General features: G+C 40.5%; 38 protein-coding genes. 22 read left to right on the forward strand and 16 right to left on the reverse strand.

The genetic code is table 11. The features are described from left to right. The coding region (locus BLU80_RS19665) for a transposase (RefSeq protein ID WP_211481726.1) at nt 1–294 on the forward strand (294 nt) is incomplete at its 5' end. Nucleotides 295–492: 198 nt separating this feature from the next. On the opposite strand, the gene sucC is transcribed toward BLU80_RS19665, so the two are convergent. The 3 genes from sucC to BLU80_RS02245 all read right to left on the reverse strand — a co-directional run bounded on the left by sucC (nt 493) and on the right by BLU80_RS02245 (nt 3,875). Next, the gene (gene sucC, locus BLU80_RS02235) at nt 493–1,704 is read right to left on the reverse strand and encodes an ADP-forming succinate--CoA ligase subunit beta (RefSeq protein ID WP_091392806.1); all 1,212 of its coding nucleotides are present in this window, start codon (nt 1,702–1,704) and stop codon (nt 493–495) included. Nucleotides 1,705–1,833: 129 nt separating this feature from the next. Beyond that, entirely contained in the window at nt 1,834–2,547 is a 714-nt protein-coding gene (gene hisA, locus BLU80_RS02240; protein ID WP_170831117.1) for a 1-(5-phosphoribosyl)-5-[(5-phosphoribosylamino)methylideneamino]imidazole-4-carboxamide isomerase, read from the reverse strand. 98 nt (nt 2,548–2,645) lie between these two features. Then, the gene (locus BLU80_RS02245) at nt 2,646–3,875 is read right to left on the reverse strand and encodes an NADP-dependent isocitrate dehydrogenase (protein ID WP_091392810.1); all 1,230 of its coding nucleotides are present in this window, start codon (nt 3,873–3,875) and stop codon (nt 2,646–2,648) included. 525 nt (nt 3,876–4,400) lie between these two features. Between BLU80_RS02245 and BLU80_RS02250 the strand changes: the two genes are divergently transcribed. Together BLU80_RS02250 and BLU80_RS02255 are read left to right on the forward strand one after the other, a co-directional pair. After that, nucleotides 4,401–5,276, forward strand: coding sequence for a hypothetical protein (locus BLU80_RS02250; RefSeq protein WP_091392812.1), 876 nt, complete (start codon nt 4,401–4,403; stop codon nt 5,274–5,276). Between the two features lie 57 nt (nt 5,277–5,333). Continuing rightward, nucleotides 5,334–6,680, forward strand: coding sequence for a bifunctional folylpolyglutamate synthase/dihydrofolate synthase (locus BLU80_RS02255; protein ID WP_091392814.1), 1,347 nt, complete (start codon nt 5,334–5,336; stop codon nt 6,678–6,680). 73 nt (nt 6,681–6,753) lie between these two features. Here the strand turns inward: BLU80_RS02255 and tyrS are convergent, their stop codons facing one another. Then, nucleotides 6,754–8,031 carry a tyrosine--tRNA ligase gene (tyrS, locus tag BLU80_RS02260; protein ID WP_091392816.1) on the reverse strand — a complete coding sequence of 426 codons (1,278 nt, stop codon included), beginning with the start codon at nt 8,029–8,031 and terminating at the stop codon, nt 6,754–6,756. Between the two features lie 258 nt (nt 8,032–8,289). Between tyrS and BLU80_RS02265 the strand changes: the two genes are divergently transcribed. Genes BLU80_RS02265 through BLU80_RS02275 form a run of 3 tightly spaced genes read left to right on the forward strand, consistent with a single transcriptional unit; the run spans nt 8,290 to nt 15,095 of the window. Then, entirely contained in the window at nt 8,290–9,399 is a 1,110-nt protein-coding gene (locus tag BLU80_RS02265; protein ID WP_091392818.1) for a putative type IX sorting system protein PorV2, read from the forward strand. A gap of 48 nt (nt 9,400–9,447) precedes the next feature. Beyond that, a complete protein-coding gene (porU2, locus tag BLU80_RS02270; protein WP_139188063.1) occupies nt 9,448–14,658 on the forward strand; it encodes a putative type IX secretion system sortase PorU2 in 5,211 nt (1,736 codons plus the stop codon). A 56-nt stretch (nt 14,659–14,714) separates the two neighbouring features. Then, nucleotides 14,715–15,095 (forward strand): RDD family protein, encoded by a 381-nt coding sequence (locus tag BLU80_RS02275; RefSeq protein ID WP_091392823.1) that lies wholly within the window; start codon nt 14,715–14,717, stop codon nt 15,093–15,095. 9 nt (nt 15,096–15,104) lie between these two features. On the opposite strand, the gene BLU80_RS02280 is transcribed toward BLU80_RS02275, so the two are convergent. Together BLU80_RS02280 and BLU80_RS02285 are read right to left on the reverse strand one after the other, a co-directional pair. Beyond that, nucleotides 15,105–16,070 (reverse strand): glycosyltransferase family 2 protein, encoded by a 966-nt coding sequence (locus tag BLU80_RS02280; RefSeq protein WP_091392825.1) that lies wholly within the window; start codon nt 16,068–16,070, stop codon nt 15,105–15,107. 2 nt (nt 16,071–16,072) lie between these two features. Next, the gene (locus BLU80_RS02285) at nt 16,073–17,524 is read right to left on the reverse strand and encodes a flippase (RefSeq protein ID WP_091392827.1); all 1,452 of its coding nucleotides are present in this window, start codon (nt 17,522–17,524) and stop codon (nt 16,073–16,075) included. An 87-nt stretch (nt 17,525–17,611) separates the two neighbouring features. On the opposite strand from BLU80_RS02285, the gene BLU80_RS02290 reads away from it, so the two are divergent. Both BLU80_RS02290 and BLU80_RS02295 read left to right on the forward strand, forming a co-directional pair. Continuing rightward, complete coding sequence (locus tag BLU80_RS02290; protein WP_091392829.1) at nt 17,612–18,304, forward strand: O-methyltransferase; 693 nt, start codon at nt 17,612–17,614, stop codon at nt 18,302–18,304. Next, on the forward strand, nt 18,301–19,452 hold the full coding sequence (locus BLU80_RS02295; protein ID WP_091392831.1) for a glycosyltransferase: 1,152 nt from the start codon (nt 18,301–18,303) through the stop codon (nt 19,450–19,452). The genes BLU80_RS02290 and BLU80_RS02295 overlap by 4 nt, the downstream gene beginning before the upstream one ends. A 31-nt stretch (nt 19,453–19,483) precedes the next feature. Here BLU80_RS02295 and BLU80_RS02300 read toward each other — a convergent pair whose 3' ends face one another. After that, complete coding sequence (locus BLU80_RS02300) at nt 19,484–20,572, reverse strand: mannose-1-phosphate guanylyltransferase (protein WP_091392833.1); 1,089 nt, start codon at nt 20,570–20,572, stop codon at nt 19,484–19,486. 209 nt (nt 20,573–20,781) lie between these two features. On the opposite strand from BLU80_RS02300, the gene BLU80_RS02305 reads away from it, so the two are divergent. The 5 genes from BLU80_RS02305 to porU2 (BLU80_RS02325) all read left to right on the forward strand — a co-directional run bounded on the left by BLU80_RS02305 (nt 20,782) and on the right by porU2 (BLU80_RS02325) (nt 31,311). Further along, nucleotides 20,782–21,777, forward strand: coding sequence for a radical SAM/SPASM domain-containing protein (locus BLU80_RS02305; protein WP_244518683.1), 996 nt, complete (start codon nt 20,782–20,784; stop codon nt 21,775–21,777). 11 nt (nt 21,778–21,788) lie between these two features. Further along, entirely contained in the window at nt 21,789–22,262 is a 474-nt protein-coding gene (locus BLU80_RS02310; RefSeq protein ID WP_091392838.1) for a MarR family winged helix-turn-helix transcriptional regulator, read from the forward strand. A 69-nt stretch (nt 22,263–22,331) separates the two neighbouring features. After that, the gene (locus BLU80_RS02315) at nt 22,332–23,912 is read left to right on the forward strand and encodes a glycoside hydrolase family 10-like protein (protein ID WP_091392841.1); all 1,581 of its coding nucleotides are present in this window, start codon (nt 22,332–22,334) and stop codon (nt 23,910–23,912) included. Between the two features lie 98 nt (nt 23,913–24,010). Next, nucleotides 24,011–25,858, forward strand: a complete 1,848-nt coding sequence (locus BLU80_RS02320) for a M1 family metallopeptidase (protein ID WP_091393576.1) — start codon at nt 24,011–24,013, stop codon at nt 25,856–25,858. A gap of 401 nt (nt 25,859–26,259) precedes the next feature. Continuing rightward, a complete protein-coding gene (porU2, locus tag BLU80_RS02325) occupies nt 26,260–31,311 on the forward strand; it encodes a putative type IX secretion system sortase PorU2 (protein WP_091392843.1) in 5,052 nt (1,683 codons plus the stop codon). 129 nt (nt 31,312–31,440) lie between these two features. Here porU2 (BLU80_RS02325) and BLU80_RS02330 read toward each other — a convergent pair whose 3' ends face one another. The 4 genes from BLU80_RS02330 to BLU80_RS02345 all read right to left on the reverse strand — a co-directional run bounded on the left by BLU80_RS02330 (nt 31,441) and on the right by BLU80_RS02345 (nt 35,050). Further along, on the reverse strand, nt 31,441–31,827 hold the full coding sequence (locus BLU80_RS02330) for a DUF3037 domain-containing protein (protein WP_091392845.1): 387 nt from the start codon (nt 31,825–31,827) through the stop codon (nt 31,441–31,443). Next, nucleotides 31,805–32,590 carry a HipA family kinase gene (locus tag BLU80_RS02335; RefSeq protein WP_091392847.1) on the reverse strand — a complete coding sequence of 262 codons (786 nt, stop codon included), beginning with the start codon at nt 32,588–32,590 and terminating at the stop codon, nt 31,805–31,807. The genes BLU80_RS02330 and BLU80_RS02335 overlap by 23 nt, the downstream gene beginning before the upstream one ends. 106 nt (nt 32,591–32,696) lie before the next feature. Beyond that, nucleotides 32,697–34,445 carry a phospho-sugar mutase gene (locus BLU80_RS02340; protein ID WP_091392849.1) on the reverse strand — a complete coding sequence of 583 codons (1,749 nt, stop codon included), beginning with the start codon at nt 34,443–34,445 and terminating at the stop codon, nt 32,697–32,699. Between the two features lie 83 nt (nt 34,446–34,528). Further along, nucleotides 34,529–35,050, reverse strand: a complete 522-nt coding sequence (locus BLU80_RS02345; RefSeq protein WP_244518685.1) for a phosphoribosyltransferase family protein — start codon at nt 35,048–35,050, stop codon at nt 34,529–34,531. Nucleotides 35,051–35,198: 148 nt separating this feature from the next. On the opposite strand from BLU80_RS02345, the gene BLU80_RS02350 reads away from it, so the two are divergent. The 7 genes from BLU80_RS02350 to BLU80_RS02380 all read left to right on the forward strand — a co-directional run bounded on the left by BLU80_RS02350 (nt 35,199) and on the right by BLU80_RS02380 (nt 45,485). After that, nucleotides 35,199–36,536, forward strand: coding sequence for a 4Fe-4S dicluster domain-containing protein (locus BLU80_RS02350; protein ID WP_091392851.1), 1,338 nt, complete (start codon nt 35,199–35,201; stop codon nt 36,534–36,536). Between the two features lie 48 nt (nt 36,537–36,584). Next, nucleotides 36,585–37,535, forward strand: a complete 951-nt coding sequence (locus BLU80_RS02355) for an MBL fold metallo-hydrolase (RefSeq protein WP_244518688.1) — start codon at nt 36,585–36,587, stop codon at nt 37,533–37,535. A gap of 50 nt (nt 37,536–37,585) precedes the next feature. Continuing rightward, nucleotides 37,586–38,629 (forward strand): N-acetylmuramoyl-L-alanine amidase, encoded by a 1,044-nt coding sequence (locus BLU80_RS02360; RefSeq protein ID WP_211481727.1) that lies wholly within the window; start codon nt 37,586–37,588, stop codon nt 38,627–38,629. A gap of 454 nt (nt 38,630–39,083) precedes the next feature. Continuing rightward, the gene (gene radA, locus BLU80_RS02365) at nt 39,084–40,502 is read left to right on the forward strand and encodes a DNA repair protein RadA (protein ID WP_091393591.1); all 1,419 of its coding nucleotides are present in this window, start codon (nt 39,084–39,086) and stop codon (nt 40,500–40,502) included. Nucleotides 40,503–40,567: 65 nt separating this feature from the next. After that, complete coding sequence (locus BLU80_RS02370; protein WP_091392854.1) at nt 40,568–42,031, forward strand: MFS transporter; 1,464 nt, start codon at nt 40,568–40,570, stop codon at nt 42,029–42,031. A 70-nt stretch (nt 42,032–42,101) separates the two neighbouring features. Then, complete coding sequence (locus tag BLU80_RS02375; RefSeq protein ID WP_091392855.1) at nt 42,102–43,079, forward strand: ROK family protein; 978 nt, start codon at nt 42,102–42,104, stop codon at nt 43,077–43,079. A 162-nt stretch (nt 43,080–43,241) separates the two neighbouring features. Further along, nucleotides 43,242–45,485, forward strand: coding sequence for a GH92 family glycosyl hydrolase (locus BLU80_RS02380; RefSeq protein ID WP_091392857.1), 2,244 nt, complete (start codon nt 43,242–43,244; stop codon nt 45,483–45,485). A 274-nt stretch (nt 45,486–45,759) separates the two neighbouring features. Here BLU80_RS02380 and BLU80_RS02390 read toward each other — a convergent pair whose 3' ends face one another. The 3 genes from BLU80_RS02390 to dnaB form a co-directional block, all read right to left on the reverse strand. Further along, on the reverse strand, nt 45,760–46,152 hold the full coding sequence (locus tag BLU80_RS02390) for a hypothetical protein (protein ID WP_091392861.1): 393 nt from the start codon (nt 46,150–46,152) through the stop codon (nt 45,760–45,762). 220 nt (nt 46,153–46,372) lie between these two features. Continuing rightward, a complete protein-coding gene (locus tag BLU80_RS02395) occupies nt 46,373–48,808 on the reverse strand; it encodes a TonB-dependent receptor plug domain-containing protein (protein WP_091392863.1) in 2,436 nt (811 codons plus the stop codon). A gap of 164 nt (nt 48,809–48,972) precedes the next feature. Further along, nucleotides 48,973–50,553, reverse strand: a complete 1,581-nt coding sequence (gene dnaB / locus BLU80_RS02400; protein WP_091392865.1) for a replicative DNA helicase — start codon at nt 50,551–50,553, stop codon at nt 48,973–48,975. Between the two features lie 619 nt (nt 50,554–51,172). Here dnaB and BLU80_RS02405 point away from each other — a divergent pair. Beyond that, the gene (locus BLU80_RS02405) at nt 51,173–52,174 is read left to right on the forward strand and encodes an NAD(P)H-dependent glycerol-3-phosphate dehydrogenase (protein WP_091392867.1); all 1,002 of its coding nucleotides are present in this window, start codon (nt 51,173–51,175) and stop codon (nt 52,172–52,174) included. Between the two features lie 166 nt (nt 52,175–52,340). Here BLU80_RS02405 and hemW read toward each other — a convergent pair whose 3' ends face one another. After that, nucleotides 52,341–53,501, reverse strand: a complete 1,161-nt coding sequence (gene hemW / locus BLU80_RS02410) for a radical SAM family heme chaperone HemW (protein ID WP_091392870.1) — start codon at nt 53,499–53,501, stop codon at nt 52,341–52,343. 167 nt (nt 53,502–53,668) lie between these two features. After that, nucleotides 53,669–55,825: an elongation factor G gene (gene fusA / locus BLU80_RS02415; protein ID WP_091392872.1), complete on the reverse strand. Its 2,157-nt coding sequence runs from the start codon at nt 55,823–55,825 to the stop codon at nt 53,669–53,671. A 399-nt stretch (nt 55,826–56,224) separates the two neighbouring features. On the opposite strand from fusA, the gene ffh reads away from it, so the two are divergent. Then, nucleotides 56,225–57,559, forward strand: a complete 1,335-nt coding sequence (gene ffh, locus BLU80_RS02420) for a signal recognition particle protein (protein WP_091392874.1) — start codon at nt 56,225–56,227, stop codon at nt 57,557–57,559. Nucleotides 57,560–57,671: the final 112 nt, after the last annotated feature.

Consider the following 57,671-nt stretch of genomic DNA (forward strand, 5'->3'; position numbering starts at 1 on the left):
CCATCCGCAACGGCAGTGAAAAATCACATAAGACCGGGCGAAAGAAATCCAATAGAGGGAAAATTTGGCCAAGCAAAGACCAGATATGGCATGGACAATATAAAAGCCAAGCTGGCCAATACAAGTACTTCATGGATATCTACTATAGCCCTGGTGCTAAACCTGGTCCGGATGACCAGGCAGGCACCTGTATCCCTACTATTAAGGATACAAAATTGGCTAGCCTATCATGTAGTCAGGCTAGCCGGAAATTTCAGAATTAAAAATTATTATAATGTGTTAATGACCACCTAGCGGTGAGTTATTGAGCAGACTCTAATTATTTCTTGCAATAAACTCCATTCAGACTTTGCTCAATAAGGCGTTTTGGCCAATTTTGCCAACTTTTTCTGACCAACTAGTTCTGCTTTAAAAGAAGTGAATACAAAAAAACCGTAGAAGGAATCCTAAGGATCCTGCCTACGGTTTTTTTATAAAAGATTGTTTATTAGCTTATGCTACTGCTTTTTTAACCAGGTCAGCTGCTTCACTCAGTAAGATGGCAGACTGTACTTTAAGGCCACTCTCATCAATGAGCTTTTTGGCTTCTTCTGCGTTGGTCCCTTGCAGCCTTACAATAATCGGGATTTCAATATTGCCTAATTTATTGAAAGCTTCAATAACACCGGCCGCAACTCTGTCGCAACGAACGATACCGCCAAAGATATTAATCAGGATGGCTTTAACGTTGGGGTCCTTTAAGATAATGCGGAAACCGGCCTCAACTGTTTCTGCATTGGCGGTACCACCAACATCCAGGAAGTTGGCAGGATCACCACCGCTTAATTTAATCATATCCATAGTAGCCATTGCAAGACCTGCTCCATTTACCATACAACCAACGTTGCCGTCCAGTTTTACGAAGTTCAGGTTATATTGACCGGCTTCAACTTCTGTCGGATCTTCTTCAGTGACATCCCTTAACGCTTCAATATCCGGATGGCGCATCAGCGCATTCTCATCAATATTGAGCTTACAGTCAACTGCGATGATTTTGTCATCGGAAGTCTTAAACAGTGGGTTGATTTCCAGCATGGAAGCGTCAGTCCCAATATAAGCATTATATAAATTGGTGACAAATTTCACGCAGTTCTTAAAAGCTGTACCGGATAACCCTAAGTTGAAAGCAATTTCTCTGGCCTGATAAGGCATTAATCCACCACCTGGGTAAACCCATTCTTTGAAGATTTTCTCAGGTGTTTTTTCTGCAACTTCTTCGATATCCATACCACCTTCCGTGCTGTACATAATTACATTCTGACCTTTTGATCTGTCCAAAAGGATAGATAGGTAGAATTCTGCTACGGGATGTTCTCCTTCGTAATAGGCATCTTTTGCAACAAAGATTTTATTGACTTTTTTCCCTTCAGCTCCAGTTTGCTTAGTTACCAGAACACCGCCCAGAATATTGCGCGCAACGGCTGCTGCCTCTTCTGCACTTTTAACTACTTGAACACCATGTTGTTCTGTTCCCTGAATCAATCCCTTTCCACGTCCGCCTGCATGGATTTGTGCCTTAATGACGGCGAACTTACTGTTGGTTTCTGATTTTATCTGGCGATAGGCTTCTTCGGCTGCCATTACGGAGTCAGCGGAAATACCTTCCTGTACAGGAACATTGTATTTTTTTAATAGCTCTTTTGCCTGGTATTCATGCAAATTCATAAGACTAAATTTAAGATTTTTAGTTGCACGAAGATAAGTCAACTCGGTCAATGTGCAAAGGTGGATTTCTTTGTTTATATGAGGATTTAACTTTTATCTCCCTGAAACTTAACTGAAAAATTCTGAAAATTAAAACTGACTTAATTCTTTTAAGGTGACCTTGCCTTCATAAATAGCTTTCCCTACAATGGCAGCACTACAGCCAATTGCTTTGAGCTGAATAAGGTCTTCCAGTGAACTGACTCCACCACTGGCTATAAAATACAGTTCGGGAAATTTATGGATAATCTCTGTATATAAGGGCAGGGACGGTCCCTGAAGAAGCCCGTCTTTGGATACATCTGTACAAAATACGTTTTGGATCCCTATTTTTTGATATTTATCAATAAAATCAAAAACGGAGAGATTGGTGGTTTCTAACCAGCCGCCAATGGTAATCAAGGTGTTTTTGACATCTGCTCCTAACAAAAACTGGCTGGGGCCATACTTTTGAATCCAGTCCGTAAATAAGGTTTCATTTTTAACGGCAATCGAGCCAATGGTAGCAAATTTAGCCCCGGAACCTAAAACAATCTCTACATCTTTTTCTGTTTTAATGCCGCCCCCGAAATCAATAATCAGTTCAGTGGATGAAGCGATATTTTCCAGTACTTTCCAATTGGTTACCTTGCCTGCTTTGGCTCCATCCAGATCCACCAGATGAAGCCTTGTAAGACCTGCGGCCTCAAAGGATTTGGCAACTTCAACGGGATTCTCATTATAAATGGTTTTCTGGCTATAATCACCCTGGGTTAACCGGACACATTTGCCGTCTATAAGATCGATGGCTGGTATAATTTGCATAATTTGTTGTAAGCGTTTAATGTTCTATTAAAAAGAATGCGCAACAAAAAATAGATGTTGCGCATTCAGTTTATTCTTTTCTTAAGGCATAGTGGATCTTACCCGATTTTAGCCTGCAGATTCTGGTCTAATGCGTCCAGGAATTCTTCAGTTGTCAGATAATCAACACCTGCTTTTACTTTATTGCCATGCACGCAAATCGCCAGGTCTTTTGTCATTTTGCCGCTTTCAACGGTTTCCACACAAACTTTTTCCAGGGTATTAGCGAAGTCAACCAATGGCTGATTGTCATCCAACTTCCCACGGAATGCCAGACCTCTGGTCCATGCAAAAATAGAGGCAATAGGATTAGTAGAGGTTTTGTTACCTTTCTGATGTTCACGGTAGTGACGGGTAACAGTACCATGGGCTGCTTCTGCTTCCATGACTTTACCATCCGGGGTTACCAGGGTAGAAGTCATCAGACCTAAGCTGCCGAACCCTTGTGCTACTGTATCGCTTTGTACGTCCCCGTCATAGTTTTTACAGGCCCATACGAAATTGCCATTCCATTTTAAGGCAGAGGCCACCATGTCATCAATCAGACGATGTTCATAAGTAATGCCCGCTGCTTCAAACTTGGCTTTGAATTCATTTTGGTAGATTTCTTCAAAAATATCTTTAAAACGGCCATCGTATTTTTTGAGGATGGTGTTTTTAGTAGAAAGATACAAAGGCCAGCCTTTAGCTAATGCCTGATTGAAACAAGCATGAGCAAATCCGCGAATACTTTCATCCGTATTATACATAGCCATGGCTACGCCATCGCCATTGAAATTGTGCACTTCATATTCCTGAACGGTTCCATCTTCTCCTTCAAATTTAACGGTCAGTTTTCCTTTGCCTTTGGTTACAAAATCAGTAGCACGGTACTGATCTCCAAATGCGTGACGGCCAATACAAATAGGAGCTGTCCAGTTTGGAACTAATCTTGGTACATTTTGACAAACGATTGGTTCGCGAAATACAGTACCGTCTAGAATATTTCTGATGGTACCATTAGGAGACCGCCACATTTTCTTCAGACCAAATTCTTCAACACGTGCTTCATCTGGTGTGATGGTTGCGCATTTGATACCTACACCATATTGTTTGATGGCGTTGGCTGCATCTACGGTAACTTGGTCATCGGTTGCATCACGGTGTTCAACGCCGAGATCATAATATTTAATATCTATATCCAGATAAGGGAGAATCAATTTGTCTTTGATAAATTTCCAAATTATTCGTGTCATTTCATCGCCATCCAATTCCACCACTGGATTGGCCACTTTGATTTTTTCAGCCATTAGTCAACAACTATTTTAAATTTTACAATAATGTGTACAAAAATAAGGGAATGTAGTTAAAAACCTTCAAGGGAAATGTAATTTTTGACTTATATAAAAAATTGTTTTGTGAGCTGATTTTTAATGTATTATAATCATTGTAGGCTAATGATTGTTTGTTTTAACGATTTGGTTGGATAATATGCATTAATTATATCCCCTTGAAAGTTCTTTAAAAGAAAAAGCCTTTCAGGAAATGATAGTAGCCAGTCCCCAGGATAGATCAGCCTTAAATTTTGATGTATGCATATGTAAATATATATTTTATATTATACTGTTAATCAAATTGTTTTAGCGTTAAAAAACGAAATAATGTTTCAAGGGATTTAATTAAATGTAGTCATATTCAAATCCTTTACTAAAAAAGTTTTTTATTCATTTTTCAATTTTAACCTAAAGAACTTCTTAAAGTCAAAAGGATTTAGCCATTGGGCCGTTTAAAACCATTATTTTTAATAAATTTGTTGCATATAAATCTTATTAATCTTGGAAAGTCAGGAAAAACAGAAAAATCTAAAAGCATTAGGATATACCATATTAACCTGTGGAGCTTTGGCTGTGGCACTTATTTTTGCCAGTTGGACACTCCCGACGCCTCCGCCGGAAGTGGTGGACAATGGCATAGAGGTTAATTTGGGTAATTCTGATCAGGGGATGGGGGATATTGCTCCTCAGTTGCCTGGTGAACCAACTTCTGATGATCAGACTCCCACGGATAATCCACCACCAATGGTGGCTACTGAAACACAGCCTCAGGAATATAAAGAAGTAGCCGATAGCAAAGAGGATGTTCCTGTTGTTAAGACTTCTCCGAAGCCAAAAGAGGTGAAAAAGCCTGAACCAAAGGCTGTTGAAAAATCGGTCAAAAAGACCACTGAAAAGAAAGTTATTAATAAGACGCCGGCTCCGCCCAGTCCTAAAGCCGTTTATAATGGAGGTACTAATAAAGGTACAGGGGGAAATAATGCGGATAGCTATAATGGAAAAAGAAATCAAGGTATAGCCGGAGGCAATGGCGACCAGGGCAAAATAAATGGCAATCCTGCCTCAGATAATTATAATGGAAATGGCGGTACAGGAACAAGTGGTATTAGCATCCGCAGCGGTTTATCGAACAGGAGATTTGTAGGGGACAGGAGCTTTACGGGTAAATTTAATGAAAATGCGAAAGTTGCGGTTGATATTGTTGTCAATAAAAATGGTAGTGTAACCAGTGCCAGTGTTAATCCAAGAGGGACAACAACTACGAATTCAACTATTTTGAGTATAGCTATAAGAAAAGCTAAAGAATTGAAATTCAACCAGGGGACTGTTGATGCACAAACAGGAACCATCGTATTTAATTTTAAATTAAATGGATAATATCCGTCTATGGTCAATGAATGTGTGCTAACTTGCGCGTAATTATTTATTCATTCCATGGATTATAAAGAAACGATTGATTTTTTATTCCAGCAATTGCCCATGTTTAGCAGGGATGGAGCATCTGCGTTTAAAAAAGATTTAAGTAATACTCTGGCCCTTTGTGCGGCCTTGGAAGCTCCTCAGACAAAATTTAAATCCATACATATTGCCGGAACCAATGGTAAAGGTTCCTCCAGTCATATGCTGGCAGCTGTTTTTCAAAAAGCAGGATATAAGACCGGTCTTTATACTTCTCCTCATTTATATGATTTTAGAGAAAGGATCAGAGTCAACGGGATGCTGTGTACGGAAGAGTTTGTCGTTCGTTTTGTGGAAAGGATTAAGCCGGAATTAGACGAAATTCAACCCTCTTTTTTCGAGATTACAGTAGCTATGGCGTTCGCCTATTTTGTAGAACAAAAAGTAGATATTGCTATCATTGAAACTGGATTAGGAGGAAGGCTGGATAGCACGAATGTAGTATTGCCTGAATTATCTTTGATTACCAATATCGGCTTTGACCATATGCAATTTCTGGGAAACACTTTGCCCGAAATCGCTACAGAAAAGGCCGGTATCATTAAAAAGAACAGGCCTGTTGTAATCTCTGAATATCTTCCGGAAACCAAAACTGTTTTTGAAAAAACTGCCGCCAATCTAAAGTCCCCAATATTTTTCGCCCAGGATCTTTGGTGTGTAAAGGAAAATGAAAACTATAATATAACGGCAGATCAACAGGACCTTCCTGCGCTCTGTATCAATGCGATTCGCCAGGGAGTTGGCCCGGATGATCTATCTTGTGATTATCAATTAGACTTGACTGGACATTATCAGTTAAAAAATGCGCAGGGAGTCCTGGAGACTATTTATCAAATGCGTCGATTAGGTTGGTCAATACCATTGGACGCCGTTCACGAAGGACTTAAGCAGGTAAAGAAATTAACGGGTTTTGTAGGTAGGTGGGATCAGGTATTAACAGATCCCTGGATGATTGCAGATGTGGGGCATAATGTTGATGGAATCAGAATGATAAAGGAACAGCTTAGCCACATGCAATACAAAAATCTCCATATTATTACTGGTTTCGTAAAAGATAAGGATGTCTCTGCTTCTTTAAAAGAATTGCCCCAAACGGCAAACTATTATTTTACGCAGGCCCCGATTCCCAGAGCGCTGGATGCAGCCTTATTAAAAAATATGGCGGAAAGCTTTAACCTTAAGGGAAAGGATTTTGCAGATATTTCTGCGGCGATTAAGGCTGCGATAGCCGCCTACCAGAAAGGAGATCTCATCTTAATTTGCGGAAGTGTATTCTTAGTGGCTGAAATAAAAGGTGCATTAAACAAGCTGGGATTATCCTGATTAATAAAATTCAAAAGGGCAGCTACTTTATTTTAGCTGCCCCTTTTTTGAGTTATATTTAATAAAGTTGATCTTAGCTGATTTCAACTAAATAATAGTTCTTTTTGCCTCTTTGCACCAATAGGTATTTTCCATGAAGTAACTGGTTATTGTCTACCTTACTTGCAATGTCATTAATTTTGTGACGGTTTATACTGACGCCTCCTCCCTGAACCATTTTGCGTGCAGCACCTTTGCTCTCGAATATATTAGCTGCTGCTAAAAAGGTGACAACATCCGGTTCTGTATCAAATTCTGCTTTTGGAAAACTCATTTTCTGAACGCCCTCCATCGTTTTCAGATCTTCAATAGATAACTCTTCTGCCGGCGCATTTTGATTGCTGAACAGCTTTTGAGTAACTTCTACCGCTGAGGCCAATGCTTCCTCTCCATGAACAAATCTGGTGATTTCTTCCGCCAGTTTTTTCTGAAGGATTCTGGCTTCCGGTCTCTGGTCATGATTAGTCAAAAGTTCGTTCACTTCATCCGGCGTCAGGAAGGTAAATATTTTAATCCAGTTTTTTACATCTTCATCACTGCTGTTCAACCAGAATTGATAGAACTGGTAAGGAGAAGTTTTTTCTGGATCCAGCCAGACATTGCCTTGCTCTGTTTTGCCAAATTTCGTTCCGTCTGCTTTTTTAATTAACGGACAGGTAAAGGCAAAAGCCTCTCCACCCGCTTTGCGACGGATAAGCTCAGTACCGGTAGTTATATTACCCCACTGGTCACTACCACCCATTTGGAGCTTCAGACCATTGGTTTGGTATAAGTGATAAAAATCGTATCCCTGCATTAGCTGGTAAGCAAATTCAGTGTAAGAAATGCCCACGTCCCCCGAAAAACGCTTTTTGACGCTTTCTTTGGACATCATATAATTTACTGTAATATGTTTTCCGGTGTCTCTGAGGAATTCTATAAATGAAATGTTTTTAAACCAGTCATAGTTGTTGATTAAAACGGCACTATTTTCTTCTTGCGCATTGAAATTCAAGAATTTGGAAAGCTGCTTTTGAATGCCTTCTATGTTTTGGGAAAGTTGCTCCTCGCTGAGTAAATTTCTTTCAGCGCTTTTGCCACTAGGGTCCCCGATCATGCCTGTGGCACCACCGACCAAGGCATACGGTTTATGACCTGCTTTCTGTAAATGAACCAATAATAATATAGGAACCAGACTGCCAATATGCAGGCTGTCGGCAGTTGGGTCAAAGCCAATATAACCAGAGGTCTTTTCTTTGAGTAATTGCTCCTCTGTTCCTGGAATGATGTCCTGCAACATTCCTCTCCAACTTAGTTCTTGTATTAAATTCATCTTCAAAATTTTGGCAAAGGTAAATGAACCCTGTTATAATATAAAACCGGATTGAAAAAACGGTTAAAAACTAGATGTAAATTATATTTTTTTATAATACAAAAATTATTCAAACTCAGTTTTTTTGCTTTAATCATTATTTTCCGGTTATGGCAGCTTCTTTTTGCAATATTTTTAAATGGATATCGTTATTGATATTAAATGAATAGAAGTGCCGTTTTAAGGTGTTTCTAGGTGCTTATAATATCAAAATACCAAATGAAGCGATTCAAAATAGTGCTGCTTTTATCAGCGTTTTGTGCAATATCTAATCTGGCAATCAGCCAGTTCCGAGCTTATTCTAATGAATTTATGAATATTGGTGCCGGTGCCAGAGGGCTGGGAATGGGAGGAGCGCAGGTGAGTAGTGCAATTGATGCTACAGCGGGCTATTGGAATCCTGCTGGTTTAAGTTATGTTAGGGAAGTACCTACAATTTCTGCAATGCATGCGTCTTATTTTTCGGGAATTGGAAAATATGACTATTTGTCGGCTGCTATTCCCTTAAACGATGACCGGAGAACGATCGGAATTACTGCCATTAGATTTGGAGTAGATGATATTCCCAATACCCTGTTTTTGGTGGATCCCCAGACCGGGCAATTGAATTATAATAATATCTCAGCATTCTCATCTGCTGATTATGGCTTTTTACTTTCATATGGTCAATTACTTAAGAATACCCCGGATATGCAAATTTCTTTAGGGGGAAATGTAAAGATTTTATATCGTCATGTTGGTAGTTTTGCCAATGCACTGGGATTAGGTATCGATGCCGGATTAATGATAAGAACACCTACCTGGCGTGTCGGCGTTGTGGCAAGAGATCTCACAACTACCTATAATGCATGGTCTTTTAATTTCACCGATAAAGAAAAGGAAGTATTATATCTAACCAATAATGATATTCCTACAAAATCCACAGAGCTTACTCAGCCAAGGTTAATTCTGGGTGGTGGCTATAATTTTGTGTTTAATGAGAAGTTTAGTTTGCTTGCAGAAACCAATTTGGATGTGACTTTTGACGGGAAAAGAAATACGCTGGTAAGCAGTGACCCGATAAGCATTGATCCGCATTTAGGTATTGAAGGTAATATTATGGATAAAGTATTTATCAGGGCAGGTATCTCAAATTTTCAAAGAGGCTTAGCTGATTCTGATACAACCAATCAAAAAAGAGTCTGGATTTTTCAACCAAGTTTGGGGGCAGGCTTTAAATTAGGGAATGTTGTGATAGACTATGCTTTTACCAATCTGGCCAACCAATCCAATCCTTTATATACCCATATTTTCTCGCTAAGGGTTGATCTGGAAAAAAAGAAATATTAATTGATTAGGTTCTTTTTAGACAATTTATTTATTCTATTTTCTTTTAAGATGACAAAAAGAAATTTACATATTGGGACTTTATTACTGCTAGTACTTGGCTTATTATTTACGACTGGTAAGGTGACCGCACAAACTTATAATAATGAGTGGATTGTAAACGGACAGACTTACTATAAATTTAAGATTGCAACGGATGGACTATATAGAATATCTGGCACAACGCTGTCTTCTGTGGGGATAGCAAGTGCAGTGGGAAGTAGTTTGCAGTTATGGAGAAACGGGGAACAGGTGCCGATTTATACCAGTAATACAGGAACGCTGGGGACAAATGATTATATTGAATTTTGGGGCGAACACAACGATGGCAGTGTAGATAAAGCCCTCTTTAAAAATGCTTCAGATCAGCTTAACAAGGCTGAGAGTTTTGAAGGTGATAGTTCCAGCTATTTTTTGACTATTAATACAAATTCCAGCCAGAATTTAAGATATACAAAAGCCACAAATGATGTAGCAGGTCTTGGCAGTAGCTTAACTGCTGAACCTTATTTTTATTATACGATTCAAAAAGACCTGGGTTCTACTTTTAACCGTGGACCGGCAACTGCCTATGGATCAGATTATGTCTACATGTCTGATTATAAAGCAAAATGTTTTGGTACTATTATAAAGGGAACTAAAAGCACCTCTGCCAGTTTTACTAATTTATATGGTTATTCTGGGGGAACCGGAATTATAAGTTCTGGAATGGCTGGAGCCTCCACCTTGGGGAGTAACCGAACGATAACGGTTAAGGGGAGCGATGGCGCTACCGTTACACAATCCTTGGGAAATTTTGAAGGAAAGGTAATCAGTGCAGGTGGAGCAAAGGTTAGCTCTAGTTATACAGTGACTGTTACCAATGGAAGTTCTAATGCCAATGATCAGGTAAATGTCAGTTTTGTGTCTCTATATTATCCCAGGACTTTTAATTTTGGAGGCGCTTCTAGTTTTGCTTTTAATTTATCTGCAAGCAGTAAGGCCAGGCTTTTAAATATAACCAATTTCTCTGCTGGAGGAAGCACTCCGGTATTACTGGACATTACTCACGGATTACGATATGAGGGCGTTGTCAATGGCTCAACTTATCAATTTGTACTGCCGGCGATGGATTCCAGCCATTTAGCCCTGGTTGGTCAAAGTGCAACAAGTTATACCTCCATTAGTGCGGCAGATATTACATCCAGGTTGTTCCCGAATCTTACAGTTAGCGATCAACAAGGAGATTATCTGATTATATCCAATAAGGCTTTGTATGGCAGAGGAGATTATGTATCTCAGTATGCTGCATACAGAAAGTCTTCAACAGGAGGGGGGTATAATGTTCATATTTATAATATTGATGATCTTGAAGATATGTTTGCCTTTGGGGTACATTCAAGCCCTCTAAGCATCAAGAATTTTTTAAGATACGCGCGCAATACATTTGCTGCTAAGCCTAAATTTGCTTTTTTAATTGGAAGGGGATTGACCTTTGATAATATGCAAGGGGCAAACGCTTCAAATTCTGAATATCAGGACCAGAATCTTGTGCCAACTTTTGGCTGGCCTGCTTCGGATATTATGTTGGCAGCCGATAACAGTGAACCTGTGGCTGCTGTGCCTATCGGCCGACTATCTGCAGTCAAACCAGATGAAATTAAAAATTACCTAGAGAAAGTCAAGGTGTATGAGGCTGCTCAGCAAAGTACTGATCATACGATTGCAAATAATGCCTGGAAGAAAAATGTGGTGTTTATATCGGGTGGAAGTACATCTTCAGAGAATAATTTATTTACAAGTTATTTGAATGACTACAAAACTATTTTAAATGATAGTTTATTTGGAGCTCAAAGTTATTATTTAAGTAAGATTACTTCCGATCAGGTCTCTTCTGGTCAAGCACTGGAATTAAAGCAGTTAGTAGGAAAGGGGCTTGGCATAATTAGCTATTTTGGTCATGGAGCCAGTACTACAATAGGTTATAGTGAATTAAGTGATCCATCTGCATTTGAAAACAATGGTCGTTTTCCAATAATATTTACAAGTGGTTGTGATGTGGGAGATTGTTTTAGCTTTATGACTGGGCGTACGACTACCATAAATAATATTACTGAAAGGTATATGTTTGGTGCTGATAAAGGTAGCATTGGTTTTGTAGCGGAAACCTATTTGGGGGTAACTTCCTTTCTGCAGACTTATAATTTGGTTTTGTATAAAGATTTGGCGCATGATTATTATGGGCAACCTATTTCTGTAGTTATGCAAAAATGTCAATCAGCAATGATTACTCCTGAAAGATTAAAAATAAGTGATACAATTACCAATTATGCGCATGCGGAACAAACAAATTATTATGGTGACCCCGCTATCAGCTTATATAATTTTAATAAACCTGATTTTGCTGTTGAAGACGATGGCGTTATTGCGCCAAGTTCGGTTTCGATTTCTTCAGGGAAGTTTAATTTGAAAGCTTATTTGTATAATATTGGAAGAGCAATCGGGGATTCTGTTAATATTACGGTGGTGCATAAATTTCCAGATGGATCTCAAGAAAATTTATTTGATAAAAAAATTAAATCAATTCATTATATTGATTCACTTTCTTTAGATGTAACGATTGATGCAAATAAATCTGTTGGAAATAATCAATTTGTTATAACTATTGATAATGATAATACATATGATGAACTTAATGAAAGTAATAATTCAGTAAGTAAAAATGTAAATATTTATGCTAATGGGATAACTCCAGTTTATCCATATAATTATTCCATCATTCATAATGCGACTGCTCCATTAGTTGGATCAACCTCGGATGCATTAGCATCTTCTGCAACATATATAATGGAATTAGATACTTCTAAATTATTCAACTCTCCTTTTTTAGTTACAAAATCTATAAAATCCGTCGGTGGTGCTATTAGTTTTGATCCGGGTATAACTTATAAAGATAGTGTTGTTTATTATTGGAGAATTAGTCCAGCAATTATAGATGGAGAAGATTATAAATGGGCTTATAGTTCATTTCAATACATTACAGATGATGGTACGCAAAATGATGGGGTAGGTCAAAGCCATTATTTCCAACACTTACAATCCACGCTCGAAAGTATTCAGTTGGATAGCCTTAATAGAGAATGGGCGTTTACGGATAGAAATGTTGAATTTGTAATAGGGCAAGCTGTAATTGGAAGTGGCATTTCCACAGGATACAGTAATTTTAAAATTATAGTGGATAAGGATCCTGTATCTTCTTATTACTGTACAAAACTTAATAGCTCATTAATGTTTAATGTCTTTGATCCATTAAGTTTTAAACCTTATATTAACCAAAATGTACCCTCAGTAATAGAGAGTGGGGAAATTGGTGGATTTATGGGAGCGACATCGGCTTGTAAAACTGGAGCTTATTCTTATGATACGGATCCAGTAGGACATCCGAATACCAATAAATCAAATTTTCAATTTAGTTATCAGACCGAAGCTGATCGGGCGAAGATTGTAGATTTTTTTAATTGGATTCCTGATGGGACTTATGTTGTGATGAGGCTTTTTGTAAAGGAGCCTTTCAATAATGTCCCATTAATTGATGCTTGGAAAAATGACGCCGGGGGAAATGCTAATTTGTATAATACTTTATTGGCACAGGGATTAACTTCATTAGATCAATTTACACAGCCACAAGGAGGGATTTTTGTTTTTAGAAAAAATAATAAATTATTTACACCAATCCAAGCGTTGACAGGAGATGTTAATGGACAACTTTTATTAACGGAGTCATTGACAGGAAAAGATTCGATTGGTTATATTACATCTCCAAAATTCGGTCCTGCAAAAGATTGGAAATCAATTCAATGGAATGGGTTGAGTAAGGATCTAATAAAAACTGATCACACCAGTTTAGAAGTGTGGGGAGTTACTAGTTCTGGTGCAAATATGTTATTAAAAACCTTAAATTCTGATGAACAAAATTCTGACATTTCTTCAATAGATGCCTCAACTTATCCATATCTTCAACTTAAATTAAGAAATGCAGATAGTATTTATTACACACCTTTTCAATTGAGATATTGGCACATATTATATACACCGGTGTCGGAAGGGGCTTTGGCAGGTAATATTGCCTTGGAAAGTAAAGATACTATTGATTTAGGACAGGATTTGACTTTTGGTATTGCTTTTAAGAATGTAAGTGATCAGATTTATAGTGATTCTATTAAGGCAAATGTGACTCTTAGAGATAAAGACAATCAATTATTTACAATTCCCATCCAGATGTTGAAACCAATTCAGGTGGGAGATACTGCGATGGTTTACGTTACTATTCCAGGAGATACGACTGAATATAATGCTGCACATCCGAATGACCGAATGCCGATAGGAACAATGAATTTAGGAGGGGCTGTAACTTTAGGTTTAGACATTAATCCTTCTTTAAGTCCATTGGAATATACACATGATAATAATTTCCTATACAAATCCATATACATTCGTACTGAAGAGCATAATACTCAATTGGATGTAACATTTGATGGGGTACATATCCTTGATAATGATATAGTTGCAGCTAAACCTGTGGTTGCGATCAGAGTCAGTGATGATTCTAAATATTTATTACTTAATGATACTGCAGTAGCTAAAATCTCATTGGTATATCCGGATGGTTCCATTAAGAATTTTGGATATAATTCTGATACATTGACCTTTAGTCCGGCTACCGATAGCACTAAAAATGAAGCTTTAATTGATTTTAGGCCTTATTTGACTCAAGATGGTACGTATGAACTTATAATTAAAGGTCAGGGTAAAACGGGTAATGCAACAACGGCTACTGATTATAGTGTCAATTTCCAGGTTTATAATAAACCGATGATTTCTGATATGTTTAATTATCCGAATCCATTTACGACCTCTACTGCATTTGTATTTACCATAACAGGTTCACAAGTGCCGCAGAATATTAGAATTCAGATTTTAACCGTTACAGGAAAGATTGTCAAGGAAATTACGAAAGAAGAATTAGGGCCTTTGCATGTAGGTAGAAATATTACTGATTATAAATGGGATGGAACGGATAATTATGGACAGAAATTGGCGAATGGCGTCTATATTTATAGGGTGATAACCAATCAGGATGGTAAGAAGCTGGATCATTTTACCATTAAGGATACCAATGGTAATGAAATTAACACAGGTAAATACTTTAACAAAGGGTACGGCAAAATGTACTTGATGCGATAACTTTTAAATTAAATGCTTGAGTTTGCTATCTTCGTGCAAATTTTAAACTTTAGACAATGAAAGTTGTTGGGACAGGAACTCGGGTATTGAATTTTTTAATTGATACATTACTTGTTTTTATAATAAGTTTTACCTTTGCAAAATGGTATAATTTTCATGTTATGTATTGGGGTTATCCGCCTTTTCCTCCTTACGCTTTCTTTTTTGTAAGTCTATTTGTTTATTACTTAATTTTTGAATCCATCTGGCGGAAAACACCAGGTAAATGGTTAAGCATAAGTAAGGTTGTGAACAAAGAAGGGAAGAAGGCTTCTTTCTTTCAAGTTTTGGTACGTTCGCTGGTGAGATTGACGGTTATTGATATGTTTTTTATTCCCTTTTTGGATGGAAGAACCTTGCATGATTTTTTAAGTGGAACTTATGTAGTAGAAGCATAAGTTTAAAGCTTACTTCCCAGGTGCTCTATTTCGAAGAACCCATGGCCGAAATATTCTATATAATAGTTTGTTTTTTGAAGCAATAAATATGTAGGTGGCCTTTGGATTATATTTAAGGAATTGCAAAATCGATAGTTTATTTGATTTTTCCTTTATAAACTCTGGATTGTTACTTAGCCAACTTGCAAGAAGGATTTTTTGATTAAAAAGGAATTCTCTTTTTGATGCAAGGGAGTCTGGGATTGTATGTTTACTGATAAAGTAGTCTGCTATTGTATGTCTTTTTATAAAATGATTAATGCGGGCATAGATGTCAATCTTTCTACTTTGAGAATTATTTCTGAAATTGTAAGTAGTTGTCGTTTGATGTAAATATGATCCTTTTGTTTTTAACATGAGGCCTAAATAAATCCCATAATCAGAGGTGGGAAAATTGTATTTTATATATTCTTCTATTTCTTCCTCCATTAATAGTGCTCTTCTGAATGAAGAAGTAGAGGTGAGGATAGGATAAGACAAAAGCGAGAATTCGAATTGATTATTTTCTGGGAATTTAAAGGAAGAATGATAACCATATTGTTCTTGAATTTGGTCCTCTGCCTCAATCAAATAATTCCCAAATATGAATCCTATTTTTGAATTTGTTTTGTAAACTTCGTAATGAAGTTGTAAATGGTTGATAGAATTCCAATAATCGTCCGCATCTAATAGTGCAATATATTCTCCTTGGGCTATTTTTAGTAAATGGCTTAGACTCTTAAGAACTCCCTGATTTTCTATGTTATTTATTATAGTAAAATTTGAATATTTTGAATAATTTTCTAATATTTTTATTGTTTCATCAGTTGAACAGTCATTACAAATTAATACTTCTATATTGAAATTAAAATTTTGAGAGAGTATGCTTTGAATTGCTCTATCGAGAAATTCTGCCATATTGTAAGTTGTGACGCATATCGAAAATACAGGGTTCATTTTTATAATTTAATTTTCATTGCTCTAAATACTATATAATTATAAATTTCAGTAGCAATTCGATTCTTAAAAACCTTTAATTGAAAAAACATATAACAACTGGCGCATAGCATAATTCCCAATATTAAATTTATAGTCATATTAGGGTTAAAACGTCCAATAAAATAATGAATTGGAATAAATAAACTACTTAATATAATGCAGATAAGTGGATCTTTTAATTTAATATTTAACTTGATATATTTTCTACTTTCAATATACACTAATGTTACCATTAATATTTCTGTAAATAAATATGAGATGCTTGCTCCTATATAACCGAATTTTGGAATAAGGATTAAGTTGATTATCAAATTACAAGCCATTCCCCAGATTGATAATTTAAACATTTGTTTCTCCTTTCCTAAAGGGAATAATATTTGTCGACTATAAACGAATGCTAATCCTAATAGAATTGGTAATGGAGATAAGATCATTAAAGAAATTGTAGCGGAGTAATAATTTTTTCCCGCAATTAAATTTATTAACTCTCTTGAATAAATAAAAACACCAAAGGATATTGGGATACTAAGAAAAGCTGTGTAATAAAATGATTTATTTAGTAATTCAATAGCACGAGTTCTATTTTGATTATTATTTATTCCAAATAATTTGCTTAGCTCAGGAATAAGAACAACCCCTCCTGTTTTAATAAAAGCAATGGCAAGCTTACTAATTTTTTCTGATACCGTATAATATGCCACTTCTTGTTTAGGTTTAAAAAATCCAAGTATAATCGAATTCGCATAAACATAGATGCTAATCATTACACTCAGGGAGAATAAAGTCACAATAGGCTTTAAATGCTTTCTAATGTTTAATTGGTTTAGATTAAATACTAGCAAATGTTTCGCTTTCATGAAATTTATTATTGCTGAAAGAGAAATTACAAATAATTCTATTGAATAATAGGTCGCCTTGTCAGTAGGTGATTTAATTAGGGTGAATATTAAAATTACTGAAATACTTCTTATAATTACTGATCGTAATGTAATATATTTAAATTCTTGAATGCCATTGTAATACCATTCTATGAAAAATAAATTAGACCATAGAATTGCAAATCCAATATAAAATAGTAATAAATCAGAATTTAGACTTGATATAATTCTTACAATAATTAAAAATATTCCGCTAACAATTGTGGTAGTAATACAATTAAAATAAAATAATTCAGAGAAAGTTTTTTTTAATAAGATGGGATTATCACTAACTTTAGCTATTTCCCTAATTCCATATACAGGGATTCCTAAAAAGGCAAAGGTTAAAAAATATTGTGTAAAGTAGCTTGCAAAGTTAACGGCTCCGATTGCATTTGGCTCGAGGACTCTAGCCGCATATGGAAAAGTTATCAAGGGAAATATTAATTGGCTTATTTGTAGTATCGTATTATATATAATATTTTTTTTAAGCATACAAAAGCGCCTTTGGATTTTTGTGCTAAATTAAACTTTCTTATAATAAATTGATTAATTTTGGTTTATTACTTTCAATATTTACCTATGGGGCGTCTTGGTAGTTTTGTTTTTAGATTTTTCTATATTTTGGCTCCTTTTAAAATGAAGAAGCGAATGGATCTCCTAAAACATGGTTGGAGTTTAATGGTGTCTCCTGATTCTTGGTTGGTTCAAATTGGTTACGTTAATTCATTCATTTCTGGAGAACCTGTTGATCTCTTTTATAATCCTGTTCCGTGGATGAATTATAGCCTTTTCTCTTTTTTGGCAGAAAGAATTAATAAAAACTTTGAAGTGTTTGAATTTGGTTCTGGAAATTCTACACTTTTCTTTGCTAAACATGTGAGGGAGTTGTATTCAATAGAGTATGATAAAAAATGGTTCGATTTGATTTCTAAAAAAATCATTGTCCAAGAGTTAAATAACGTTAGGTATATTTATTGTGAATTGGGGAATGCATATTCAAATAAAATAGTTCAAATAGATACTTTTTTTGATATGGTGATAATCGATGGAAGGCAAAGAGTGGAATGTGCAATAAGGGCCTATTCTAAATTGAAAGATTCAGGTGTATTAATATTAGATGATAGTGATAGAGTAAAATATAAAGAAATTTTTGATTTTTATCAAATAAAAGGATTTGCATTTGTTACCTTTTCTTCTGTAAAACCAAATGGGTTTGGGGCGGAGTATTCAACAATTTTTTACAAAAAAGGAGAAAATATTTTAGGATTATGATTAATGTCTTATGGCTCCCAAGCTGGTATCCTTCAATTGAATCTTTACAAAATGGAGATTTTATTGAGCGGCATGCACACGCTACTTCCTTTTATGCTAATATTCGCCTTTTATTTATTCAATCATCTAAAAAAGTTAATAGGAGAACTGTATATGATTTATGTTTAAATAAGGATTGTGATGAAAGAGTTGTTTTATTTCCTTCTTTTAGTCTTATAGGGAGTATAAACTTTATCAAATATATTTATTATTATAATGAATATATTTCGACCTATTTTAGCAATGAAACTAGAATAGATTTAGTGCATGTCCATGTATCATATAAAGCGGGATTAGTGGCTCTTTGGTTAAAAATAAGATTTGGAATTCCATATGTTTTAACTGAACATTGGACTTTATTTTCTAAAGGAAGAATAAATGAATATAAAAATAAAGGATTTATATTTAAATTCATTTTGAAAAAAATATTTAAGAATGCCTCTGTGGTAATGCCCGTTAGTAGGGACTTAGAATGCAGTTTAATTAACGATTTTGGAATAAAAAGAACAAAGGTGATTCCAAATGTGGTAGATAATAAATTGTTTTATTTTGACAAGAAAAGCTCTATAAATTTTTCATTTATTCATGTTTCCTCTGGGAAACCAGTAAAAAATGTTGGAAAAATTGTTAGCAGTTTTTTAAGGTTAAATAAAGTCGCTGATCTTAACCTTTTTTTGTTAATAGTAGGTATTTACAAAGTTGATGAATATGATTCGGACTTTCTTAAAGAAAGAAATGTTTTACTTTATGGAATGTTAGATCATAGTGATGTGGCAATCAATATGAGGAAAGCAAATTCCTTTATTTTGTTTAGTGATTATGAAAATCTCCCTTGCGTAGTTGCAGAAAGTCTTTGTTGTGGATTACCAGTCATTTCGTCTTCCATTAATGGTGTTCCAGAAATGGTGAATGATTCGAACGGAATACTTGTGCCTCCTGGTGATGAGGAGGCGCTATATCTGGCTATGGAGGATATGATTCTAAATTATTCCAGATACGACAGGGAAAAAATTTCTCAACAGGCACAAGCTAAATATAATCCCGAAGTTGTAGGTAGGCAAATTGTAGAGGTTTATGAAAAAGTACTATCAAAAAAATCCGGTTCTTAGCCCGGATTTTTTGTCTATCAGCTAAATTCAATTATAGATAATCATCGTCAAAATTTCTACGCACCTCCGCAACATAATCCTTGATTTCCTGTTCTTTATCCTTTTTACAGATTAAGAGAGAATCCTTGGTATCAATCACAATACAATCATCCAGCCCTTGTAATACGACCAATTTTTTATCAGGAGCACTGATCATGCATTTTGTCGCATCAATGACGACAATATGTTTTCCGGTCACTGCATTGCCTAAATAATCTTTTTCCAGATTTTCATAGGCACTGTTCCAGGTTCCTAAATCGCTCCATCCAAAAGAAGATGGTATTACGTATACATTTTCTGATTTTTCCATAATGGCAAAATCAATAGAGATATTGGTGCACAATGGATAAATGCGTTTGATAGCAGCTAGTTCCTTATCTGTATTGAAATTTTCCTTTTCAGCATCAAACACTTCAAACATTTCCGGCTGATGTTTCTCGATGGCATTTAAAACACTTTTCACACGCCAGACAAATATGCCTGAGTTCCATAAAAACTCTCCACTTTCCAAAAAGACTTTAGCCAATTCAAGATTTGGTTTTTCAGTGAAAGTTTTTACTTTATAAATATCTGAAGCGACTTCTCTGGTCTCATATTGTATGTAACCATAGCCTGTATTCGGATATAATGGTTTGATTCCTAATGTTACCAAAGCATTCAGATGCGCTGAAAAATCAAGTGCGGTCTCTATCGCTTTTGTAAATTCTACCGTGTCCATAATTATATGATCACTGGGAGCTACAATCAGATTTGCATCAGGGTCTTTTTCCAGTAATTTCATCGAGATATAAGCAACACAGGGAGCTGTACTTTTCCTGCTAGGCTCTCTGATTATATTTTCCAAAGGAAGTTCAGGAATCTGTTCATGTGTCAGATCTGCGTATTCTTCCGTAGTGGCGATAAAAATGTGGTCTAATTGAATAAATGGGGTAAACCGCTCAAAGGTTTGCCGAATAAGTGTTTTGCCGGTATGTAGAATATCCAGAAATTGCTTAGGTTTTGCCATTAAACTCTTGGGCCACAAGCGGCTGCCTATTCCGCCCGCAAGAATTACAACATAATGGTGTTCATTGTTTTGCACAGACTAAATTATTATTGATCGATTGCGAAGATAAAGAGATTATCCTAAATATTAATAGTTGTTATTTTTCTGATTTTTATAAGAACAGGGCTTAATGTGGCATCAATTTAGCCATAAACTGCAAAATTATCAAGAATCCACCTGTAGATATACGTTTAAACATTATTTTTGTGGTTATGTATTTTAATTGGAATGACAGTATAAATTTAATGCGTAAGCTCACTTTTAAGCGTTTTTGGAATGCTGCAAAAGTTACGATGAGCTTTGAATTGAGCAAATTATTGAAAAAGCCAATTCAATGGGGTTATCCGATGTCCATTTCTTTTGAGCCAACCACTTCATGTAATCTGAGATGTCCGGAGTGTCCAAGTGGACTCAGGGCCTTTACCAGGGAAAAAGGGATGCTTAAAAATAATTTCTTTACTGATACTATTGATGATATATATGAGGAAATAATGTATTTGATATTTTATTTCCAAGGTGAGCCTTATCTGAATCCGGATTTTTTGAAAATGGTAAAATATGCCCATGATAAGGGCATATATACGGCAACATCGACAAATGCGCATTATTTAACGGATGAAAAAGCGAAAGAAACGATAGAAAGTGGACTTGATCGATTAATTATATCCATTGATGGAACTACGCAGGAAGTTTATGAATCCTATCGTGTCGGGGGAAAACTTGAGAAAGTGCTGGAAGGCGCTCGTAATATTGTAAAATGGAAAAAGAAGCTGAATAGTAAGACGCCGTTTGTTTTTTTCCAGTTTTTAGTCGTCAAACCCAATGAACACCAAATAGAAGATGTTAAAGCGCTGGCTAAAGAAATAGGGGTGGACCAAGTTCGGTTTAAAACTGCACAAGTTTATGATTATCAGAATGATCCAAACGGATTGATACCGACAATCGATAAATATAGTCGTTACAGAAAAGATAAGAATGGCGAAATGCAGGTAAAAAGTGGCATGAAAAACCATTGTTGGAAACTTTGGCAGTCAAATGTAATCACTTGGGATGGTTTAGTTGTACCTTGTTGTTTTGATAAAGATGCGATGCACCGGCTGGGTAATTTAAAAAACCAGTCCTTCAAAGAGATCTGGCATAATGATAATTATAAACAGTTCCGAAGTGAATTAATGGCTGGCAGAAAAAATATCGATATCTGCGCCAATTGTTCTGAGGGACTATCTGTATGGGAAGATTAATGCAAAATACGATGGAAGACAAACTAAAAAATATTGAATTCCCGGAATTCAAAAATGATTTTCACATGGTCAGACTCAGCATTTTCCTTACAGAAAGCTGGCTCATGGAGTCTGTGAGAAAGTTCTTTGATGAATTTGACATTACTGCTCAGCAATACAACATTATGCGTATTGTGGAGGCCAGTGAAGTTCCTTTAAGTATTTTGCAGATCCGCGAAAAGATGCTGGAGAAAATGTGTGATGCCAGCAGATTGATTGACCGTTTAATTTTAAAAGAACTTGTAATTAAAAAAGTTTCCGTTATTGATAAAAGGTTAGTAGAAGTTTATATAACCGAAAAGGGTCTTGAATTATTAGCTGAAATTAAGGGTAAAGTTTCTGCCCTGGAAAAACCTATTCGAGATAATATTAGCGAGGAGGAAGCGGCTACGCTTTGTGCTTTGTTAAGTAAAATGAGAGGGTCTGAACCAGAAATTTGTTGCTGAAAATCTACATGAATTAACTAGGTTCAAAGATTAAATCGGCCTTTTCTCATCGTATTATTTATTCAAAATATGTCAAAAACAAGGTTCCAAGATTTATTGAAATTTATTTGTATTTGCACCCTTCTGAATATTATTGGATATGGGAGCGTATGTGCACAGCCCAATCCTCCTAAATATGAAATGCGGGGTGTTTGGATTGCTACTGTTTTAAATATTGACTGGCCGAGCAAACCGGGACTTCCTACGGAACAACAAAAAAGTGAATATATTCGGATCCTGGAAAAAGATAAGGCAATGGGAATCAATGCCGTCTTTGTCCAGGTGCGTCCATCAGGGGATGCTTTTTATCCATCCCAATATGATCCATGGAGTGAATATCTTACCGGTAAACAAGGGCAAGCTCCACAGCCGTATTATGACCCTTTGAAATTCATGATTGAGGAGGCACATAAAAGAGGAATGGAATTCCATGCATGGATCAATCCTTACAGAATGGTCTTTGATGTAACCAGGTCCTCAATTGCTGCCAATCATGTTACAAAAATGCACCCGGAATGGTTCGTTAGATATGGCAAACAATTGATATTTAATCCAGGACTGCCAGAAACAATCGATTTTCTGGTGGGAGTGGTCAAGGATATCGTTCATAGATATGATATAGATGGTATTCACCTGGATGATTATTTTTATCCTTATCCGACCAGTCAGCATTTTAATGATGATGCTGCTTATCAAAAATATGGGCATGGCTTAAGTCTAGCCGATTGGCGAAGATCTAATTGCGATTCTGCTATAAAAAAGGTGCATAATGCCATTTTGGAACTAAAACCGATGGTTAAGTTTGGGGTAAGTCCTTTTGGTATTTATCAAAATAAAACCCAGGACTCTGGAGGTAGCGATACAAGAGGATCTACTAATTACCATGACCTATATGCGGACATCCTTCTGTGGTTAAAGGAAGGTTGGATTGATTACGTTGCCCCCCAGTTATATTGGAAGATCGGGAAAACAGGGCAGGATTTTAGAATTCTGCTAGATTGGTGGGCCAATCATACCTATGGCAGAGATTTGTATATTGGACAAGCGGTTTACCATGCAGACGAAAGGGACGTATCCGGTTGGTCAGATACCAAAGAACTGCCTAATGAGATACAATTTATTCGTCAGTATCCCGATAAAGTACAGGGCAGTATATTTTTTAGCAATAAATCCTTTAATTCCAATCCAAATGGCTTTGTGGATAGTTTAAAAAACAATTATTACCGTAAACCGGCGCTAATCCCACCCATGTTATGGATTGATAAAAATCCGCCTAAGGCCCCTGAAATCTGGGCTATCAACGGTAGATTACCACAAATACAAGGAGCATTAGATGAGCTTTCTCAAAGAGAAATAGTCAACAAATATGTTCTTTATACGGGTAGAACCATCCAAGAACTCGGCAATCATCCGGAACAAATCATTGTTGGTGATAATAGAGGCAGCGTATTTGGCTTTAATCTTAATTATAGTAATATACCTGCAGGCAGTAAAAAGTTCTATGTATCCGTTACCAGTGTGGACCGGGAAAACAATGAAAGTTCTGAAAGCAATATCATAAGATTTGAACAAAGAAGTGACGGATCCTGGCAAGGCTTTGTTGGTTATTAAACTGAAATTAAAAATCCTACTTAAATATGAACAGTTGGTAGTAATTGCTTAATTTAGCAAGCTATCTATTCAATGTTGATATGTTAATTAAGAAAAATATGAAGAAATATTTACTATTATTACTTGGGGCAGGCTATGGTTTTACTTTGCAAGCGCAACCGGAAAGATGGCAGCAAAAAATTAAATATACCATTGATGCTAACCTGGATGTCAATACCAATATCGTTAACGGAAAAGAGAAAATTACCTACTGGAATAATTCTCCTGACACGCTGAATCGTTTATTTATCCATTTGTATTGGAATGCTTTCCAGCCAGGATCAATGATGGATGTAAGAAGCAAGGAACTAGGCAAAATCATTTTAGGAAAAAACAGAAAGGGGGAACCTGTACAGGACTGGGATCCCCGTGTTCGGGACAGAATCTCAAATTTAAATGAAAAGGAGATTGGTTACCAAAGGGTAAAATCACTGACTATTGATGGGCAGCAGCAAAATCTGGTAGAACATGAGACGATTTTGGAAGTCCAGTTGAAAAAGCCTATCCTGCCGCACTCTGCAACGGATCTTGCTATTAATTTTGAAGCGCAGGTTCCTGAACAGATTCGTAGAAGCGGACGTGATAATGAAGAAGGCGTTAGATACAGCATGAGCCAATGGTATCCCAAAATGGTAGAATACGATTACCAGGGCTGGAATGCGAATCCTTATATAGCCAGAGAATTTTATGGTGTATGGGGAAGTTATGATGTACAGTTAACTTTGGATAAGCATTACCTGGTAGCAGCAACCGGCACGGTTCAAAATCCGGATGAGGTAGGTTTTGGATATGGTAAATTAGCCGGGGTCCCTGAAAATGCTTCGGAAGAAACTACCTGGCATTTTACAGCAGATAGCGTACATGATTTTGTTTGGGCTGCTGATAATCAATATAAATTAATTAAAAGGAAAATAGAAAAGGGTCCGCTTTTCTATTTTGTATATAAAAGCAAATCTGAAAAAGATGATTCTGATTGGAATACATTAGCAGATTCTGTAGCTTACGTATATCCTTATATTGCCCGTACATTTGGTGCTTATCCTTATCATAATTATTCCTTTATCCAAGGAGGAGATGGCGGTATGGAATATCCGATGGCTACCTTAATTAAAAGTGCCAGTTTAGGAACAGCCCTCCATGAATTCGGTCATAACTGGTATCAGGGTATTTTAGGTAGTAATGAGAGTTTATATCCCTGGATGGATGAAGGTGGTGCCACCTATTTTCAGACAAGAATATATGGCTGGTTGCATCACGATAGTACCTGGTACAGCCCAAGTTATAAATCCTATTATTATCTGGCCAAAAGTGGATTAGAAGAGCCCATGAGCACCCATTCTGATCATTATAATACCAATTTTGCATATGGCGCGGCGGCTTATGGAAAAGGGGCCGTATTTTATGATCAATTGGGATATATTATAGGAAAAAAGAATATGGATGCTTTTTTGTTGCGTTATTTTAATACCTGGGGTTTTAAACATCCGAATGCCAATGACCTGATCCGGGTCGCTGAAAAAGAAAGTGGTTTGGAACTGGAATGGTATAAGAATTATTGGGTATACTCTACCAAAACAATTGATTATGCGATAGATAAGATTTCATCACAGAATGATCATGCAGTCGTAGAATTGTCCAGAAAAGGAGAAATGCCTATGCCTTTGGATGTCCTGGTTACTTATAAAGATGGAAAACAGGAGATGTATAATATTCCTTTGGGTATGATGTTTGGCCATAAGCCTGCTGATAATGATTATTACCCTTGGATTTTTGCCAAGGAATGGAGATGGACAAGTCCGACTTATCAACTAGAGCTTTCCAGGCCAAATACCGATATAAAATCGGTTCAGATTGATCCCTACCAGCAAATGGCCGATATCAATCGGGATAATAATACAATAGACTGATAATTAGTTAATTGGGTTAAGTTTTTCAAAATCAAAATGGCTTGGAAATTCTATTTCCAGGCCATTTTGATTTTGGATTTCTGATCCTGGCTAGGATTGATATCCATAAAAGAATATTTCCTATAAATAATGTTATGATTGTGTAAAAATATCTATTTTTGCCCGGTAAACCCAACAAACAACATGACTAGAATTAGACTAACTGGAGACATGCGGTATTAGGGCAAAATTAAAATTGGCTCTATGGCCAAGGCTTTCCTTATTAAAATTGGGCTGACTGGTTGTTATTTAGTAATTGAATTGAAATAAGCTTTTTATTATTTCGTTTATTACTAAAGGGCATCATGTCACGTCAAGGCGAATGTCACTATTTAGACTAAACTAATGCTTAAAAACTGTATATGTGTAAAAACTGGCGTAGGGGAGGAATAGCGTTTTTGCTATTCGTGATATTATTAGGTCTGCAAAACATAACTCAAGCGCAGACTTATAACAATGAGTGGATTGTGAATGGCAATACTTATTATAAGTTTAAGATTGCAACAGACGGCCTCTACCGTATCACTGGTAGCAATCTGAGTGCAGCGGGACTGTCAAATCCAATTGGAGCTAATCTACAGCTATGGAGAAATGGTGTGCAAATCCCCATTTCTGTCAGTACTACTGGTGCCTTAGGCTCAACAGATTATATTGAGTTCTGGGGACAGCATAATGATGGCAGTGTAGATACCGCATTATTTAAAAATACCGCCGATCAATTAAATAAAGCCAAAAGTTTTGAAGGTGATAGTGCTACCTATTTTTTGACCATCAATGCAACAAGTCAAAATCTGAGGTATACTAATGAAGCTAATATCGCAGCAACTGAAGCGGCCGGTATGACCGCTGAACCTTATTTTTATAATACGGTTCAAAAGGAATTGGGCAGCACTTTTAATGCGGGTGCGGCAACATCTTATAATGGAGAATATGTCTATATGTCTGATTATAAGGGAAAATGTTTTGGCGTTGTGGTGCAAGGAACCAAGAATACCAGTATTACTTTTAATAATTTAAACGCTTATACAAGTGATGCAACTGTGACCGGAATAATAAGTGCCGGAATTGCTGGCGCTTCCACAGATGGCAATAATAGAAGTATTACCGTCAAGGGTACAGATGGAGCTAATACTGTAACAGCCCTGGGTAATTTTGAAGCAAAAGTGATCAACGTTAGTGGAGCGAAAATTACTTCTAGTTACACTGTTACGGTTACGAATGGAAGCAGCAATACGACGGATAAAATCAATGCGAGTTTTGTTTCCTTACACTACCCACATACTTTTGAATTTGGAGATACAACTTGTTTTGGTTTTGATCTGGGAGCTAGCTCAACTGCCCGATTATTAAACATCAGCCATTTTAATGCAAATGGTAGTATACCTGTATTATTAGACTTGACTTCTCATAAAAGATATACGGCAGTGACCAGTGGCTCAAATTATTTATTCGTTTTACCTCCTGTGGTGGATTCCAGTTCTTTTGCCTTAGTAGGACAATCAGCGAGCAGCTACGCTTCAATAACCGGCACCGCTATTACTAAAAGAGTTTTTCCTGATTACAGTAGTACGGACCAGCAGGGAGATTATCTGATTATATCCAATACAACACTTTATGGAAGCGGTGATTATGTTGCCCAGTATGCAACCTACAGAAAATCTGCTGCAGGAGGTGGATATAATCCGCATATTTATAATATTGACGACTTAGAAGATATGTTTGCCTTTGGTGTGCATTCTAGCCCATTAAGCATTATAAACTTCCTTAAATATGCGAGAAATAACTTCTCAACAACTCCTAAGTTTGTCTTTTTGATTGGTAGAGGGTTAAGCTTTAATAATTTACAGGGAGCTAATGCTGCGAATGCCGAATATCAGGCGCAAGCTTTAATTCCAACCTTTGGTTGGCCGGCATCTGATATAATGTTGGCATCAGATAATAAAGAGCCAATAGCTGCCACTGCCATTGGTCGCTTATCTGCTGTTAAACCAGATGAGGTGGCTAATTATTTAGAAAAGGTAAAAGTTTATGAATTGGCTCAGAAAACTGATGATAATACAGTAGAGAATAATGCTTGGAAAAAGAAGGTTGTGTATATTTCAGGTGGGAGTAGTACAACAGAGGATAATTTATTTAATTCTTATTTAGACGGATATCGATCTATTTTAAGTGGGGATTTATATGGAGCCTTTAGTCTTAATCTGAGTAAAGTCAATAATGATATCGGAGAGTCTGCAGATGCTGCTGCCTTTGGTAGGTATATTGAAAATGGAGTTGGTCTTATTAGTTATTATGGTCATGGCAGTAGTACAACAATTGGTTACAATCAATTAATCGACCCATCTGCCTTTAATTATAATAATCGATATCCTATTTTGGTTACTAGTGGCTGTGATGTAGGAGATTGTTATAGTTTTATGAGTGGTAGAGCGAGTACGATTAATAATATTACTGAAAGATACCTTTTAAGTAAAGAAAAAGGGAGTGTGGGATTTGTAGCTGAAACATATCTTGGAGTAACTTCTTATCTGAATATTTATAATACGTCCTTTTATAATAGTTTGGCTTCTTCCAATTACGGGAAACCTATTACTACTAGTATGGCTTTAAGTCAGGCGGATATAGTGGACAAAGCGGGAAAGAATTCTAGAGATTCAATTACTTGCTATGCGCATGCAGAGCAGACCAATTTTTTTGGTGATCCTGCTATTAGCCTTTATTATTTTAATAAACCCGATTTTGCTGTTGGACTATCTGATCTTGAGATGCCAAATGCAGCTTCCATAACTGAGGGAACCTTTCATTTAAAAGCCTATTTACATAATATTGGACAGTCAACTGGTTCTACTGTTCATGTAATTATCCAACAAAAAAGGACTAATGGAGAAGAAGTGACCTTATATAATAATAATATCTCATCCATTAAAAATATCGATTCTCTGGAATTAGATGTTCCCATCGACCCAAATAAAGATGGAGGAATGAACCAAATTACTTTAAGTATTGATGATGATAATAAATATGATGAAATAAGCGAAACGAACAATGTGGTTTCCAAGAATATTCATATGTATACCAATGGGATTACTCCTGTTTTCCCTTATCAGTATTCCATAATTCGTAAATCATCTGGAAGTGTATTTGCGTCAACTTCTAATGCGCTTGCTCCAGAAGATAATTATATAATGGAAATGGATACTACCAAGAATTTTAATTCGACAAATCTTATTTCACAAACAATTAAATCAGTAGGAGGAGTCATTTCCTTTGATCCGGGAATAATATATCAGGATAGTGTTGTTTACTATTGGCGAGTAAGCCCAGTTCCTGCTATTGGAGAGGACTATAGATGGGCTAATAGTAGTTTCCAATATATTGCTCCAAATGGGGGAGAGGGATCAGAAGGAATTGGACAATCTCACTTTATGCAGCATTTAAAATCGACATTTGATGGTATAAATATTGATACAACTGATAGGGACTGGTCATTTAAGGATAGGGATGTTTCGATGATTATAGGTCAGGCAGTGGTTGGTTCGGGGATATCAACAGGATACAGTAATTTTAAAATTATCATTGGCACTGACCCCATTTCCTCCTATTACTGCACGAAACTGAATAGTTCTCTATTATTTAATATTTTTGATCCTAATAGTTTTAAACCATACATAAATCAAAGTGTCCCTTCTACTGTTGAAACAGGCTCTATAGGCGGCTTTATGGGGGCGACTTCAGCTTGTCTAACAGGTAGTTATTCTTATGATACTGACCCCACAGGACATCCCAATACCAACAAAGGGAATTTTCAATTTAGTTATCAAACGGAAGAGGATAGAAATAAAATTGTTGATTTCATAGATTGGATCCCTAATGGTACCTATGTAGTGATGAGGCTTTTTGTAAAAGAGCCGTTTAATAATGTGTCCTTAATTGATACATGGAAAAATGATGCAAGTGGAGATGCCAATCTTTATTCTAAATTAATGGCACAGGGGCTTACATTATTAGATGATTTTACACAACCGCAAGCGGGTATTTTTATATTCCGAAAAAACAATAATTCATTGACTCCAATCCAAAAGCTTACAGGTGATGTTAATGGACAATTATTATTAACTGAAACTTTTCAAGGAAAGGACTCAATTGGTTATGTGACATCTCCTAAATTTGGACCTGCCAAACAATGGGCATCTATTCAATGGAATGGAAAAAGTAATGAGGAAATTAGTACCGATCATGCAAGTGTGGATGTTATCGGCGTTACTTCAAATGGGGCAACTAGTGTTTTGCGAACACTAAATAGTAACGAGCAAGATGTTGATATTTCTTCTATTGATGCAACTAATTATCCTTATTTGCAGCTGAGATTACGGAACGCAGATAGTATTAATTATACACCTTATGAGTTAAGATATTGGCATGTTATGTATACGCCGGTGCCGGAAGGGGCTTTGGCCGGTAATCTGGGACTCGAATTAAAAGATACTTTGGATTTAGGAGATGATTACAATTTTGCAATCGCATTCCAGAATGTTAGTAATCAAACTTATAGTGATTCAATTAAAGCTAGCATCACTATTAAAGACTCTAACAATCGGGTTTATACGATTCCAGTGAGCCGCTTAAAGCCTTTGGAACCTGGAGATACGGCTATGCTGCGTTTTGTCATTCCTGGGTACTATAGCAAGTACAATGCGGCTAATCCAACACTCAGTCCTCTGGATGTGCAGACATCTGCATTAGCAGGGAATAATACGTTGAGTATTTCTTTGAACCCGGATAATACTCCGATAGAACAAACGTTGGAAAATAATAGCCTGGTTCAGTCCTTTTATGTAAAATCAGCATCACTGCCTATTGACTTTGGCAAAGTGACTGCAACACTCGTATCTGATTATTCAGTTTCGCTTTCCTGGCATATTTTGACTTCAATAAACAGTGATTATTATATTGTACAAAGAAGTTCAGATGGTAAAACGTATCAGGAAGTTTCCAGAATAAACAGCCTGGGTGACGGGACTAACGATATTTCCTATAGTGCTTTAGATAATATCCAGTCTTTGTCAGGCCAGCCGGCAACCGTTTATTACCGCATTGTTGCAGTAGATAAAGAAGGATATAATTATTATAGTCAAATCGTAAACGTCCATCCAACTTGGCCTACCTGGACGGTAACGGTTGCGCCAAATCCGATCACGCAGGACCAATTACAGTTAATTCTTTCCTCAAAAGAAAGCACTTCTGTAATAATCAAACTTACGGACATGAGTGGCCGGGTTTTATTGAATCGATCGGTTACTGCTTCAGGCAATGGCAGAATATCCATCAATACGCCTCATCTGACGACCGGAGTTTATATTGTACAAGTGATTCAGGGTACACATACAGTATCCACCAAAGTCATCAGAAAATAAAATCTACAATAGTTTCTTAAAAAACAAAGGCCTTCAGCTAACACTGGAGGCCTTTGTTTAAAATACTTGTTTTTACTAAACGCATTCGGATAGGGATACCAAACACGAGGGATTTTAGTGGCGCAACTTTTATAAGACCATTTTCTCAAATAAGTTTTCAAAGGCCTTTGCAGGATCTATAGATCTGCCCGGGTGTATTCTTGAGCTTTGTATAATGGTGCTTCTGATGGCCGTTAACCACCTGAACCTGGATCCGGGATCTAAACGGGAGATGGGGTGGTTGATTTTTTCTCCTTTTGCTATGGCTACAAAAGAATCCAGATGCGCTTTTAATTCATCAAAATCGAGTTCTTTAGTCGTCAGGCATTGAATCCTCTTTTCATTTAAATGATACTTGCAGTCCAGATAGGAGCGTTCTTTACAATATACGATTACACCTATATTGATAAACTCCTCCCGGTCTACCCTAGGCACGAGCCGGATTATGGCATATTCATATAAGTGCAGCTCTTGCATCAATGGCTGTATTTAAAAAGATTTCAGAATGTTGTATGCGGTACCAGATAAAATCAAAATAGGTCTTCTTAACCATTTCCGGGGTATAATCAGGATCATAATCCTGCAGCCAGCTATCAGGTATCAGGTTAATGATTTCCTTAAGCTTTTCTTCGCTGATTAAAGCCTTACAAGTAGCATCTGTCTTTTCCAGTTCCGTTGCCTGGGCTAAAAGTATATGGTCTTTTATCATGGGAAAGGTGCTTTTGCTGGCCGTCTCATGCCCCGTCCAGTTGTGGTGGAAATAAAGCGCAGCTCCATGGTCAATTAGCCAGAGTTCTCTATGCCAGATGAGCATATTGGCATTTCTGGCAGTTCTGTCCATATTGGTAATTAAAGCGTCCAACCAGACAATCTTAGAGGCCATGATCGGGTCCACTTTATTAACCGAAGGGTCATACGTGATCGCACCTGCCAGATAATGCAAAGCCAGGTTTTCTCCTATACTTGCTTTGAGCAAATCCTGGATTTCCTCATCAGGTTCTGTTCTGCCAAAACTGCTGTCTAGTTGTGCGAAAACGATCTCCGGCACTTTCAGCCCCAGGACCCGTGCCAGCTCTCCGCCGATAAGCTCTGCAACCAGGGCCTTGATACCCTGACCAGCACCACGGAACTTAACGACATAAGTAAAGTCGTCATCGGCCTCTGCAATAGCAGGCAGAGAACCTCCTTCCTTCAAAGGGGTTACATAGCGTGTAACTTGTACCGTTCTGATTTCAATCATACTATATTTATCAGTGTGTCTTACTGCTTAGTTAGCATATGAGCCGTGTGTTTTTGTACGCACAGCTCATAAGATAAATAGTCGTTCAGTCACTATATTGTTAGCATTAGAGGCTCAACTCTGAAATAATTCCTTCAATTTTTGCATTGAGGGATTCCAGTTTGCTGTCAAAAGCCTCTTTTGATTCCAGCGGCGTCTGCACACTAAAATAAAATTTAATTTTAGGTTCAGTACCGGAAGGACGCGCAGAGATTTTCGTGCCGTCTGCCAGGATAAACTGCAATACATTGCTTTTGGGAAGATCGATGTCCCAGCTTTCTCCACTTGAAAGGTTTTTACCTTTTTTAAGCTGATAGTCCAGTAACTGAACGACCTGGGAGCCGTTCAGGGACTTAGGCGGATGCTCTCTGAAACCCTGCATCATTTCAGCAATTTCTTCCTGTCCGCGCATTCCTTTACGGGTAATGCTTTTGAGTTTCTCATAAAATAAGCCGTATTCTATATACAGTTCAATGAGTTTGTCATATAAAGTCTTTCCCTGGTTTTTTTCGTAGGCTGCCATTTCACATAATAGCGCCACAGCAGAAACGGCGTCTTTATCACGCACCTGATCGCCGATCATCAGTCCGAAGGACTCTTCGCCGCCAATAATATAATGTTCCTTGCCGGCTCTATCGCGGATCATTTCGGCAATCCACTTAAAACCGGTGAGTACATTATAGCAATGAACCTGATTGTTTGCGGCAATTTTATCAATCATGTCGGTGGTAACAATGGTTTTTACGACCATATCATCCGGACGGGCGATCTTTTTCGCTTTTCTGGATTCCATAATATAAGTGAAGGCTAATACAGCCGTCTGATTGCCATTCATCAAAACCCATTCACCCTTATGGTTTTTAATGCCGATACCCACTCTGTCGGCGTCCGGATCGGTACCCAGCAGGATATCCGCATCTAATTCTTTAGCCAGTTTTAAGCCCAGGCTCATCGCTTCAGACTCTTCAGGATTAGGGTAGACGACTGTCGGGAAATTCCCATTGGGAACTTTTTGTTCTTCCACAATATGTACATTCTCAAAGCCAAAAGTCTTCAGTACATCCGGTACCAGTTTGATGCCGGAACCATGAATCGGGGTGTAAACAATTTTCAGATCTTTTTGCTGCTCGATGGCATCCGGATAAACGCTCAGACCTTTCACCATCTGGATATAAGCCTGGTCAACCTGCTGGCCGATAATTTCAATGAGGGATTCACCACCGGTAAATTTAACGTCTTCAATATTTTTAATCTTGGCTACCTCATCCATGACATTGATGTCATGTGGAGGAACCAGCTGGGCGCCATCATCCCAATAAGCTTTATAGCCATTATATTCTTTTGGATTATGGGAGGCGGTACAAACGACACCCCCCTGACATCCTAAATGGCGGATAGCAAAAGAGAGCTCCGGCGTAGGACGCAGATCATCAAATAAATAGACTTTAATGCCATTGGCTGCAAATACGCCTGCGGCTGTTTCTGCAAAAAAACGACTGTTATTGCGAGGGTCATGTGCCAGGGCTACCTTAATTTCTTTGCCTGGAAAGGATTTGTTCAGATAGTTGGCAAATCCCTGAGTGGCCATACCGACCGTATATTTATTCATCCGGTTGGTGCCAACTCCCATAATGCCTCTGAGGCCACCGGTTCCAAATTCCAGATCTTTATAAAAGGCTTCCGTTAAATCATCCGGATTTTCTGTCTGTAATCTTCTGATCTCCGCCTTGGTCTGATCATCATAATTGCCATTCAGCCAGCTGTCAATTTTTGCCTGAACATGCTGCTGGATTTGTGCATCTGTATTTTCTGCCATAATCTTAGGGATTAAATCGTTTAAGAATATTAAGGGTTTTGTTTTTTGTCGATTGTCTGAACAAAGGTCCGTTGCGTCTTTTGCTATATTTTATTTGGTTTTTCCGTGTCAAAAATAACGCCTGTTATCTCTGCATTTTCTATTTCTACCCGGATATGATCCTGTCCGGTGGTTGCCAGTGAGAGACCGATATAATCCGGTTTAATGGGAAAAAGCCGGTGCATGCGTTCAATCATTACCAGCGTCTGGATCCTTCTGGGGTGATATTCCAGCAAAGGCTTCGTTGCATACAGCAAAGTCTTTCCCGAGTTACTGACATCATCGATAATGATGATATTTTTCTGGTTAAAATCCATCGGTTCAGACAGCGTCACCGTTCCGGGATGAATTTTGTCCAGACTAACGGTCAGTATTTTAATGGTAGTGGAAATATACTGCCGGATAAAACCTTCCAGCTGTCTGGCCATGGCAGTACCGTTTTGCTCCACGCCAATCAACACCAGCTCCGCGGTGTCATCTCCTAAATTTTCTGCAATTTCAAGGGCCATCCGGTGTAATTTTTCCCGGGCGGAACTTTTGCTTAATATCGAATCTTTTGCCATCATAATGCTTATAAATAAATGACCTTGAATCCATTTTCTAAAGGTCGCATTTTTTTAGAAACTGTTTGAGGCCCTAAAATTAGTATATATCAGTTATAATCTGCTATAACATTCATAATTATAGGCTATCTTAGCGCATCAACTAAAATGTATGCATATTATATCTCAGTTTTTATTTGTCGTGCTTTTTGCGGTGGCCATATGGCAGTTTACTAAAAAATGCAGACAAATAAAAAGAAATATTAATCTTGGCCGGGATAAAAAAATAACCGACCGTAAATCTGAGCGAATTAAAAATGTACTGCTGCTGGCGCTGGGGCAGAAAAAAATGTTCCGCAATCCACTAGTGGCTATTCTGCACTTATTTGTTTATGGTGGTTTTATAATCATTAATATAGAAATACTGGAAATTATTCTGGATGGGCTCTTAGGGTATCACCGCCTGTTTTCCGGCATCGGCGGTCTGTATATCTTTTTGATTAATGCTTTTGAAGTATTGGCCTTCCTGGTGCTGGCAAGCTGTGCCATATTTCTGGTTCGAAGAAACATCTTAAAGGTTAAAAGACTGGTTTCTTCAGATCTGAATGGCTGGCCCCATGATGATGCCAATTATATCCTGATTGCAGAGATTACCCTGATGTCCCTGTTTTTAATCATGAATAGCTGCGACACCATCCTTGCCGGCAGAGGGGTGGGGGAATACGTCAATACCCCAACGACGCATTTTTTGATCTCCGGTGTCCTCCATGGATTATTTAATGGGTTGAGTAGTAGTGCTTTAATTGCGATAGAACGCAGTTGTTGGTGGCTGCATATTATAGGCATACTGGCTTTCATGAACTATCTTCCCTATTCCAAGCATTTACATATTATTCTGGCCTTTCCCAATGCGTATTATGCCAGCCTGGAGCCGAAAGGAGAGATGCCTAATATGCCAGATATCCAAAAAGAAGTATTAATGGCGATGGAACCGGACGCTCCCGCAGCGCAGCCTGAACTGGATCAGGATGGGCAGCCGCTGCCGCCACAGCCATTCGGCGCTAAAGATATCTTTGACCTGAGCTGGAAAAATCTGATGGATGCCTACAGCTGTACGGAATGCGGCCGCTGTACCCAGGCCTGTCCTGCAGCCGGTACGGGCAAGGCATTAAGTCCCCGGCTGATCATGATGAAAACCAGGGACCGGGTTGAAGAAGTGGGTAAAAATATTCAGAAAAACAAGACCTTTCAGCAAGACGGCAAAAGCCTGATGTATGATTACATTACGGTTGAAGAATTAAATGCCTGTACCACCTGTAATGCCTGTGTGGAAGAATGTCCGGTCAGTATATCGCCGCTGGATATCATCTTTCAGTTGCGTCGTTTCCTGGTCATGGAAGAAAGCAAGGCACCTCAGGAATGGAACAGTATGTTCCAGAATATAGAAAACAACTTTGCGCCGTGGCAGTTCTCGCCCGATGACAGAGACCGGTGGATGCAGGAAGCATAATTCAGGGTATATGATCCGGTCTGGCTGTCCGGTCATTAATATGCAAGTATGATGGAGCAGCAAATAGAAATCTACAGTATAGATACGGAATTATTTAAACTGGACGGCGGGGCCATGTTCGGGGTCGTACCTAAAAGTCTATGGGAGAAAAGCCTGCCGGCGGATGCGCATAATATGTGTGATCTGGCCATGCGCCTGCTGCTGATAAAAGAGGGGAGTCGCTTAATTCTGATCGATACGGGCATTGGTAATAAACAGGACGAAAAGTTTTTCTCCAGGTATCATTTACACGGTCCGGATACCTTAGATCAATCCTTACAAAAAATCGGATATAACCGCTCCGACATCACGGATGTATTTTTAACGCATCTGCATTTTGATCATGTAGGGGGCGCTGTCCAAAAGGAGGATACCGGACATCTGACCCTAAGTTTTCCAAATGCGACCTACTGGTCCAATCAACTGCACTGGGACTGGGCCGCTAACCCCAATGCCCGGGAAAAAGCCTCCTTTTTACCGGAAAATCTACTTCCTATTGAAAACAGCGGCCGTTTAAAATTTTTACCGACCCAATATCCAAATTCAGATAAAATTTTAATTAAGCATGATAATGGACATGATTTCAGCGAATTAGGTAAATCGTGGACCAGCGATTTACTCCCTTTTACCGAGCACATAAGCTACCAGGTCGTAGGTGGTCACACCCGGGGCATGATGGTGCCTTATATAAAAATCGGAAGCAGGACCTTGGTATATGTTACGGATCTGATTCCAACCGCCAGCCATTTTCCACTACCTTATATCGCCAGCTTTGATGTATTTCCATTAATGGCCATGGCGGAAAAAGAGGCTTTTTTGCAAAAAGCCCTGGAGGAGCAATATATAATATTTTTTGAACACGATGCTGTAAATCAGTGCTGTACCGTTAAAATTAATGAAAAAGGCAAGGTAGTTCCCCGTGAAATCTTTACTTTGGATAAATTACCCGGTCAAAGTTGACAAGATAATAACAAAAGAGCGCTAAGAAAACCCTTAAATGCCCTTAAAAGATGATGATGACAAGAAAGTACAACCTGTTTGCACTCGGCATAAGTATTACCTTTTTATGTATGGCCAGCTGTTCCAGAGGCACGGTTCCGGGACGTATTGACCGGCTTAAGGCCGAAAGAGATCTGGCGATGGGTGGCGGAGCCTCCGGCGAAACGGCCACAGATAAACCGGTAGAGCTTGGTAAAAAGTCTAAGAAAAGTAAATCCAAAAAGAGCAAGTCCACCGCCTCCAACCACCATACAGTGGAAAAGCTGCCGCAACCGGTTAAGGCGGACCCATTTTTAGTGGATACGGCCTTTGCCAATCAGACTTATGATAAGCTGACCCAGGATTATGCAGATACCATCCTTGCCAAACCTGCGGAGCGTATTAAAGATGTTCAATACGGGGAGGCCTTTGTCGGCACGACTAACTTTAATTTGCGTAAACCGCAATATGTGATTATTCACCATACCTCTCAGAATTCTCTAAAACAGACCGTATATACCTTTACCTTGGAAAGAACCCAGGTAAGCGCCCATTATGTGATCAGCAGAGACGGTACCGTCCAGCATATGCTTAATGATTATCTCAGGGCCTGGCAGGCCGGCAAAGGCAGATGGAATAATATTGACGACATGAACTCCTGTTCCATTGGCATTGAACTGGATAACAATGGGGTAGAGCCTTTTACGGACAAGCAGATTGACGCTTTGTTAAAGGTGCTGCAGGCACTTAAAGAACGTTTCGCTATTCCGCAGTCTAATTTTATAGGCCATGGGGATTATGCCCCGGTTCGAAAAAATGACCCCAATGTCAATTTCCCCTGGGCTAAACTGGCCAGCAAAGGGTTTGGCTATTGGTATGGTGACACGACCGGTGTGGAGGTACCCAAGGATTTCAATGAGTACCTTGCCCTGCGCATTATTGGTTATGACGTCTCTGATGTCAGTAAAGCCATCATCGCCTTCAGAAGACATTTCTGTGGAATAGAATCCACCGCAAAAGTCTTGTCACCGGCAGAAAGAAAGGTCTTGTATAAATTGTATACTAAATACCTGTAATATTTAAAAGGAATTTAAAATGCAGCTCATTCAGAGCTGCATTTTAATTGAAGTGCTTTGATCACTCAATAGATTAATATAAAGCGGCGATGGTGGTTTCGTCCTTTAAGGGTGACTTTATTAGTAGCCTGCGTGTATGGCCCCTGGGCTGCGGCATGGTAAGCAGCGCCCGGCCTGATCCGGCAGGCTCACCGGATGGCCACGCCGGGGATCAGCGCACTGAAGGCAGGTCTAGTGCTTGTTAATGAGCTTGTTAAGGAAGAAGTCTTCGGGGAAAACCTGGTACTTAGCCCTTATTTTTGACAGGCTTATTTATTTGGGTCATAAAAGTCACTTATTTTTGTAAGGGTCAGGTTAAAAAGCGCGGTTATTTTTATAACCCATCAAGAACTAATAAGTAAACAAATCATTGATTGGCAGGTACCGTCCTGCGTTCAGCGTATTGAAGCATTCTATGGCGAAAATTAAAAAAGCCTTTTTTTGTAATAGTTGCGGTTATGAGAGCCCCAAATGGCTGGGCAAGTGTCCCAGTTGTGGTAACTGGAACACTTTTGTGGAAGAAGTGATTCAGACAGGAGCCAACCCGTCTCAGGCGACCAGTTGGGGAGACTATCATCAACCTGCAGACCAGCCATCTGCAACAGGCAACAGCGGCAAAAGTAAGGGTACCAAAATCGTGACCCTGGATCAGATTCAGACCAGGGAAGAGGCCCGTATTCAGGCCGCAGATGCAGAAATCAACCGGGTATTGGGGGGAGGTATTGTACCGGGTTCCATTGTGCTGGTAGCGGGTGAACCGGGTATCGGCAAGAGTACTTTATTTTTACAGGCAGGGCTGGAACTCAGTAATTACCGGGTTTTATATATCAGCGGTGAAGAAAGCGAGCAGCAGATAAAAATGCGGGCTGCCCGCATCAGTAGCCAAAATGACCAGTTCTATTTACTGACAGAGACGGTTACCCAGGAAATCTTTAAGGAAATCCGTAAATTAAAACCAGAGGTTTTAATTGTAGATTCCATACAAACCCTGCAGTCCAATATTATTGAGTCTTCTCCGGGCTCCATATCCCAGATCAGGGAATGTGCCGCTGAGTTTCAAAGGTTTGCCAAAGAAACGAATACGCCTGTTTTTTTAATCGGACATATTACCAAAGACGGCTCCATTGCAGGACCTAAAATTTTGGAACATATGGTGGATACCGTCCTGCAGTTTGAGGGGGACCGCCATTATGCCTACCGGATACTCAGAACCTTAAAAAACAGGTTTGGCTCTACCGCTGAACTGGGTATCTATGAGATGACAGCTACCGGGATGCGTCCGGTAAGCAATCCTTCAGAGATTCTGATTACCCAGAAAACCGAGGAGTTAAGTGGCAGTGCCATTGCCGCCAGTATGGAAGGCATGCGCCCCTTACTGCTCGAAGTCCAGGCGCTGGTAACGCAGAGCGTCTATGGCACCCCGCAAAGAACGGTCAGCGGCTTTGACCTAAGAAGGTTGCAGCTACTGCTCGCTGTGCTGGAAAAACGAGGCGGATTTTTATTTGGCATGAAAGACGTCTTTATTAATATCGCCGGCGGTCTGAAGGTGGAAGACCCGTCCATAGATCTGGCCGTTATCTCGGCTTTACTCTCTTCCTATGAAGATAAACCGCTGCCGCCAACCATCTGTTTTGCCGGAGAAGTGGGGCTGAACGGCGAAATTCGCGCAGTCAACCGGATCGAACAGCGGGTCCAGGAGGCAGAGAAGCTGGGATTTGAACAGATCATCGTCTCCAAATACAATAAAAAGGGTTTTGATCAGCAGGTTAAGGGTATAAAAGTGACGGCGCTCGGCAAAGTTGAAGAACTTTATGATCTGCTATTTAGAGATTAATCACAAAAAAATAAAAACTTATAGTATTTTAGCCACCTCATTATACAAAACTTTAAAATTTATTCATGCAAAACAACCAAACCATGCAGAAAACTCAATGGGGACAGTTCTTAGTCCTGATTATTGTTTTCTTCTTCTGGGGCTTTGTGGCCGCCAGCAATGACATCCTGATTCCCGTCTTTAAAGAGAATCTGCACTTATCCCAGGCGCATAGCCAGATGGTCTCTTTTGCCTTTTATTTTGCCTATACGGTAGGCTCTATCATCTTTATGGTGATCAGTGAAACCCGTAAAAAAGACTTGTTACAGGATTTAGGATATAAAAACGGTATTTCTGTGGGCTTGATTATCTCTGCCCTGGGAACCCTGCTGTTTTTTCCTGCAGCCCAGACATCTTCCTTCCCCCTGTTTATCTCAGGACTGTTTATCGTAGGGCTGGGTTTTGCCTTGCAACAGATAGCCGCCAACCCACTGGCGGTGATTATGGGAGACCCTAAAACCGGTTCTCAGCGTTTAAGCCTGGCGGGTGGTATTAATAACTTCGGTACCACGATCGGCCCCCTGATTGTCAGTTTTGCCATTTTCGGTTCTGTCACTGGAGATCACTCCCACGCTTCCATCAGCAGTATTAAGGTTCCGTATCTGGTGCTGGGTGCTGCCTTTATCCTGGTAGCCATTATCTTTAAGTTCTCGAGTGTGCCTAATAAGATCAATCTGGAAGAAGTAGCCGAAGAAGAAGCTGCAGATGATTCCAAGGTGCTGCACAGATCCAGCGTTTTTAAATACCCGCAGTTAGTGCTGGGTATGGTGGCCCTGTTTTTATATGTTGGGGTGGAAGTATCCACGGCCTCTAACCTGCCGGAGTTCATGAAAGAGCATTTAGGAACGGCTACAGAAAATATCGCACCTTTTGTATCCTTATACTGGGCGAGCCTTATGATCGGCCGTTGGACAGGGTCCATTGGAGCCTTTGATATCTCTCAGGGAGCTAAAGGCGTCTTAAGAGTACTGATGCCTTATATCGCTTTTGGGGTGTTCTTAGCCGTCAATAAAATAGCCCAGCATGACGTTACTCCTTTTTACATCTATGTGATTATCATCCTGGGGCTGATTATCTGTGATTTCTTAAGTAAGGGTAATCCGGCACGTCAGCTGTTGATTTTCAGTTTCATGGGAATCATTGCCTTGCTGATCGGTATTTTTGCCGATGGTATGGTCAGCGTCTATGCCTTTATCAGCGTAGGTCTGTTCTGCTCTACTTTATGGCCTTGTATTTTCACCCTGGGTATCGCTGGGCTGGGTAAATACACCAATAAAGGCTCTAGTCTGTTGATTATGATGATTATGGGGGGTGGTGTGATGAGCCTTTTCCAGGGTTTTCTGGCTTCTCCCGATATCCTGGGCATCCAGCATAGTTACTTCATTCCGGTCTGTTGTTTCGCTTATCTGGCCTTCTACGCCTGGAGAGTTAAAAAAATATTAGCAAGTCAGGGCATCGATTATGACGTAAAAGTCAGCGGCGGGCATTAACTTTGCAGGCAATCTGGTTTTACGCTAATTTAACCCGTTTAATCTAAAAGCAATCATCGTAAAAACAACTATGTTATCTATTCCTATTTCACAACAAATGGCCATTGGTATTGATATCGGTGGGACCAACACGGTATTTGGTATAGTAGACCACAGAGGCGAAATCGCTTACCGTGGGGCAATCTCAACAAAAAAGCACGACAATGTCGACGATTATATAGAGGAACTGTATAATGCGATTATGCCGGCCCTCAATCAGTTTGGCAGTGACAAACTGGTCAGAGGTATTGGTATTGGTGCTCCTAATGGCAACTACTATAACGGCAATATCGAATACGCACCGAATTTGCCCTGGAAAGGAAAAATTCCGCTGGCCTCTTTGATTCAGCAGAAATTCAATCTGCCTTCAGCCCTGACCAATGATGCCAACGCGGCAGCAGTGGGAGAGATGACCTATGGCGCTGCCAAGGGCATGAAGGATTTTATCATGATTACCCTGGGTACCGGGGTGGGCAGCGGTATTGTGGTAAACGGAGAAATGGTGTACGGCCATGACGGTTTTGCCGGTGAGCTGGGCCATACCATTATTATACCTGGCGGACGCAAGCACTGGTCTACCGGAGCAGAAGGGTCCTTGGAAACCTACGCCTCCGCAACAGGTGTCAGCCTGACGGCCATAGAGCTGCTCAAAAACAATCCGGACAAACCCAGTATTCTCAGGCATTATGAAGAAAACGAGATAGATAGCCGTCTAGTCTATGACTGCGCTATTCAGGGAGATGATATCGCCCGCGATACCTATACCTTTACCGGTGAAATCCTGGGTAAGGCACTGGCTAACTTTGTGATGTTTTCTTCTCCGGAAGCCATCATCTTGTTTGGCGGATTATGTAAGGCAGGTGCCCTAATTTTCCAGCCTGCTAAAAGGGTGATGGAAGAGAACCTTTTGCCGATCTATAAAAATAAAGTGCAGATTATCCCCAGTGAACTTAAAGAATCTGACGCCGCCATTCTGGGTGCCAGTGCACTGGTCTGGGAATTAAAATAAGCTGCTGTTTATTTATAAAATACAGAAATGTGAACAGCATAACGCTTCATTAACATTTCAGGGAATTCATTAACGACGCCTGTTGTGCAATTTAAATAAATTCGCTGACAGGCGTTTGTTTTAGGGCAACGCCATTAATAATCAGTTTAAAGTAAGCTATTCATGAAAAGTACAATGATTGTATCAGCAGCGTTTCTGTTACTGGCAGGATGCGCTACCCAGTCAGAATCCGGCGCCAAGCAGGATGTTTTACAGTATGTGGACCCCTATATAGGATCCGCCGCACATGGCCACGTATTTGTGGGGGCCAGTGTGCCTTTTGGAGCCGTTCAGGTAGGACCTACCAATATTACCCAGGGCTGGGACTGGTGTTCCGGCTATAATTATTCGGACAGCGTGGTCAGAGGGTTCTCGCAACTGCATTTAAGCGGAACCGGTATCGGTGATTTAGGAGATGTCCTGATGATGCCTTACCTGGGACCGCTACGTACCATGACCGGTACGCAGCAGGATCCAACCTCCGGTTACAGCGCGCATTATAGTCATGATCATGAAACAGTTGCTCCCGGTTATTATAGCGTACAATTATCTGATAACGATATCAAGGTGGAACTGACCGCCTCCAAGCGTGTTGCCTTGCAGAAATATGAATTTCCCGGCACGGACAGTGCAAGGGTCATCATTGATCTGGAACAGGGCATCGGCTGGGATCAGCCGGTCCAGACGCATATCTCCCGGCTCAATGATACCACACTGGTAGGCTACCGGTTTTCAAAAGGCTGGGCCAATGATCAGCGGCTGTGGTTTGCCATCCGCAGCTCTGAACCGATCAACAGATGGGACGTGTTTGACTCCACGGCATTCAAATCCAATGATTCACTTACGGCAGTCAGGACCAAGGGGGTGATTTCCTATGGCAAAGACCTGAAATCCGTTTCCTTTAAAATTGGGATCTCTCCGGTGAGCACGCAAGGCGCCCTTGGCAATATCGATGCGGAGATGCCGGGATGGAATTTCGCAGCTATTAAAGACAGTGCTCAAAGCAGCTGGAGAAAAGCCCTTGCCACTATAGAAATCGAAACGCCGGATACCGCTAAAAAACGAATTTTCTATACCGCCATGTATCACTCCATGATTGATCCTGCTTTATTTAATGATCATGACAGCACGTACAGAGGTACCGACAAAAAGGTGTATGAGCATGCGCCTTTTGACAATTACTCTGTATTCTCCATGTGGGATACTTATAGGGCCCTGAATCCGCTTTACACCCTGATACAAAGACCGCGGGTGACAGATTTTATCAATTCCATGCTGGCCATATACAGACAGCAGGGTAAGCTGCCCGTCTGGCATCTGAACGGCAATGAAACCAACTGTATGGTTGGCTATAGCGCAGCACCGGTTATTGCGGATGCAATTGTCAAAGGCCTGGATGGCTTTGACAAGGAACTGGCCATAGAGGCACTGGTTAAAACCGCCACTAATGGCGAGTTCGGGCTTAATTATCTGAAGGATCTGGGTTATATTCCGGCAGATAAAGAAAACGAGTCGGTCTCCAAAGCGCTGGAATATGCCGTCGATGACGGCAGCATTGCGCTGGCCGCAAAAAAACTAGGCAAAACAGAGATCTACGATACCTTTAGTAAAAGAGCCCAGTATTATAGAAGATATTTTGATTCCACTACCGGCTTTATGCGGGGTGTGATGAGTGATGGCAGTTTCCGTTCTCCTTTTAATCCTTTCCAGAGCGTACACAGAGAAAATGATTATACGGAAGGCAACGCCTGGCAGTATATCTGGCTGGTACCTCAGGATGTACATGGCTTAATCGGTCTGTTTGGCGGCGATGAGCCTTTTGTCAGAAAACTAGACAGCCTGTTTGTGGTGACCGGCGATTTAGGCGCCCAGGCTTCCCCGGATATTTCCGGTCTGATCGGTATGTATGCCCAGGGTAATGAGCCGGAGCATCATGTCCCTTATCTGTATGCTTACGCAGGCCAGAGCTGGAAAACAGCAGAAAAAGTACATGAGATTGCTACTAAATTCTATACCGACAAACCGGACGGCCTCTGTGGTAATGACGACTGCGGTGAAATGAGTGGCTGGTATGTACTCTCTTCCTTAGGTTTTTACCAGGTAAATCCTGCCAGCGGCGTCTTTGTATTCGGAACACCTTTCTTTGATAAGGCAACCGTACATGTAGCAGAAGGTAAAACCTTTGTGGTGACGGCCGGCAGCCTGACGGATAAAAATATTTATATCCAGTCCGTTCAGTTAAACGGCAAGCCTTATACAAAATCTTATATCACCTATCAGGATATTATGAACGGAGGAACCCTGGAATTTACCATGGGGGCTACACCTAATAAGGATTTTGGGAAGGCTGCGGCGGACAGGCCTTAAGGAGGACTTATCATAAACAAAAGGACCGGCCCACCGACGGGTTTGTGTTGATTAAAAAATCCTTCATCCCTTAGGGGATGGAGGATTTTTTTTAAGCGGGAGTCTTCCTTTATAAAGGCCTCCGCTTCTTTTATAATTAGCAGCCTATACAATAAAAGCAGCCCTGATGATACCATTATCAGAAGGGCTGCTTTGTTATTTATCCGGGTTGTGTACCGGACTATACTTAATTGCTAAAAAATGAAAGGCTGTATTTCTAAGGATAATCCGCAGATCAGGCCTTACTGGCTGCGTCACTGGCATTGTCGGCCGCATTTTTTGCCGCGTCCGCTGCCGCGCTGGCTGCATCGCTTGCTTTTTTTGCCGCAGCTGCACTAGCGTCCGCTTCAGAACTGTGGATTTTACTTTTTAAGTTTTCCGTGGCGTCTTCTGCCTTATCCTTCAGGTTTTCCCAGGCATCACCGGCTTTATCACTCAGATCAGCGGTTTTTTCTTTCACCGTATCCAAAGCTTCACCTGCTTTTTCTTTCGTGGCATCCCAGATGTCCTCTGCCTTATCTTCAATATTATCCCAGGTTTCAGCGGCCTTATCCTTTAAATGGCCCAGGCCTTCTTTGGCTTTGTCAAAAAAGCTTTTTTCTTCCTGCTGATTATTTTGTTCGCTCATAAAATCGGGTTTAAATAGGTTTAAAAAATGAATTTGCTCAACAAATTAATGAATATCAAACTAATTCAGTGTTTTTAAGCATTAATATTTCGTTATTTCTAAGGATTTTCCACTGTCTAATGAGTAACACAATTCTCTTACAGGTAGATAAAACGACCGCCCTGCTGGTGGCATGATGCTGCCTGCAGGGTGGTCGGAACTTATAATGAGTTAAGAAGTATTACTGAATCACTTTCTCAATATGGGAGAACTGTCCCTGGTTGTTTATGCCTTCCAGGATAATCCGGTAGGATTTAGTGATGTCATTATTGAAGAATTTAAGCCGGAGTTCATGATCCTGAGGGGTGGTCATGATCAGGGAGTTCCAGTACAGCGTAGCCCGGCTGTCCAGCTTGCTTAAATCCTGTGTCAGGCTCAGGTAATCCGGGACATAAAACTCTTTAATGACGGAGTAGCCTGCAATGGTCTTATGCGGCATCCCTTCTCCTTTTTCTCTTTGTACGTCACCGCCTTTTCTGGTATATACCGCAATGGCGCCACCAGGGCTGCCGCCAAAACCACCCATAAAAGGAGGTCGGAATACCTTGACCATGGCAATATCATTCATACTGATATTGGAGAGCTGGCTGGCATCCTGAATAGGCATTTCATCCAGGAAGAGTGAAGGCGTACTACCTCTCCAGGTCATGGAAGGGGTGCCGCTCTGTGCATTGGAGATCTGCAGACCGGCCACGCGGCCCTGCAGGTAGCTGAAGATATTAAAGGAACTTTGTGCGGCAATATCATTCATCAGATCAAAGGTGTACCCGTTATCGCTTTTAAACAGGCCGCTGGCATATTTATCGTTAAGCTCTTCTGCCGGTGATTTTGCCTTTGCCTTAACCGTTACATCCTCCAGATTGGTCTCCATATGGGAGGCTGCCCAGTACTGATCAAAAAGTCTTCTGCTGGCAGCAAGACCGGAGGTATCGTAGACCCTGGCTTTGATGATATCATTTTGATCCAGTTGAATGGTGCCGGGAGATTTAAGACGGTCCGGCATAAAACTAATGGTAGCGGAGCGCTCCATCGGGTTATTTTTACCGGAGAACTTATAATAGACCTGCAGGGAGTCAAAGAAGATGGTATTCGGGTCATTAAAGGATCCGTCTTTTTGAAGTTGCACCATAATAAATCTGCCAGTGGTATCCGTTTTGGATTTGGCAATGGCTACCAGCGTGTTGTTGGCGGTAATCTGCGCGGGACTGGCTCCATAGACTTTTCCGGAGAAAGTCATATAACTGGTATCGGCAGGATAGGTAATCTTGGGATCTTCATGTGCGACTAGTTTTTCCCAGTTATATCTTCTCCATCCGTGTGTCAGCATGACAAGGTCCAGGTTCTCCCTGACCTCTTTGGTGGTATCGGAGAAATAATAAAAAGGATGATACACCCGTCCTTTAATCTGAGAGGTCAGCAGCATCCGGGAAATCAGATTGCTGGAACTGTCAGAACCAACGGAGGCGTCTGTCACTGCCACAGACAGGTTAGCCGGCACGGAATCCGGTACATCGATGACTATTTCATTTTGTCCTCTTTTGTCAAAACTAAGTTTAGAAAACCCGACCTCCGGATGAAAGACGGCCTCGCCGTTATTGACAAAAACAATCCTTTCGGAAACTGGTTTCCAGGCAGCGTCAAATAAAGTCAGCTGCAGGATCCCGCTGGGGAAGTTGGAGGTCGGAATCGCGCCGCTCACCATGGATTTATCCTCCAGTGATACATTGGCCATATAGACCAGCTGCTGATAGGTGGTCGCCACAATATGCAGGCTCTTCAGATTATCCGGTGCGTTTTCTGAACGCTGGATGGCAAACAGGGTAGAACCGGCTCCCGGTCTGGCCACAAGTGCGGCACCTGCAGCTTTTACTGCCGGAAGCTGCGTGGTATGGCTTTCTGATTTTTCATCTGTCCAGGTGGCGGTATATACATCTGAGGTGTTGGGCAGTAAATGAAAGCTGCCCATGCCGTCATGGTCGGGACTGATCTGAGCGACTTCATTTCCTTTAGCGTCTTTGACCACCCCTTTTACCTTGACGGGCTGGCCGTACTGGTCTTCTGCCATAAAGGCCACGCGGGTGTTCAACCCTGCAATCAGATCACCCCCTTCCGGGAAAAAATAAATTTTGGCCACATTTGCCGGCGGGGAGCCTTTGATGCGTTTGGAGGCTGGCTGGATAATCCCCAGATCATGGTTGAATAAAAAAGTCGTATCAAAATTGAGCATCCATTTGGTATAGGCTCTTACATGCAGCAGATTGCCGTGAATACTGTCAGGAACCGTAAACTGCCCTCTGGTGGTTCCGGCTGCTATGGGATAGGCATCATGGGCCAGCACTTTACCGGTTTCATCACTAAAATCCACATACAGGGTTTTGCTTAACTCATCGGGCATGATGCCGGTGATGATATAGGCCTTGAACCACACGTCCTCCTTAGGGGCATAATTATGTCGGTCAAACTGTAAATGGATTCTTTCCTGTGGGTATTTGGCAGCGTAGTTATTAATCAGGGTATCGATTCTTTGTGCACTGGCAATCCCTGAACAGATTGTCGTCCATAGTAGCGCAGTCAGCATGCTTAGCCTGAGTAATTTTTTTGCGTAACGCAGTGTCATGTACATAGTGGGTTTATAATGAATGTTTAATTGTACGTATTTAACAAAAAAAATATCCCTCTAAGTTAAGGGATATTTTTGTAGTAGCTCCCGCAGGCACAAAGGGAACTGATAATGTTTTCTAAAAAAAAGGGATTTTTAAGAAAGTTCGTTTGAGTCATGGCCTAAAACGGCGGCGCGTCATCAAAACCGGCGTCAAACTCAGGACCGTTCATACGGCTGGACATCACCTGAAAGCTGCCGCCGCCGTCCGCCTGACCGCCAAAGCCACCCGGACCGCCGCCAGAAGGCAGCTCCGGCCAACTGCCGCCCTTATTAAAGTTACCCCCCTGCGTGCCCAGGTCTTCAAATTTCTGGATATCCAACCGGGCTTTTAATATAATGGTTTCCAAAGAACCGTTACGGTGCTTCGCTATCTTGATATGGGTTTCACCTTCTATGGATTCGCCCATCTCATTGGAAGTGTTTTCATAATAATCCGGCCGGTAAATAAAGATGACCATATCCGCATCCTGCTCAATGGCTCCGGATTCTCTAAGGTCACTTAACTGCGGAATCTTGCTTTCCTTTCTGGATTCCACCGCACGGCTTAACTGAGAGAGGGCAATAATGGGAATCATCAGCTCCTTGGCCAGTACTTTTAAGTTTCTGGAGATGGTACTGATCTCCTGCTCACGGTTGGAGTTTTTATCACCGGAGCCACTCATCAGCTGCAGATAGTCGATGATAATCATGCCGACCTTGTTTTTATTGACCAGCCTTCTGGCCTTGGCTCTGAACTCAAAGATGTTCAGGGCCGCGGTATCATCAATAAAAATAGGGGAGGTCTCCAGCGGTTTGATCCCTTTAGCCTGTAATTGCTTGTATTCATAATCCTCCAGGTTACCTCTGGAAATTTTCTCCAGTTTGATTTCGCTCTGGGCGGATAAGATACGCTGTACCAACTGAGCCGAGCTCATTTCCAGGGAGAAAAAAGCCACCGGGACGGGGTTGGTCGGATGCATGGCCGCATTACGCACCAGGTTCAAGGCAAAGGCTGTCTTACCCACCGCAGGACGGGCTGCCAGGATGATCAGGTCACTGGGTTGCCAGCCATAGGTTACTTTATCCAGACTCGGGAAACCACTGGGCACACCGGAGATTTCATTGGTCTGCAGCCTGAGTTTATCGATGCGTTCCAGCGCTTTTGCCAGCGCGTCTCCAATATCATCATAGTTCTTTTTCAGATAGTTATTGGTGATATTAAAGATTTTCTGTTCCGCATCATCCAGCAGATTAAAGACATCGGTACTTTCTACATAAGCTTCGGTAATGATTTCGCCACTGATTTCAATGAGTTTTCGCTGAATAAACTTTTCCAGCAGAATACGCGCATGGGTCTCAATATTGGCAGAAGATGCGACGGCCATGGTCAGTTTGGAGACATAAAAAGCACCGCCTACCAGGTCCAGTTCCTCGGTGGATTTTAATTCCTCCACCACGGTCAGCATATCAATGGGCATATTTTTCTGGGCCAGTTTTTCACAGGCCTTAAAAATACGCTGATGGGCATCTACATAAAAACACTCGGCCCGAATGATCTCAATAACATTATCGAAGGCTGCTTTTTCCAGCATGACCGCTCCTAAAATAGCTTCTTCCAGGTCTCTTGCCTGGGGAGGCACTTTGCCATACATCATGGTATTGATGTCGGTGGTCGGTTTTTTACGGCCGACCTTGCGGTTAATATTCGATAAATTGTCCATTTATATAAAGTAATTTTAGTATATGTTGTTAAATTGCCGGTTTTTTTGCGTAAAAATGCGGCATTTTCCCGGGTTAAATCCTGCAAAGGCCGCTTATAACCGCATCTGCAAGGCAGGTAACAATTTAATCATGAAAAATTAAAGTACCTGTCAATTTCAAGCGAATATAGCAAGGCTCAACCTGGGAAAAAACTTTGTTTCTCTTATTATTTTTACATATCCAATGCACAAAGATATTAACAGAATTCCTAAGTTTATGCACAAATAACAGAAACTTATGCACCAGATTTGTGTTTTTTACAGTAAATGTCTGCTTTTATGCACAAACGCCTGTGCATAAAGAAAACAGGTTTAAAAGCCGGATTCCCCTTGGATTTTGCCTATTTTTTACAGTCTTTACCAGGCTCCGATTCCGCAACAAGAACCGGCGAAAATACTTATGTCTGTTATTTTTACTTGGAAAATCATTAATTTTAGGTGAATTTTGCTTGCAAATGGATGCCAGTTGACGTAGGAAGCCTGGAAAACGAGTGATTTCAGGTGAGTAGCGTTTTTGTGTATAGTCAATCAAATACAAACAGCATCCATTATTCCCGGTTGGGCGAAACGAAGAAAAATAATGAAAATAGCAATTGTAGGGAGTGGAAGCTGGGCAACTGCCCTGGCTAAATTACTCACAGATAATAAAGTGGAGCTTTTTTGGTGGTTCAGAAATACGCCTGCCATGGAACATTTTAAGCAGCGGGGCCATAATCCTTCCTATTTATCTAAATCCTATTTTGATCTGAGCCGTATACGTTTCAGTGATTCTCTGGCGTATGTCATTGAAAATGCGGAGGCGGTTCTTTTGGCCACACCTTCAGCTTACCTGCAGCAGGCACTGGACGCTCTGCCAAAGGATGCTTTTGAGGGCAAATGGATTATATCGGCGGTTAAGGGTATTTTACCGGAAAAAACAGAACTCATCAGTGATTATTTAAAAAGGGTATTTGATATACCGCTGGAACGTTTTATTACCGTTTTAGGGCCTTGTCATGCGGAAGAAGTGGCCAGTGAAAAACTCTCTTATCTGACTTTTTCAGGGCTCAACGGTGAGATGACGCAGCAACTGTCCGGTTACTTTGAAACCCTTTATTTAAATACGCGTATCAATGATGATGTAATCGGCGTCCAGTATGCAGCTGTTATGAAAAATATCTATGCGCTGGGGGCCGGTATTGCCCATGGCCTGGATTACGGGGATAATTTTCTCAGTGTCTTTATTGCCAATGCTGCCAGTGAAATGACGAGGTTTTTGCAAAAAATAACGGCTACCCGGGCATTGTCCCAGAAACCTAATTATGCCAGTTCCGTTTATCTGGGTGATCTGCTGGTGACCTGTTATTCTCTTTATAGTCGTAACCGGATGTTTGGTACGATGATCGGTAAGGGCTACAGCGTAAAAGCCGCTCAACTGGAACTGGGCATGGTAGCCGAAGGCTATAATGCCAGTAAATGTATCCATGATTTAAATAGTAACCTTGCAGCAGAAATTCCGATTGCGCTCACTATCTATCAGATTCTTTGGCAGAATGCGGCAGCGGAATCGGCCTTTCTGGATCTGGAACGCATATTGATATAATATTGTTTTCAGTGTATGATATTTCAGTCATTCAATAGAATATATTCTGGTAATGTATGAAATCTCATACATTAAATAGATGGCCTTATTGAATCAATCTTGGTTCCCGTCCGGTCTAATTTTTTACTTTTTTTGAAAATCAGTCTGAAGCAATAATAACGGTTTTTCAGACAAACAGTTCCATGGCAATATGATCGGCAAAGTGCTTGCCCTTGCGGGTCAGTCGTAAATGATCCTGCAGACAGATCACCTGGCCGCTCGTTATGGCCGGCTCTGCCAGTTCCAAGAGTTTGTCTTTGGCTGCTTTGCCAAAACGCTGTTCAAAACTTAACAGGTCCAGTCCCGTGAGCATCCTTAGCTGGATCATGATCATTTCATTGATGCTGTTTTCCAGGCTGAGTTTCTCCTCCGTAAGCGCCAGATTTCCCTGCTTCAGGATTTTAATATATAAAGGGTTACTCTCAATATTCCAGCTGCGTGTTACGTCGCCATCATAACTATGGGCGGAGGGACCCAGTCCGAGATAAGGCAGTCCCTGCCAGTAACTGCTGTTATGGCGACTCTTGTGACCGGGCCTGGATAAATTAGATATTTCATAATGTTCAAACCCGTTTTGTCCGGCCCAATCCATCAGCAAATCAAAATGCCGGCTTTGTTTCTCAGGGTCTACCGGTGGAATTTTGCCTCTTTCAATCAGTTTAAAAAGAGCCGTTCTGGGCTCTACCGTCAGGGCGTAGGCGGATAGGTGATCCACGCCCAGATCATTTGCCTTTTTAAGGTTATCCAGCCATAAACTATCCGTTAAATAGGGGGTTCCATAAATCAGATCCAGCGATATATTGGATAGTCCTGCCTGCTGAGCCAGTATAACGGAGTTGCCAGCCTGACTTGTAGTATGTGCCCGGTTCATCCATTTCAGATCCTCTTGAATAAAGGACTGTACGCCTATGCTTAACCTGTTTACGCCAGCTGTCTGCCACTGCTCAAGCGCATTAGGGGTGATGTCATCCGGATTTGCTTCAAGGGTGATTTCAGCCGCCGGCTCTACCGGGTATAGGTCCTTGATTGTTTGAATCAGCTGAATGATCCAGTCCCCCGGTAAAATGGAGGGCGTGCCACCTCCGAAATAAATAGTTGAAATGGTTGGCGGCGTTTTCAGTATAAGCGTATCCGCTGGCGCCTGTTGGAAAAAGTCTTTTCTATAGCGGGCCTCCAGCAAAATACTGTCCACCATTTCCCTGGCATTAAAACGGGTCGTGGAAAAATGAAAATTACAGTAGTGGCAGGCTTTGCTGCAGTAAGGGATATGAATATAAATGCCTGCCATAATCTAAATAGAAGCCCAAAGGTAGTGGATCCGGACCAAATACCGGCTCAGAAAACAGGGGGTTGAAGTGGTGCCGGGCATTTGTCCTGGCGTTTCCACGAAAAAGCCCTGTTAGTGCAAGACGTAACAGGGCTTTATAGTTCAGATAGGTAGTCTAATGAAATAGACTAATCTTCTTCAGATTTTACTTTGCCTTTGTTCTTGGCAATCACCTCTTCAGAGATGTTGTTCGGAGCCGGAGCATAGTGATCAAATTCCATGGTAGAAGCGGCACGTCCGGAGGACAGTGAACGCAGTTGGGTTACATAACCAAACATTTCACTCAGTGGAACTTTAGCTTTAATCACCTGTGCATTACCACGGGTATCCATACCTTCCATCAGACCGCGACGACGGTTAAGGTCACCGGTTACATCACCCATATACTGGTCAGGAGTGGTTACTTCCACTTTCATGATAGGTTCCAGTAATACTGGTTTTGCTTTGCGACCGGCTTCACGGAAACCACTTTTAGCACAAAGCTCAAAGGACATCGCATCGGAGTCCACATTGTGGAAGCTACCGTCAAAGATGCGGATTTTCATATTATCAACAGGATAACCAGCCAGTACACCTGTAGACATTGCGGTTTCAAAACCTTTCTGGATAGCAGGGATAAATTCACGAGGAATAGAACCACCCACGATGTTGTTCACAAACTGGAAGTGCTTGCCTTCGTTTTCTTTCATCCATTCTTCTTCAGCAGGTCCGATTTCAAACTGGATATCCGCAAATTTACCACGACCACCAGATTGTTTTTTCAGTACCTCACGGTGCTGGATGGTAGACTGGAAGGTTTCTTTGTAGGCTACCTGAGGATTACCCTGGTTAACTTCTACTTTGAATTCTCTTCTCAGACGATCGATGATGATTTCCAGGTGTAATTCACCCATACCACGCAGGATGGTCTGACCGGTATCTTCATCTGTATTGACACGTAAAGTAGGATCTTCTTCTACCAGTTTAGCAATCGCCATACCCATTTTATCAACGTCGGCCTGTGTTTTAGGCTCGATGGCGATAGCGATTACCGGTTCAGGGATAAACATGTTTTCTAAAACAATCGGATGTTTTTCATCGCAAAGGGTATCCCCGGTTTTGATTTCTTTAAATCCGACAGCAGCTCCGATATCACCGGCTTCGATGAAATCTACCGGATTCTGCTTGTTGGCGAACATCTTCATGATACGGCTGATACGCTCGTTTTTACCACTTCTTACATTCAGTACATAAGAACCGGCGTCCAGGTGACCAGAGTATACTCTGAAGAATGCCAGACGGCCCACAAACGGGTCAGTCATGATTTTGAAAGCCAGCGCAGCAAAAGGTTCTTTTGCACTTGGCTTACGGGTTAATACTTTTTCAGGATCGTTAGGATCGTGACCTTCAATAGCTTCGATATCTGCTGGTGAAGGCAGGTAACGACAAACAGCGTCCAGAGCAGTCTGTACACCTTTGTTTTTGAAAGAAGAACCACACATCATCGGGATGATGCTCAGGTCGATACAGGCTTTTCTGATCGCTTCGTGGATTTCATCTTCGCTGATGCTGTTTGGATCTTCAAAGAATTTTTCCATTAAAGTATCATCATATTCAGCTACTGATTCGATCAGTTTAGCGCGCCATTCTTCTACTTCTTCCGCCATATCTTCAGGGATAGCCACCTCAGTATAAGTCATACCTTCAGTAGAATCATCCCAGATGATACCAATATTTTTAATCAGGTCTACTACACCTTTAAAGTTATCTTCAGCACCGATCGGTAACTGCAGCGGTACAGCGTTTGCACCCAGCATTTCTTTTACCTGGTGAACCACGTTTAAGAAGTCAGCACCGGAACGGTCCATTTTGTTGACAAAACCGATACGAGGAACCTTGTAACGGTTGGCCTGACGCCATACAGTTTCAGATTGTGGTTCCACACCATCTACGGCGGAGAACAGAGCGATCAACCCGTCCAGTACACGCATAGAACGTTCTACCTCAACGGTAAAGTCCACGTGACCCGGAGTGTCGATGATATTGAAGCCGTATTTTTTTGTTTCAGCAGTCACCTGACCGTTGTTGGTAGGGAAAGGCCATTGGCAGCTAACTGCCGCAGAAGTAATGGTAATACCTCTTTCTTTTTCCTGTTCCATCCAGTCAGTAGTTGCACCACCATCATGCACTTCACCGATTCTGTGAATCATACCAGTGTAACGCAAAATACGCTCAGTTGTAGTGGTTTTACCGGCATCGATATGCGCAGCAATACCGAAATTGCGCTGTAATTTTAAATCCGCCATATAATTTTTGTTTTATAAATTGTTCAAAAAACCGCATAAAATGCCCTGAATCTGCCTTTTATTTGGTTTTTAAGGCGCAAAGGTAATAAAATTGAATGAAATCAACGTTAAATAATAGGGATTTTTGGAGAACAAAATTATAGCCTGCTACCGGGTACTCTTAATAGCTCCAACACGTTAATAATGCGGATACTATAAATAACAATTATTCGATTTATCGGCTCCCGGTCACTTAGCTGAATATATAGGGGCGTGTCATGAGCGGTATTTGTATTATTTTCCTATTTTTGCCGCCGTTATAGACTAAAGTGTTCTGTGGCGCTGTTCGTATAACAAAGGCAGGCTGCTTGGCTTGCTGATCATTTTTTAATAATATATCGTCTAAAATACGACCCAAGTATGTTTAATAATCTATCCGATCGTCTGGAATCGGCCTTCAAAAACCTCAAAGGGGAGGCCCGGATTTCTGAGCTTAATATTGCCACCACCCTTAAGGATATCCGCCGGGCTTTATTGGATGCGGATGTCAACTATAAGATAGCCAAGGAGTTCACCGATAAGGTGAAGGCAAAGGCCACCGGAGAGAAGGTTATTAATGCCATCAGCCCGGGACAATTAATGGTAAAAATTGTTCAGGATGAGCTGACGGAACTGATGGGAGGCCGGGAAGCCAGTTTTGACATCAGCGGCAATCCGACCATCATTTTGATCGCAGGTCTGCAGGGGAGTGGTAAGACTACTTTTTCCGGTAAGCTCTCTAACTTTTTGAAGACCAAAAAAGCAAAACGTCCGTTGCTGGTAGCGGCAGATATCTACCGGCCGGCAGCCATCGACCAGCTGCATGTCCTGGGAGAACAGGTGGGCGTTGAGGTGTACAGTGAAAGGGAAAACAAGGACGCAGTCTCCATCGCTAAAAACGCGCTGGCCTATGCCAAGGAGCACGCCAAGAACGTTATCATCATCGATACGGCCGGTCGTCTGGCAGTAGATGAGGTAATGATGACCGAGGTCGCTAATATTAAAAACGCCATTAACCCGAATGAAATCCTCTTTGTCGTAGATTCCATGACAGGCCAGGATGCGGTCAATACCGCCAAGGCCTTTAACGACCGTCTGGATTTTACAGGAGTAGTACTGACTAAACTGGACGGGGATACCCGTGGTGGTGCGGCCCTGAGTATTCAATATACCGTCAATAAGCCCATTAAGTTTGTCTCCAGCGGTGAGAAGATGGATACCCTGGATGTTTTCTATCCGGACAGAATGGCGCAGCGTATTTTAGGGATGGGGGATATCACCTCCCTGGTAGAAAAGGCCCAGGAGCAATTCGATGAAGAGAAAGCCAAGAAGCTGGAAAAGAAGATCAGGAAAAATCAATTTGATTTTCAGGATTTTATCGATCAGTTACAGCAGATCAAACGCATGGGTAACTTAAAGGACATCATGGGGATGCTGCCCGGCGTAGGTAAAGCGATCAAGGATGTGGATATCAGCGATGACGCCTTTAAAGGCGTGGAAGCCATTATTAACTCCATGACGCCCTACGAAAGAGCCAACCCTGACAGTATTGATCCTTCCCGTCGCCAGAGAATTGCCAAGGGGTCTGGCAAACAACTCCAGGAGGTCAATGCTTTCATGAAGCAGTTTGACCAGATGCGTCAGATGATGAAAATGTTTAATAAAATGCCGATGGCAGGAATGATGGGCGGCATGGGCGGTCTTAAGCGAAGGTAGCATCGTTTAGTGGCCGGTTGCTGCCCCGGAAATTCAGGCAGAGACCTTTTATTTCAGTAAAAATGCAGGCTGGCCGTGCAAAAAAAATATACGCAGGGCAGGAGATACTTGT

It is taken from the genome of Arachidicoccus rhizosphaerae (assembly GCF_900107765.1).
Classification (GTDB): Bacteria; Bacteroidota; Bacteroidia; order Chitinophagales; family Chitinophagaceae; genus Arachidicoccus; species Arachidicoccus rhizosphaerae.

Coding starts and splice junctions, on each gene's coding strand:
- sucC (WP_091392806.1), bottom strand. CDS start 1,704: ATGAATTTGCATGAATACCAGGCAAAAGAGCTATTAAAAAAATACAAT.
- hisA (WP_170831117.1), bottom strand. CDS start 2,547: ATGCAAATTATACCAGCCATCGATCTTATAGACGGCAAATGTGTCCGG.
- BLU80_RS02245 (WP_091392810.1), bottom strand. CDS start 3,875: ATGGCTGAAAAAATCAAAGTGGCCAATCCAGTGGTGGAATTGGATGGC.
- BLU80_RS02255 (WP_091392814.1), top strand. CDS start 5,334: ATGGATTATAAAGAAACGATTGATTTTTTATTCCAGCAATTGCCCATG.
- tyrS (WP_091392816.1), bottom strand. CDS start 8,031: ATGAATTTAATACAAGAACTAAGTTGGAGAGGAATGTTGCAGGACATC.
- BLU80_RS02265 (WP_091392818.1), top strand. CDS start 8,290: ATGAAGCGATTCAAAATAGTGCTGCTTTTATCAGCGTTTTGTGCAATA.
- porU2 (WP_139188063.1), top strand. CDS start 9,448: ATGACAAAAAGAAATTTACATATTGGGACTTTATTACTGCTAGTACTT.
- BLU80_RS02275 (WP_091392823.1), top strand. CDS start 14,715: ATGAAAGTTGTTGGGACAGGAACTCGGGTATTGAATTTTTTAATTGAT.
- BLU80_RS02280 (WP_091392825.1), bottom strand. CDS start 16,070: ATGAACCCTGTATTTTCGATATGCGTCACAACTTACAATATGGCAGAA.
- BLU80_RS02285 (WP_091392827.1), bottom strand. CDS start 17,524: ATGCTTAAAAAAAATATTATATATAATACGATACTACAAATAAGCCAA.
- BLU80_RS02290 (WP_091392829.1), top strand. CDS start 17,612: ATGGGGCGTCTTGGTAGTTTTGTTTTTAGATTTTTCTATATTTTGGCT.
- BLU80_RS02295 (WP_091392831.1), top strand. CDS start 18,301: ATGATTAATGTCTTATGGCTCCCAAGCTGGTATCCTTCAATTGAATCT.
- BLU80_RS02305 (WP_244518683.1), top strand. CDS start 20,782: ATGCGTAAGCTCACTTTTAAGCGTTTTTGGAATGCTGCAAAAGTTACG.
- BLU80_RS02310 (WP_091392838.1), top strand. CDS start 21,789: ATGGAAGACAAACTAAAAAATATTGAATTCCCGGAATTCAAAAATGAT.
- BLU80_RS02315 (WP_091392841.1), top strand. CDS start 22,332: ATGTCAAAAACAAGGTTCCAAGATTTATTGAAATTTATTTGTATTTGC.
- BLU80_RS02320 (WP_091393576.1), top strand. CDS start 24,011: ATGAAGAAATATTTACTATTATTACTTGGGGCAGGCTATGGTTTTACT.
- porU2 (WP_091392843.1), top strand. CDS start 26,260: ATGTGTAAAAACTGGCGTAGGGGAGGAATAGCGTTTTTGCTATTCGTG.
- BLU80_RS02330 (WP_091392845.1), bottom strand. CDS start 31,827: ATGCAAGAGCTGCACTTATATGAATATGCCATAATCCGGCTCGTGCCT.
- BLU80_RS02335 (WP_091392847.1), bottom strand. CDS start 32,590: ATGATTGAAATCAGAACGGTACAAGTTACACGCTATGTAACCCCTTTG.
- BLU80_RS02340 (WP_091392849.1), bottom strand. CDS start 34,445: ATGGCAGAAAATACAGATGCACAAATCCAGCAGCATGTTCAGGCAAAA.
- BLU80_RS02345 (WP_244518685.1), bottom strand. CDS start 35,050: ATGATGGCAAAAGATTCGATATTAAGCAAAAGTTCCGCCCGGGAAAAA.
- BLU80_RS02350 (WP_091392851.1), top strand. CDS start 35,199: ATGCATATTATATCTCAGTTTTTATTTGTCGTGCTTTTTGCGGTGGCC.
- BLU80_RS02355 (WP_244518688.1), top strand. CDS start 36,585: ATGATGGAGCAGCAAATAGAAATCTACAGTATAGATACGGAATTATTT.
- BLU80_RS02360 (WP_211481727.1), top strand. CDS start 37,586: ATGATGATGACAAGAAAGTACAACCTGTTTGCACTCGGCATAAGTATT.
- radA (WP_091393591.1), top strand. CDS start 39,084: ATGGCGAAAATTAAAAAAGCCTTTTTTTGTAATAGTTGCGGTTATGAG.
- BLU80_RS02370 (WP_091392854.1), top strand. CDS start 40,568: ATGCAAAACAACCAAACCATGCAGAAAACTCAATGGGGACAGTTCTTA.
- BLU80_RS02375 (WP_091392855.1), top strand. CDS start 42,102: ATGTTATCTATTCCTATTTCACAACAAATGGCCATTGGTATTGATATC.
- BLU80_RS02380 (WP_091392857.1), top strand. CDS start 43,242: ATGAAAAGTACAATGATTGTATCAGCAGCGTTTCTGTTACTGGCAGGA.
- BLU80_RS02390 (WP_091392861.1), bottom strand. CDS start 46,152: ATGAGCGAACAAAATAATCAGCAGGAAGAAAAAAGCTTTTTTGACAAA.
- BLU80_RS02395 (WP_091392863.1), bottom strand. CDS start 48,808: ATGACACTGCGTTACGCAAAAAAATTACTCAGGCTAAGCATGCTGACT.
- dnaB (WP_091392865.1), bottom strand. CDS start 50,553: ATGGACAATTTATCGAATATTAACCGCAAGGTCGGCCGTAAAAAACCG.
- BLU80_RS02405 (WP_091392867.1), top strand. CDS start 51,173: ATGAAAATAGCAATTGTAGGGAGTGGAAGCTGGGCAACTGCCCTGGCT.
- hemW (WP_091392870.1), bottom strand. CDS start 53,501: ATGGCAGGCATTTATATTCATATCCCTTACTGCAGCAAAGCCTGCCAC.
- fusA (WP_091392872.1), bottom strand. CDS start 55,825: ATGGCGGATTTAAAATTACAGCGCAATTTCGGTATTGCTGCGCATATC.
- ffh (WP_091392874.1), top strand. CDS start 56,225: ATGTTTAATAATCTATCCGATCGTCTGGAATCGGCCTTCAAAAACCTC.